General features: G+C 71.2%; 56 protein-coding genes and 1 tRNA gene (1 of these 57 only partly in view). 27 read left to right on the plus strand and 30 right to left on the minus strand.

The features are described from left to right. Positions 1 to 113 precede the first annotated feature (113 nt). From GWK15_RS23175 to GWK15_RS23205, 7 genes are all read right to left on the minus strand, one after another. Positions 114 to 617, minus strand: coding sequence for a CHAP domain-containing protein (locus tag GWK15_RS23175; RefSeq protein ID WP_245211855.1), 504 nt, complete (start codon positions 615 to 617; stop codon positions 114 to 116). A gap of 125 nt (positions 618 to 742) precedes the next feature. Next, positions 743 to 2,353 carry an ABC transporter substrate-binding protein gene (locus GWK15_RS23180; RefSeq protein WP_168043785.1) on the minus strand — a complete coding sequence of 537 codons (1,611 nt, stop codon included), beginning with the start codon at positions 2,351 to 2,353 and terminating at the stop codon, positions 743 to 745. A gap of 278 nt (positions 2,354 to 2,631) precedes the next feature. Next, the gene (gene zupT, locus GWK15_RS23185) at positions 2,632 to 3,423 is read right to left on the minus strand and encodes a zinc transporter ZupT (protein WP_168043786.1); all 792 of its coding nucleotides are present in this window, start codon (positions 3,421 to 3,423) and stop codon (positions 2,632 to 2,634) included. A 345-nt stretch (positions 3,424 to 3,768) separates the two neighbouring features. Then, entirely contained in the window at positions 3,769 to 4,167 is a 399-nt protein-coding gene (locus tag GWK15_RS23190) for a Zn-ribbon domain-containing OB-fold protein (protein WP_168043787.1), read from the minus strand. A gap of 5 nt (positions 4,168 to 4,172) precedes the next feature. After that, positions 4,173 to 5,345, minus strand: a complete 1,173-nt coding sequence (locus GWK15_RS23195; RefSeq protein ID WP_168043788.1) for a thiolase domain-containing protein — start codon at positions 5,343 to 5,345, stop codon at positions 4,173 to 4,175. An 86-nt stretch (positions 5,346 to 5,431) separates the two neighbouring features. Further along, a complete protein-coding gene (locus GWK15_RS23200) occupies positions 5,432 to 6,448 on the minus strand; it encodes an amino acid ABC transporter substrate-binding protein (protein ID WP_168043789.1) in 1,017 nt (338 codons plus the stop codon). 2 nt (positions 6,449 to 6,450) lie between these two features. Continuing rightward, the gene (locus tag GWK15_RS23205) at positions 6,451 to 7,803 is read right to left on the minus strand and encodes an aspartate aminotransferase family protein (RefSeq protein WP_168043790.1); all 1,353 of its coding nucleotides are present in this window, start codon (positions 7,801 to 7,803) and stop codon (positions 6,451 to 6,453) included. Positions 7,804 to 7,908: 105 nt separating this feature from the next. Here GWK15_RS23205 and GWK15_RS23210 point away from each other — a divergent pair, with 105 nt between their 5' ends. Beyond that, the gene (locus GWK15_RS23210; protein WP_168043791.1) at positions 7,909 to 8,823 is read left to right on the plus strand and encodes a MurR/RpiR family transcriptional regulator; all 915 of its coding nucleotides are present in this window, start codon (positions 7,909 to 7,911) and stop codon (positions 8,821 to 8,823) included. A gap of 72 nt (positions 8,824 to 8,895) precedes the next feature. Here the strand turns inward: GWK15_RS23210 and GWK15_RS23215 are convergent, their stop codons facing one another. The 3 genes from GWK15_RS23215 to tcuA form a co-directional block, all read right to left on the minus strand. Next, on the minus strand, positions 8,896 to 9,510 hold the full coding sequence (locus tag GWK15_RS23215) for a M35 family metallopeptidase (protein ID WP_168043792.1): 615 nt from the start codon (positions 9,508 to 9,510) through the stop codon (positions 8,896 to 8,898). Positions 9,511 to 9,583: 73 nt separating this feature from the next. Beyond that, complete coding sequence (gene tcuB / locus GWK15_RS23220) at positions 9,584 to 10,702, minus strand: tricarballylate utilization 4Fe-4S protein TcuB (RefSeq protein ID WP_168043793.1); 1,119 nt, start codon at positions 10,700 to 10,702, stop codon at positions 9,584 to 9,586. 136 nt (positions 10,703 to 10,838) lie between these two features. Then, positions 10,839 to 12,236, minus strand: a complete 1,398-nt coding sequence (gene tcuA, locus GWK15_RS23225) for an FAD-dependent tricarballylate dehydrogenase TcuA (protein ID WP_209442383.1) — start codon at positions 12,234 to 12,236, stop codon at positions 10,839 to 10,841. A gap of 79 nt (positions 12,237 to 12,315) precedes the next feature. On the opposite strand from tcuA, the gene GWK15_RS23230 reads away from it, so the two are divergent. Further along, the gene (locus GWK15_RS23230; protein WP_168043794.1) at positions 12,316 to 12,999 is read left to right on the plus strand and encodes a GntR family transcriptional regulator; all 684 of its coding nucleotides are present in this window, start codon (positions 12,316 to 12,318) and stop codon (positions 12,997 to 12,999) included. Here GWK15_RS23230 and GWK15_RS23235 read toward each other — a convergent pair. Further along, entirely contained in the window at positions 12,996 to 13,691 is a 696-nt protein-coding gene (locus tag GWK15_RS23235; protein WP_168043795.1) for a winged helix-turn-helix transcriptional regulator, read from the minus strand. The two genes, GWK15_RS23230 and GWK15_RS23235, sit on opposite strands and share 4 nt — an antisense overlap. Before the next feature lie 157 nt (positions 13,692 to 13,848). Here GWK15_RS23235 and GWK15_RS23240 point away from each other — a divergent pair, with 157 nt between their 5' ends. Then, positions 13,849 to 14,175 carry a DUF1330 domain-containing protein gene (locus tag GWK15_RS23240; RefSeq protein ID WP_168043796.1) on the plus strand — a complete coding sequence of 109 codons (327 nt, stop codon included), beginning with the start codon at positions 13,849 to 13,851 and terminating at the stop codon, positions 14,173 to 14,175. Between the two features lie 70 nt (positions 14,176 to 14,245). Beyond that, positions 14,246 to 15,820, plus strand: a complete 1,575-nt coding sequence (locus GWK15_RS23245; RefSeq protein WP_168043797.1) for an ABC transporter substrate-binding protein — start codon at positions 14,246 to 14,248, stop codon at positions 15,818 to 15,820. Between the two features lie 36 nt (positions 15,821 to 15,856). Here the strand turns inward: GWK15_RS23245 and GWK15_RS23250 are convergent, their stop codons facing one another. Both GWK15_RS23250 and GWK15_RS23255 read right to left on the minus strand, forming a co-directional pair. Then, complete coding sequence (locus GWK15_RS23250; RefSeq protein ID WP_245211856.1) at positions 15,857 to 17,047, minus strand: M20 aminoacylase family protein; 1,191 nt, start codon at positions 17,045 to 17,047, stop codon at positions 15,857 to 15,859. A gap of 22 nt (positions 17,048 to 17,069) precedes the next feature. Next, positions 17,070 to 17,396: an NIPSNAP family protein gene (locus GWK15_RS23255; protein ID WP_168043798.1), complete on the minus strand. Its 327-nt coding sequence runs from the start codon at positions 17,394 to 17,396 to the stop codon at positions 17,070 to 17,072. A 139-nt stretch (positions 17,397 to 17,535) separates the two neighbouring features. Here GWK15_RS23255 and GWK15_RS23260 point away from each other — a divergent pair, with 139 nt between their 5' ends. Next, positions 17,536 to 18,336, plus strand: coding sequence for an enoyl-CoA hydratase/isomerase family protein (locus tag GWK15_RS23260; protein ID WP_168043799.1), 801 nt, complete (start codon positions 17,536 to 17,538; stop codon positions 18,334 to 18,336). Between the two features lie 285 nt (positions 18,337 to 18,621). Here GWK15_RS23260 and GWK15_RS23265 read toward each other — a convergent pair whose 3' ends face one another. Together GWK15_RS23265 and gluQRS are read right to left on the minus strand one after the other, a co-directional pair. After that, the gene (locus GWK15_RS23265; protein WP_168043800.1) at positions 18,622 to 19,587 is read right to left on the minus strand and encodes a Bug family tripartite tricarboxylate transporter substrate binding protein; all 966 of its coding nucleotides are present in this window, start codon (positions 19,585 to 19,587) and stop codon (positions 18,622 to 18,624) included. Positions 19,588 to 19,629: 42 nt separating this feature from the next. Further along, entirely contained in the window at positions 19,630 to 20,487 is an 858-nt protein-coding gene (gene gluQRS, locus GWK15_RS23270) for a tRNA glutamyl-Q(34) synthetase GluQRS (protein ID WP_168043801.1), read from the minus strand. Positions 20,488 to 20,539: 52 nt separating this feature from the next. Here gluQRS and GWK15_RS23275 point away from each other — a divergent pair, with 52 nt between their 5' ends. Beyond that, complete coding sequence (locus GWK15_RS23275) at positions 20,540 to 21,190, plus strand: alpha/beta hydrolase (protein ID WP_168043802.1); 651 nt, start codon at positions 20,540 to 20,542, stop codon at positions 21,188 to 21,190. A 150-nt stretch (positions 21,191 to 21,340) separates the two neighbouring features. After that, positions 21,341 to 21,916 (plus strand): HNH endonuclease, encoded by a 576-nt coding sequence (locus GWK15_RS23280; protein WP_168043803.1) that lies wholly within the window; start codon positions 21,341 to 21,343, stop codon positions 21,914 to 21,916. Positions 21,917 to 22,092: 176 nt separating this feature from the next. Here GWK15_RS23280 and GWK15_RS23285 read toward each other — a convergent pair whose 3' ends face one another. Both GWK15_RS23285 and GWK15_RS23290 read right to left on the minus strand, forming a co-directional pair. After that, positions 22,093 to 22,647: a demethoxyubiquinone hydroxylase family protein gene (locus GWK15_RS23285; protein WP_168043804.1), complete on the minus strand. Its 555-nt coding sequence runs from the start codon at positions 22,645 to 22,647 to the stop codon at positions 22,093 to 22,095. Beyond that, positions 22,644 to 23,126, minus strand: coding sequence for a disulfide bond formation protein B (locus GWK15_RS23290; RefSeq protein ID WP_168043805.1), 483 nt, complete (start codon positions 23,124 to 23,126; stop codon positions 22,644 to 22,646). Before GWK15_RS23290 ends, GWK15_RS23285 begins: the two co-directional genes overlap by 4 nt. Before the next feature lie 91 nt (positions 23,127 to 23,217). On the opposite strand from GWK15_RS23290, the gene GWK15_RS23295 reads away from it, so the two are divergent. The 12 genes from GWK15_RS23295 (at position 23,218) to ctrA (ending at position 33,626) form a co-directional block, all read left to right on the plus strand. Beyond that, complete coding sequence (locus tag GWK15_RS23295) at positions 23,218 to 23,844, plus strand: glutathione S-transferase family protein (protein ID WP_168043806.1); 627 nt, start codon at positions 23,218 to 23,220, stop codon at positions 23,842 to 23,844. Between the two features lie 83 nt (positions 23,845 to 23,927). After that, entirely contained in the window at positions 23,928 to 24,320 is a 393-nt protein-coding gene (locus GWK15_RS23300) for a cupin domain-containing protein (protein WP_168043807.1), read from the plus strand. Positions 24,321 to 24,390: 70 nt separating this feature from the next. After that, positions 24,391 to 24,476 (plus strand) — tRNA-Leu (locus GWK15_RS23305). Between the two features lie 128 nt (positions 24,477 to 24,604). Continuing rightward, positions 24,605 to 26,407, plus strand: a complete 1,803-nt coding sequence (locus GWK15_RS23310) for a chloride channel protein (protein WP_245211857.1) — start codon at positions 24,605 to 24,607, stop codon at positions 26,405 to 26,407. A 114-nt stretch (positions 26,408 to 26,521) separates the two neighbouring features. Further along, a complete protein-coding gene (locus tag GWK15_RS23315) occupies positions 26,522 to 26,803 on the plus strand; it encodes an acyl carrier protein (protein WP_168043808.1) in 282 nt (93 codons plus the stop codon). Positions 26,804 to 26,881: 78 nt separating this feature from the next. Beyond that, positions 26,882 to 27,328, plus strand: coding sequence for a 3-hydroxyacyl-ACP dehydratase FabZ family protein (locus GWK15_RS23320; protein WP_168043809.1), 447 nt, complete (start codon positions 26,882 to 26,884; stop codon positions 27,326 to 27,328). Beyond that, complete coding sequence (locus tag GWK15_RS23325; RefSeq protein WP_168043810.1) at positions 27,325 to 28,506, plus strand: beta-ketoacyl-ACP synthase; 1,182 nt, start codon at positions 27,325 to 27,327, stop codon at positions 28,504 to 28,506. Before GWK15_RS23320 ends, GWK15_RS23325 begins: the two co-directional genes overlap by 4 nt. Then, positions 28,503 to 29,768, plus strand: coding sequence for a beta-ketoacyl synthase N-terminal-like domain-containing protein (locus GWK15_RS23330; RefSeq protein ID WP_168043811.1), 1,266 nt, complete (start codon positions 28,503 to 28,505; stop codon positions 29,766 to 29,768). Before GWK15_RS23325 ends, GWK15_RS23330 begins: the two co-directional genes overlap by 4 nt. Positions 29,769 to 29,894: 126 nt before the next feature. Continuing rightward, positions 29,895 to 30,917, plus strand: coding sequence for a zinc-binding dehydrogenase (locus GWK15_RS23335; protein ID WP_168043812.1), 1,023 nt, complete (start codon positions 29,895 to 29,897; stop codon positions 30,915 to 30,917). After that, positions 30,904 to 31,812 carry a lipid A biosynthesis lauroyl acyltransferase gene (locus GWK15_RS23340; RefSeq protein WP_209442384.1) on the plus strand — a complete coding sequence of 303 codons (909 nt, stop codon included), beginning with the start codon at positions 30,904 to 30,906 and terminating at the stop codon, positions 31,810 to 31,812. Before GWK15_RS23335 ends, GWK15_RS23340 begins: the two co-directional genes overlap by 14 nt. A gap of 33 nt (positions 31,813 to 31,845) precedes the next feature. Then, the gene (locus tag GWK15_RS23345) at positions 31,846 to 32,739 is read left to right on the plus strand and encodes an alpha/beta fold hydrolase (protein ID WP_168043814.1); all 894 of its coding nucleotides are present in this window, start codon (positions 31,846 to 31,848) and stop codon (positions 32,737 to 32,739) included. Positions 32,740 to 32,879: 140 nt separating this feature from the next. Further along, on the plus strand, positions 32,880 to 33,626 hold the full coding sequence (gene ctrA, locus GWK15_RS23350) for a response regulator transcription factor CtrA (protein WP_168043815.1): 747 nt from the start codon (positions 32,880 to 32,882) through the stop codon (positions 33,624 to 33,626). Positions 33,627 to 33,694: 68 nt separating this feature from the next. Here ctrA and GWK15_RS23355 read toward each other — a convergent pair whose 3' ends face one another. The 6 genes from GWK15_RS23355 to GWK15_RS23380 all read right to left on the minus strand — a co-directional run bounded on the left by GWK15_RS23355 (position 33,695) and on the right by GWK15_RS23380 (position 39,806). Further along, positions 33,695 to 34,522 (minus strand): CheR family methyltransferase, encoded by an 828-nt coding sequence (locus tag GWK15_RS23355; protein WP_168043816.1) that lies wholly within the window; start codon positions 34,520 to 34,522, stop codon positions 33,695 to 33,697. Then, positions 34,519 to 35,592, minus strand: coding sequence for a chemotaxis-specific protein-glutamate methyltransferase CheB (gene cheB, locus GWK15_RS23360; RefSeq protein WP_338147323.1), 1,074 nt, complete (start codon positions 35,590 to 35,592; stop codon positions 34,519 to 34,521). The genes GWK15_RS23355 and cheB overlap by 4 nt, the downstream gene beginning before the upstream one ends. Beyond that, a complete protein-coding gene (locus GWK15_RS23365) occupies positions 35,589 to 35,972 on the minus strand; it encodes a response regulator (protein ID WP_168043817.1) in 384 nt (127 codons plus the stop codon). The genes cheB and GWK15_RS23365 overlap by 4 nt, the downstream gene beginning before the upstream one ends. 11 nt (positions 35,973 to 35,983) lie before the next feature. After that, complete coding sequence (locus GWK15_RS23370; RefSeq protein ID WP_168043818.1) at positions 35,984 to 36,469, minus strand: chemotaxis protein CheW; 486 nt, start codon at positions 36,467 to 36,469, stop codon at positions 35,984 to 35,986. Between the two features lie 13 nt (positions 36,470 to 36,482). Next, positions 36,483 to 38,987, minus strand: coding sequence for a hybrid sensor histidine kinase/response regulator (locus GWK15_RS23375; RefSeq protein WP_168043819.1), 2,505 nt, complete (start codon positions 38,985 to 38,987; stop codon positions 36,483 to 36,485). A gap of 195 nt (positions 38,988 to 39,182) precedes the next feature. Continuing rightward, the gene (locus tag GWK15_RS23380) at positions 39,183 to 39,806 is read right to left on the minus strand and encodes a histidine phosphotransferase family protein (protein ID WP_168043820.1); all 624 of its coding nucleotides are present in this window, start codon (positions 39,804 to 39,806) and stop codon (positions 39,183 to 39,185) included. A 99-nt stretch (positions 39,807 to 39,905) separates the two neighbouring features. Between GWK15_RS23380 and GWK15_RS26145 the strand changes: the two genes are divergently transcribed. From GWK15_RS26145 to GWK15_RS23415, 7 genes are all read left to right on the plus strand, one after another. After that, positions 39,906 to 40,061, plus strand: a complete 156-nt coding sequence (locus GWK15_RS26145) for a DUF3553 domain-containing protein (protein WP_245211860.1) — start codon at positions 39,906 to 39,908, stop codon at positions 40,059 to 40,061. Next, positions 40,058 to 40,813: a sulfite exporter TauE/SafE family protein gene (locus GWK15_RS23390; RefSeq protein WP_245211858.1), complete on the plus strand. Its 756-nt coding sequence runs from the start codon at positions 40,058 to 40,060 to the stop codon at positions 40,811 to 40,813. The genes GWK15_RS26145 and GWK15_RS23390 overlap by 4 nt, the downstream gene beginning before the upstream one ends. A gap of 65 nt (positions 40,814 to 40,878) precedes the next feature. Then, positions 40,879 to 41,901: a GTP 3',8-cyclase MoaA gene (gene moaA / locus GWK15_RS23395; RefSeq protein WP_168043822.1), complete on the plus strand. Its 1,023-nt coding sequence runs from the start codon at positions 40,879 to 40,881 to the stop codon at positions 41,899 to 41,901. Continuing rightward, positions 41,894 to 42,292 (plus strand): hypothetical protein, encoded by a 399-nt coding sequence (locus tag GWK15_RS23400; RefSeq protein ID WP_168043823.1) that lies wholly within the window; start codon positions 41,894 to 41,896, stop codon positions 42,290 to 42,292. Before moaA ends, GWK15_RS23400 begins: the two co-directional genes overlap by 8 nt. 66 nt (positions 42,293 to 42,358) lie before the next feature. After that, positions 42,359 to 43,213 carry a carbon-nitrogen hydrolase family protein gene (locus GWK15_RS23405; protein WP_168043824.1) on the plus strand — a complete coding sequence of 285 codons (855 nt, stop codon included), beginning with the start codon at positions 42,359 to 42,361 and terminating at the stop codon, positions 43,211 to 43,213. Beyond that, a complete protein-coding gene (locus tag GWK15_RS23410; protein ID WP_168043825.1) occupies positions 43,210 to 43,980 on the plus strand; it encodes an NAD kinase in 771 nt (256 codons plus the stop codon). The genes GWK15_RS23405 and GWK15_RS23410 overlap by 4 nt, the downstream gene beginning before the upstream one ends. Next, positions 43,977 to 45,155, plus strand: a complete 1,179-nt coding sequence (locus tag GWK15_RS23415) for an MFS transporter (protein WP_168043826.1) — start codon at positions 43,977 to 43,979, stop codon at positions 45,153 to 45,155. The genes GWK15_RS23410 and GWK15_RS23415 overlap by 4 nt, the downstream gene beginning before the upstream one ends. A gap of 280 nt (positions 45,156 to 45,435) precedes the next feature. On the opposite strand, the gene GWK15_RS23420 is transcribed toward GWK15_RS23415, so the two are convergent. From GWK15_RS23420 to GWK15_RS23440, 5 genes are read right to left on the minus strand one after another with little or no spacing between them, the layout of a single operon-like run. Beyond that, on the minus strand, positions 45,436 to 46,464 hold the full coding sequence (locus tag GWK15_RS23420) for an ABC transporter ATP-binding protein (RefSeq protein ID WP_245211859.1): 1,029 nt from the start codon (positions 46,462 to 46,464) through the stop codon (positions 45,436 to 45,438). 8 nt (positions 46,465 to 46,472) lie between these two features. Then, positions 46,473 to 47,459: an ABC transporter ATP-binding protein gene (locus GWK15_RS23425; RefSeq protein ID WP_168043828.1), complete on the minus strand. Its 987-nt coding sequence runs from the start codon at positions 47,457 to 47,459 to the stop codon at positions 46,473 to 46,475. Between the two features lie 2 nt (positions 47,460 to 47,461). After that, on the minus strand, positions 47,462 to 48,388 hold the full coding sequence (locus GWK15_RS23430; RefSeq protein ID WP_168043829.1) for an ABC transporter permease: 927 nt from the start codon (positions 48,386 to 48,388) through the stop codon (positions 47,462 to 47,464). Next, entirely contained in the window at positions 48,385 to 49,392 is a 1,008-nt protein-coding gene (locus GWK15_RS23435; RefSeq protein WP_168043830.1) for an ABC transporter permease, read from the minus strand. The genes GWK15_RS23430 and GWK15_RS23435 overlap by 4 nt, the downstream gene beginning before the upstream one ends. Before the next feature lie 15 nt (positions 49,393 to 49,407). Next, positions 49,408 to 51,003 (minus strand): ABC transporter substrate-binding protein, encoded by a 1,596-nt coding sequence (locus GWK15_RS23440; RefSeq protein WP_168043831.1) that lies wholly within the window; start codon positions 51,001 to 51,003, stop codon positions 49,408 to 49,410. Positions 51,004 to 51,104: 101 nt separating this feature from the next. Between GWK15_RS23440 and GWK15_RS23445 the strand changes: the two genes are divergently transcribed. After that, positions 51,105 to 52,679 (plus strand): ABC transporter substrate-binding protein, encoded by a 1,575-nt coding sequence (locus GWK15_RS23445; RefSeq protein WP_168043832.1) that lies wholly within the window; start codon positions 51,105 to 51,107, stop codon positions 52,677 to 52,679. Positions 52,680 to 52,755: 76 nt separating this feature from the next. Here the strand turns inward: GWK15_RS23445 and sugE are convergent, their stop codons facing one another. Further along, a complete protein-coding gene (gene sugE, locus GWK15_RS23450; RefSeq protein WP_168043833.1) occupies positions 52,756 to 53,067 on the minus strand; it encodes a quaternary ammonium compound efflux SMR transporter SugE in 312 nt (103 codons plus the stop codon). A 170-nt stretch (positions 53,068 to 53,237) separates the two neighbouring features. After that, a protein-coding gene (gene accC, locus GWK15_RS23455; RefSeq protein WP_168043834.1) for an acetyl-CoA carboxylase biotin carboxylase subunit crosses the window boundary here: on the minus strand, positions 53,238 to 54,357 show its 3' portion. Its footprint extends 227 nt past the window's final position; 1,120 of the gene's 1,347 nt are visible here — the last part of the coding sequence; its start codon lies beyond the right edge, outside the window; it ends in the stop codon at positions 53,238 to 53,240.

A 54,357-nucleotide genomic window follows, 5' to 3' on the forward strand; every position in this document is an offset into this window, starting at 1 on the left:
CCGGCCCCCCCCCCCCCCGCACCCCCCCCCCACCCCCCCCCCGACTGTCGCCTGGGGGGGGGGCGGGGGGGGGGAGGGGCCCGGTGCGGGCATTCTCAAACGGTCCCTGGACCCTACCGCGCCTCGGCCATCAGCCGGCCGCCATGGATGAAGCCGTAGGTCGGGAAGTTGGTCTGGCCGAGCGCGTTCGAGGGCGGATACCAGACCCGCACCAGCGACCAGTCGTTGTTGGGCGAGACATCGACGACCGGCTGGTCGCGCGCCACCTGCCCACGGTTCCGGCCCGAGGCCCAGTTGGCATGGTCGACCCGGATCTCCCGCGAGGAGATCACCCGCGTCACCACGGACAGGTGCCCCGTGCGGTTGCGGTAGGTGCGCATGAAGACGAGCACCGAGCCGACTCGCGGCGAACGCGAGCGATCATAGCGGCCCGAATTCGCCGCCGCGTCCCACCACTGCCAGGCATCCCCCTGCAGGTCGATGCCCGAGCGGGCGCGGGCATAGGGCACGCAGGAGGTATCGCCCCCGGCATAGCCGGGCACGCCGGTGCGCGGCGCCGTCGTGCGCGAACTCCCGCAGGCCGCGAGCGACAGCACCACGGCCAGCATCGCGATCATGCGAAGCATGATCCCGAACCCCCTGATTCCCCTGGATTCAGTCTAGCGCGACTCGGGGCGGAAGTGGAGCCTTTCCATGGCCAGGGGATGGCCGGGCCCCGAAGCGTGGGGCCCGGGCCACAGGGTCAGGACAGCGTCGTCAGGTCCTGGAACCAGTGCTGCGCCTGGGTGTAGCCGCGCACGTTGCGGCCCAGGGCGCGGGCATTGGTGTCGTGGACGACGAAGACGAGCAGCGCCTCGTTCACCGCCTTTTCATGCACCTTGCGCATCAGCGCGTCCTGCTCGGCGGTGTCGAAGGACTGCGTCGCGGCGTCGATCAGCCGGTCCATCTCCGCATCCCGGTAGTGGGACCAGTTCACGCCGGTCGGCGCGATCTGGTTGGAATGGAAGAAGCGGATGAAGGCGTAGAGCGGATCCGACGTCACATAGGCGACGTTGTTCGCGGTGATGTTGCCGGCGCGCGCGATCTCGCCCGCCGCGCCCTGGCGCCAGCAGGTGTAGGAGACCTCCAGCTCCACTACCTGGAACTCGACCTGGATGCCGACCTCCCGCCAGGCGGACTGGATGTACTCGTTCATCGGCATGGAGAGCATCTGCCCCGAGCCGCCCGACGGGACGAGGAAACGCGTGCGCAGCGGGTTCTGCGGGCTGAAGCCGGCCTCGCGCACCAGCCTTCGCGCCTCGTCCATGTCGGTGCGGATGCGGAATTCGGGCTGGCCGAACCAGGGCGAGGAGGGATCGACCACGCCGACCGCGGGCTTGGCGAGGCCGTTGAGCAGGGCCACCACCTCGTCGCGGTTGATGGCGAGGTTCGCCGCCTTGCGCAGCCGGATGTCGCGCCAGGGCGAGCCCTCGAGCAGGCTCAGGTGGTAGTTCCACACATGCGGCGTCACGTTCTCGACGATCCGCGCGCCGGATTGGCGCAGGCGCGGCACGATGTCGGGCGCCGGCGTCTCGATGATGTCGACCTGGCCCGAGATCAGGGCGTTCGATCGCGTCGTGGCCTCCGGCGCGACCACCAGGATCAGCCGGTCGACCTTCGGCACGCGCCTCGGGTCCCAGTAGCCCGTGTTCTTCACCAGCTCCGCGCTCTGCCGCGGCGTGAGCCGGGCGAGGCGGAAGGGGCCGGTGCCCGAGGGTTCCGAGGCGAAGCGGTCCCAGGAATTGCCGAGCCGCGCGTACTGCGCCGGCGAGGAGATCAGGAACCACAGCATCTGGTAGGGGAAGAAGCTGTCCACCGCGCGGGTGGTCACCTCGACGGTCATCGCGTCGATCTTCCGGTAGGACGCGACGGAAGGCAGGCGCGGACGGACCTGGGCGGCCTGGCGCTGGTCGAAATGCGGTGCCTGGGCGTTGAGCACCTTCTCGAAGTTCCAGATCACCGCATCGGCGTCGAAATCGCTGCCGTCGTGGAACTTCACGCCCTGGCGCAGGCGGAAGACCCATTTGCGGCGATCGGCCGGGTCGGCCTCCCAGGAGGTCGCGAGGCCCGGAACGAGCTTCCCGGGGCGGTCGGCGACGTCCATCTCCCAGGCGACGAGCGGGTCGTAAAGCGTGTAGCCGGTGAACTGGTAGGCGCCCGCCCCGCGATCCGGCTGGCCGGTGGTCTGCGGGATGTCGGCCATGGAGATGCCGTAGCGCAGGACTCGTTCCTGCTGGGCGAAGGCCTGCGGCGAGGGCAGGCCGGCCACGCCGGTGGCAGCCGCACCCATCAAGGCGCGTCGGGTGAAGGTCATTGGTGAAGCCCCCTGTCTGGACCGGGGGGCGGGTTAGCAATCGGCGTGCCGATGCAACCGACCTGGCGACGGAACCCTGCCGCTTTCAGCCGCATGGCGACGCAGGAGGCGAGCGCCATCCCCGCGAAAGGCCGACATCCATGCCGAATGCTCCCCGCACACGTCTGCCGGGGATTCAGGGCCTGGCTGGTCCCGTCCGGGTCGCGGAACCGGCGGGGCGGGCCTGACCGCGCGCAACATGCGCGATGCCGCCCACAGGCCCTGCCGTTCGTCCCGCGTCATCGGAAGAGGACGAGGCTTGTGGCCAGCATCGCCATGCCTGCGACCATCGCGTAGGCGGTGTCGTGGCCCTTTGCGTGGCGCTGCGCGGACGGCAGCAATTCGTCGAGGGCGAGGAACACCATCGCGCCGGCGATGACGGCAAAGGTGATGCCAAGCGTGAGCGGTGACAGGAACGGACCAAGGATGAGGAAGCCGACAGCGGCACCGAGCGGTTCCGCTAGTCCGGACAGCAGCGCCGCCAGCACCGCCTTCGCCCGGCTTCCGGTCGCGTAGAAGACGGGCACCGCGATGGACACGCCCTCGGGAATGTTGTGGAGGGCAATAGCGATGGCGAGCGGTGCGCCCAGCGTCGGGCTCTCCAGCGTCGCGAAGAAGGTCGCCAGGCCCTCGGGGAGGTTATGCGCCGTGATCGCGGCAGCGGTCAGCAGCGACAGCCGGGCCAGATGCTGCCGCTCGGCGTCGCTGTGCGGGTGGGTATCGGGATGCGGGTTCGGAACGAGCCGGTCGAGCAGCAGGAGCAGGCCGACGCCGCCGAAGAAGGCGAGCGTCCCGACGGCATAGCCGAGGCTGTCCCCCATCGCCTCGCTTGTCGCGCCAACCCCCTTGGGCAGGATCTCGACGAGCGACACGTAGACCATCGCGCCGCCGGCAAAGGCGAGGGCGAGCGGTAGCAGCCGCGGGTTCGCGCGTTCGGCCCGGGCGACGAAGACCGCCCCGATCACGGTCGCGAGCCCGGCGGCGAGGGTGACGCCGAAAGCGAGCAGCACAGGGGAGGACAGCATCGACATGCGCGCGATCTAGGGACCGCAGCACAAGATGACAATCCGGTAATGTATCGGCCGGCCGCCTGACGGTGGCAGTCGCTGCTCTGCCCGGGATTGGACTGCCTGGCTGGCCCGTGTCGAATGCCACGCCCGATGCGAGCCGGGATCGTCCCCGGCGTGTCCCGGACCGGAACCTCGATCCAGGTGCGGACGGCTCAGACGCGCAGGAAACGCGTCTGACCCACTGCGCCCCCCATGCACCCGTGCCGTCCCTTGTCACCCGGCGTCGCCCGCGTCGTTCGGCCGCAATGACAAGGAAGGTTGAGGGGGTCGCGGGGGGAAGAAGTTCCCTTCCCCCCCCGCCGTCACTCAGACGGGCGTGAACATCGGCACGGGCGCGCCGCCGTCCTCGGTCGCCTTCAGCACGACCTTCACCTTCATCCCGATCTTCAGCGTATCGAGGTCGCAGTCGACGATGTTGGTGAACATGCGCGGGCCTTCGTCGAGTTCGACATAGGCCGGTGCATGCGGCTCCTTCGAGCGCATCACCGTGAAGGAATAGATGGTCCCGGTCCCCTTCGCTTCGACCAGCTCCACGTTGTTGGACAGCGTGAAGGGCGAGCAGCCGCGCGGATACCAGAAGTGCTTGCCGGTATCCTTGCACTTGCCGATCAGGAACTTGCCTGCGCGGGCGGCGTCCCAGAAGGGCTTGGTGGTCGGGTCTTCCTTGGGGGCGGGGATGGCGCGGTTGGCGGCTTGGGTCGCCATGGTGATCACTCCCGTTCCATGATGAGCGTGGCGGAGCCGTGCCGATGGCCGAGCAGCCCGCCGATGCCGTTGGCCAGCGCCAGCTTGCAGCCCGGCACCTGGACCTTCGCATGCGCTTCGCCGCGCAGCTGGCGCACCGCCTCGATGACCTTGGTCATGCCGCCGCGATTCGCCGGGTGGTTGTTGCACAGCCCGCCGCCATCGGTGTTGAAGGGCAGCTTGCCGACGCCGCTGATGAGGTTGCCGTCGGCGACGAAGGCGCCGCCCTTGCCCTTCTCGGCAAAGCCCAGATCCTCGATCTGCATCAGCACCGTGATGGTGAAGCTGTCGTAGATCGAAGCGTACTGGATGTCGGTCGGCTTCACCTTGGCTTCGGCGAAGGCCGCCGCACCCGACTGGCGCGCCGCCGAATAGGTCAGGTCGAGCTGGCCGCCGGCCTGGTTCTTGGTGGCCTCGGCGCAGCCGAGCACCTTGACCAGCGGACGCTTGAGCGACTTCGCGATCTCCGGCCGTGCGACGATCAGCGCGCCGCCGCCATCCGAGATCACGCAGCAGTCGAGCCGGTGCAGCGGGTCCGCCACCATGGGCGAATTCACCACGTCCTCGACCGTCACGACCTTGGGCAGCATGGCGTGCGGGTTGTGCTGCGCATGCTGGGAGGCCGCGACCTTGATCCAGGCGAGCTGCTCCGAGGTCGTGCCGTATTCGTACATGTGGCGCGACGCGACATTGGCGTAGGAGGTCACGACGGTGCGCGCCATCGGGATCTCGAAGGGATCGTCCGGGATGTTCGGCGCCCAGGAGCGCGGCACGGTGCCGGTCGCCATGCCCTCGGCGCGCGGACGGCCGGCGAGGGTGATCAGGGCGATGTTGCAGCGGCCTTCCTTGATCGCCTGCGCGGCGTGGCCGACATGCATGACGTAGGAGCAGCCGCCCATGTCGGTGCTGTCCACGTGGCGGAGCTTCGTGAGGCCCATATAGTCGGCCTGGTTGAGCGGCCCGAGCCCCGGCGCGGCGCCGGTGCAGAAGAAGCCGTCCACGTCGTCCTTCGACAGGCCCGCATCCTGGAGCGCGCCGAAGGCGACCTCCGCATGCAGCTGTGCGACCGACTGGCCCTCGGCCTTGCGCGTCGGGTGCTCGAAGGCCCCGACGATGTAGGCTGCGCCGTTGATGCTCATGGCGGGGGCGGTTCCTCCTGGTGGTTCGTACGGCGCGCAGGGAAGCAGCGCAGGCCCCCGCTGTCGAGGGGGCCCGCGCCCGCCCGTCAGCGGAAGGGCATGCCGTAATGCAGCCCGCCGCGGGAGACGACATTGTTCTGCCCGCGGGGCAGGTTGATCGGCGTGTCCGGACCGAAATTGCGGTCGTAGACCTCGCCGTAGTTGCCCACCGCCTCGACCACCTTCACGACCCAGTCGCGCGGCAGGCCGAGCATGCCGCCGAGATTGTCCTCGGTGCCGAGCAGGCGCTTCAGCGCGGGGTCGGTGGCGGTGCGTGCCATCTCGCGCGCATTGGCGCGGGTCACGCCGCGTTCCTCGGCCTCAATCAGCGCGAACAGCGTCCAGCGGGCGATGGAGAACCACTCCGCATCGCCGCGCGCGACGGCCGGGCCGTAGGGATCGCGGCTCAGCACCTCGGGCAGCACCATGTAGTCCCGCGGGTTCGTCACCTGCACCGAAACGGCGCCGGCGAGGTCGGCGGCGCCCGCGGTGACCGCGTCGCAACGCCCGGCCAGGAAGGCCTCCAGCACGATGGCGAAGCGGTCGAAGGTCAGCGGCGTGAAGGGGCGGTTGCGGGCGCGGAGGAAGTCGGCGACCTCGGGCAGGTTCGATCCGCCCTGGCTCGCGCAGATCGTCGCACCGTCGAGCTGGTCCATGCGCGTGACGCCGGAGGCGCGGCGCACCATCACCCCCGTGCCGGTGTAGAAGTTCACGCCGACGAAGGTGATGCCGAGGTTCACGTCGCGCGAATAGGTGATGACCGTGTCGCGCGAAAGGATGTCGATCTCGCCGGAGGATAGCGCCGTGAAGCGGGTCTGCAGCGTCACCGGCACGAAGGTGACGCGCGTGGGATCGCCGAGCACGGCCGTCGCCACGGCACGACAATAGTCGACGTCGAGGCCATGCCATTGCCCGCGGGAATCCGGCAGGGAGAAGCCGGCCAGCGAGCCGCCGACCCCGCAGCGCACCGTGTTGTTCTGCCGCACGCGGTCGAGCACCGGCCCGGCCTGCGCAGCCGAGGCCACGAAGAGCAGCGCCGCGGCGCCAATCAGGGAACGCAGCATCGTCAGGCTTCCGTCGCCAGGGTGGATTGCACGAACCGGTCGGCGATCAGCGCGATCTCCGCCTCGGTCATCGGGGTGGACAGCGCGCCCGAGCAGTTCGGCGTCAGCAGCACGCCCGCCGCGAGCATCGCGGCATGGATGCGCGGCAGCGCGGCGGCCTCCGCCGGCAGGGGCCGCGCGCTGCGGTAGTCCACCACCTGGCGGGCGCCGAGATGCAGGCGGAACAGCGATCCCATCCCGCCGAGCCGCGCCGCCACGCCCGCCGCGGCGAAGCCCGCATTGACCTTGGCGCGCAGCGCGTCGCCGAGCGCGTTGAGCCGCGCCACGGCAGCGGCATCGTAATGCGTGAGCGAGGCGAGGCCCGCCGCCATGGTCAGCGGATTGGCGCTGAAGGTGCCGCCGAGCGCGACCTTCGGCTTGCCCTTCGCGTGGTCGAAGACCGCCATAGCCGAGGCCGGGCCCGAGACCGCGCCGACCGGCAGCCCGCCGCCGATGATCTTGCCCAGGGTCACGAAGTCTGGCCGCAGCCCGAAGGCCGGCGAGATGCCCCCGAAGCCGAGGCGGAAATTCACCACCTCGTCGACGATCAGCAGGATGCCGTCGCGCGCGCAGGCGTCCTGCACGACGGCGACGACCTCGGCCGGCATCGCCACCATGCCCGCCTTGGAGGCATGCGGGTCGAGCACGATCGCCGCGAGCGTCGGCCCGTGCTTGCGCAGGATCGCCGCGCAGCGATCCGCGTCGGCATAGGGCAGCACCACCGTGTCGGCGAGCACCGCGGGCGGCGTGCCCTTGGCATAGGGCACCGAGGCGGGATTGCCCTCGGCGTCGTCCCAGTTCTCCGGCGTGCTCTCGAGGCTGACTTCCATGTGGTCGTAGGAGCCGTGGTAGCAGCCCTCGAACTTCGCGATGCGGTGGCGGCCGGTGGCGCCGCGCGCGCCCTTCACGGCGCCGAGCAGCGCCTCGGTGCCCGAATTGCAGAAGCGCGTCTGCGCCAGGTTCGGGTTGCGCGCGGCGAGCGCCTCGGCGAGCGCGATCTCGCCTTCCGTCGGCAGGCCGAAGGCGGTGCCGCGGCCGATCGCCGCGGTCAGCGCCTCGACGATCGGGGGGAAGGCGTGGCCGTGCACCAGGGAGAAGAAGTTGTTGGCGCAGTCGAGGATGCGACGGCCGTCGATGTCGACGATCCAGCAGCCCTCGCCCCGCGCGGCATAGGGCGGATGCGGCGGGAACCAGGAGGCATGGCGCATCGATCCGCCGGGGACCACCGCCTGTTCCCGCAGGAAGGCGGCGGTGGAGCGCGAGACGGGCGGTTCGAGCCCGGCTTCGTTCGCGCGGAGGGGCGAGGATTCGTTCATCGGGCGGCCTCGGGGGGCTGTTGCGGCGCCGATGGAACCATATGATCCATTCCCGGCGCAATCGGATCATTTGTTTCAATCGCCCGCCCCTGCGATGATCCGCCCATGGACACCGACGACACGGCCGCCGCGCTGACCGCCCTCCTGCCCGAGCTCGGGACGCAGATGGCGGGCGCGGCCAGGCACATCCTCGCGCAGCCTCAGGACGTGGCGGTGTTCTCGATGCGCGAGCTGGCACGGCGGGCCGGGGTGCCGCCGGTGACGCTGGTGCGGCTCGCCCAGCGGCTCGGCCTGCCCGGCTATGCCGCGCTGCGGCGGCGCTACGTGGACGGCGTGCGCCAGGGACGCGTGTTCGGCGCCGCGGCGACTCGCAACACCGAAGCCGCCCGCGGCATCGCCGAGGCCATGGCGCGGGGCAGCGACGCGTCCGCCTTCGCCGGCGAGTTCTTCGCCGCCGAGCACGGCATCCTGGAGAGCGCCGCCGCGGGGCTCGACGCCGGGGCGCTCGAGGAGGCGGCCGGAGTGCTCGCCGGTGCGCGGCGCGTCTTCGTGCTGGCGCGGCGGACCGCCTGGCCGGCGGCCTTCGTGCTGGCCTATGCGCTGCGGAAGGCGCGGGCGGACGTGCAACTGCTGGACGACGTCGCCGGCGCGCCCGAGGCCGCGCTGGAGGACGCCGTGCGCGACGACGTGCTGGTGGCCGTAACCTTCGCGCCCTACAGCCGCCTGACCTTCGGGCTCGCGCAGCGGGCCGCCGCGGAAGGGCTTCGCGTCATCGCGGTGACGGATTCGCGCACCGCCCCGATCGGACAGTTCGCGGGCCGGCTGCTGTTCGCCGCGCCCACCGCGTCCCGCGCCTTTCCGGAATCGGCGCTCGGGGCGGTTGCCCTCGCCAACCTGCTGGTCGCGCTGACGGTCGCGCGGCTGGGTCCTTCGGCACAGCGCCGCATCCGGGCCAATGAGCGCCGGATCGTCGCGTCGGGGGAGTATGTCGAGGCCGGGCCGTCCCGGCGTCGCGGATAAAAAGACCCGCCGGGGCCGGGGCAGGATTGCCCGGCATCCCGGCGGGGATTCACTGCCTGCTGGGGGGCACTGTCAGCGCGGCAGGAATTCGGCGAAGTATTCGTAGCTGTCGGCGTTCATCTGCGCGGCGCGCGGGTCGTCCTTGGCGAGCGCCTGGACGCCGCGCGGCTGGTAGGCGTGGTCGCGGGTGCCGAGGGCGAGGTGGCTCATCTCATGCACCACGATGCCGCCCTGGCTGTCCTGGCCGGTGCGGTCGGCGCGGAAGAAGGCCTGGCAGAAGCCCATCGTCTCGCGCGCCCCACCGCCCCAGCGGACATAGGCGAAGGTGTTGCCGCGGCAGGATTCCGCCCGGTTGCATTCGTAGGCGAGGCGCGGTTCGCGCTCATCGAGGCCGGCCGAGATGGCGCGGAAGTTCTTGGCGACGGCGCCGGCCGGGTTCGCACCGAAGAAGCGCGCGAGGTGCGGCCGGGTCGCCTCGGCATCCAGGGCCAGGGCGGCGATCGAGGCGTTGGTCATCTGCCGGGCGTCGACGAAGGCCCGGCGGATGGTGACGCGCTGCTGGTCGGTGCAGGTGCCGTCGCGGGTCGCGACCTGGCGGTCCCCGCCCTTCACGCCCTGCGCCGAGAGCGGCAGCGGCGCGAGGGTCAGCGCGGCCAGGGCGGCGACGGCGGCGAGGGTCTTGCGCATCTCGGTCTGCCTTCCTCTCGGGGGGTGGCAGGCAGACCATGACGCACCGGGGCCGACCCGGCGCTGAAACGGTTCAGGCGGCCGCGGCGGGGGCCGGGGCGGTGCGCTTCTCCCGCGCATGCCGCAGCAGGGCGATGCCGCGATAGAGGCCGTGGACCATCTTCGAATAGGGCATCACCAGGAAGAAGGCGAAGACCAGGCCGAGATGGATGGCGAGCATCGCCCCCATCGCCCCGGTGTGCCGCACCGCGAGCAGCAGCAGCCCGGTCGCCGCGATCAGGAAGAGCAGCGCGAGGATGGCGAACTCGCCCCCCGCGAGCTTCTTCGCCACCGGCCCGGGATCGGTGATCACCTTCACATGCGCGAGGCCCGCCGCGCCGATCATCATCAGCACCCCGCCCCAGAAGCCGAGTTGCACCGGCAGGGAGAGGAAGGCGTGCGGTGACTTCCACCCCAGGATGTAGTGGTACAGCGTGCCCGTGCAGGTCGCGGCGAAGCAGAGCATGAAGCCGCCGAACAGCGCCTGGTGCAGCCAGCGCCGGCGCGTCGAGAAGCCCTCGTCGAGGTCGTTGCAGCCATGCCCGCCGCCGCCGAGGTTGCGCATGGTGACGATGTCGACCGCCGCCTCGGTCGCCGGGCCGGGGTCGAAGCCGCCCTGCGGACTGCCGGTGGAGCGGCAGTAGTTCCGCGCGCCCATCGCCATGGCGAGGATCGCGTAGCCGAAGGTGACGACGCCGAGCGTGATCATCAGCCAGTGCGGGATGACGCGGAAGAAGGCGCCGACGCCGCGCTGCGCCGACCACAGCACCGCCGGGTCCTGCAGCGCGACCACCAGGATCAGCGCCAGCGCGACGCCGAGGGCGGCGAGCAGCGAGACGACGGTGCCGCTGCGCTCGAACAGCCGTCCCATCGGCGCCGGCCAGGCGTTCTTCGCGTAGGATTCCTGGCGCAGCTCCGCGAAGGTCGCGGGGATGTTGATGCCGAAGGCGTGCGGCGGCGCGTATTGGCAGGCGTGGTAGCAGCCCTTGCAGCCATGGCAGAGATTGGCGAGGTGCGTGAGGTCCCCCTCGGTGAAGGACCGGCGCATCGTCATGGCGGGGAAGACGGCGCAATAGCCTTCGCAATAGCGGCAGGCGTTGCAGATCTCCATCTGCCGCCGGGCCTCGGCGACGGTCTCCGACTCAGCGGCCATGACGGCTCTCCAATGCAACATGCGGCATGGGCCGCAGGCCCGTGCCGAGGCCGCGAACGCGGCCCGCGGCCGATGCCGCGAAGCCAAGGGCCGCGGAGGCGGCCCGCCCGGCGTCTGAGGGCATGGCCATGACTCCTCAGTTCCTCACCAGTTTGGCGGCCTGCTCGCCCGCGATGCGGCCGAAGACGGTGCCGATCGCCATGCCGAAGCCGGCGAGGTAGCCCTGACCGAGGATATTGCCGGACATGATCTCGCCCGAGGCGAACATGTTCGCCGACGGCTTGCCGTCGGCCATCATCACGCGGGCCTGCTCGTTCACCTTCACGCTGAGGAAGGTGAAGGTGATGCCGGGGCGCAGCGGGTGGCAGTAGTAGGGCGGGGTGTCGATGCGCCGGGCCCAGTGGGACTTCGGCGGCGCCAGGCCCTCGGTGCGGCAGTCGTCGAGCGACTGCGCCTTGAAGGTGCCGGGCTGCACGGCGGCGTTGTAGTCGGCGACCACCTTCTCGAGCTTCGCCGCGTCCAGGCCGATCATGCCGGCGAGCTCGGCGATGCTGTCCGCCTTGTAGGGCGCGAAGACCGGCGGCAGGTAGTTCATCTGCGCCTTGGAATCGTTGATCGCGAAGGCGACCTGGCCGGGCTGCTGGGCGATCAGCCGGCCCCAGATGGCGTAGCGCTTCGGCCAGACATCCTCGCCCTCGTCGTAGAAGCGCTCGACGTCGCGGTTCACCACGATGGAGAAGGGCACGCAGTCGAGGCGCATGGCGAGGCCGCCATCCTCCATCGGCGCGCGCGCGTCGTTGGCGACGGCGTGGAACTGCGTGGGGTCGCCGACCTCCTGCACGCCCTGCGCGAGCAGGTCCTTCAGGATCCGCCCCTGCGCATAGGGCGTGCCGCGGATCTGGAAGTTGTCCGCCGCATCGCCCCAGTATTTCCGCAGCCATTCGCGGTTGGCCTGGAAGCCGCCCGCCGAGGCGACGAAGGCCTTGAACTTGATGGTCGCGGGGAAGCCGCGGTGGGAGACGATCGCCTCCGTGGCGAAGCCGTCCTTCACCTCGATGTGCTGCACCTCGGTGTCGTAGAGGATCACGATGCCGAGCGCTTCCGCCGTGCGGTAGAGCGCATTCACCAGCGCCTTGCCGCCGCCCAGGAAGAAGGCGTTGGTCCGCGACAGGGACAGCGTGCCGGACAGCGAGGGCTGGAAGACCACGCCGCAGGATTCGAGGAATTTCGGCGCCTGCTCGCTGGCGCGGATGCACATGCGCGCGAGCGGTTCGTCGGTCTTGCCCGCCGTGACGCGGCGCAAATCGTCCCAGTATTCCTCCTCGAGGTAGGAGTCCGTCAGCACGCCCGTGGGGCCGTGGTGCAGAGCCCGCACGTTGCGGGTGTGGCGGGAATTGCCGCCGCGCATCGACTTCGGCGCGTGCTCGGCCAGCACCACGGTCGCGCCGGCGCGGCGCGCGGTGATGGCGGCGCAGAGCGCGGCATTGCCGCCGCCCGCGATCAGCACGTCGAAGGTCTGCGTCAGGTCCGCCATGGCGCGTCCTGCTCCTCGTGTTCGCTGCTATGTATACAGTTGTATCCAAAGCTGTCCAGAGGGTGCTAGGCTGCCCCCCATGGACGGCACCAACCCTTCCCGCGACCTTGGCGAAAGCGCCTATGCGCGCATCCGCGCGGCGATCCGCGAGGGCAGCCTCGCACCCGGGGAACGGCTGACGGAAACCGACCTCGCCGCGCGCTTCGGCGTCTCCCGCACGCCGGTGCGCCAGGCGATCGCGCGGCTCGAGGCCGAGGGGCTGCTGACGCATGAATCGCGCCGCGGCCTCACGGTGACGCGCCCGGACCACCAGCAGGTCGTGGAACTGTACGTGATGCGGGAGGTGCTGGAGGGTGCCGCCGCGCGCCTCGCCGCCCAGCATGCGAGCGAGACCGAGATCGCCGCCATGGCCGAGATCGTCGCTCAGGAACCCGCGGCCTATGGCGACGCCCGCGCGCTGGCCGAGGTGAACCAGCGGCTGCACGGGCTGCTCTACCTCGCCGCGCACAACCGCTACCTGCTGCGCAGCCTCGAGCAACTCGCGGCCACCATGGCGTTGCTGCCGACGCTGCTGACGCGCGGCGGCCGGGCCGAGCAGGCCCATGCCGAGCACCGCGCGATCATCGAGGCGATCGTCGCGCGCGACGGCGACGCCGCGGAGGCCGCCGCGCGCGCCCATGCCCGCGCCGCGCAGAAGCATCGCCTGGCCTGGATGGTGCGGACGCTCGGCGTGCCTTTGGCGGTGCCGGGCGGCGATGCCTAGGCCAGCGCCCGCTTCGGTTCCGCCGCGAAGGGGCTGAGCCCGAGCCAAGCCTGCATGCTGCGGGCCATGTCGCGGTCGCCGTCGAGCTCGATCCGGTCGCGCTCCTTCTCGATGGTGGTCACGCCCATCCAGATCGCGGTCATGGTCCGGAGGTCGGTCCGCACGTGCAGGTCGATCTCGAATCCCGGATGGGACCAGCAGAGATCCACCTCGCCATCGGGCTCGACCACCAGCCACCACAGGCGCTTCGAGGCCGGAAGGCCGCCGTAGAGGAACTCGATGACCACCCGCCGCTTCGGCAGGGGCGCCGGATTGAGGTTCCGGCGCATGTCCCACATCAGCAGGGAGGGATCGAGGTTCTCGAGCGACAGCCGCGCCTCCACCCATTTCTGGCCCCAGAAGCCCAGGGCCTCGACGACCTGGCGGCAATCCTGGCCCGCGGCGGTCAGGCGGTATTCGTGAATGCCGCGCTCGGTACGGGATTCGCGACGCTCGATGATGCCCGCGCGTTCGAGTTCCTTGAGCCGCTGGGACAGCAGGGTGGGCGACATCTTGGGCACGCCGCGGCGCAGGTCGTTGAAGCGCGTGGATCCGGCAACGAGTTCGCGCATCAGCACCAGCGTCCACCGGGTGCACAGGATCTCGGCCGCCATGGCGACCGGGCAGAACTGCTTGTAGCCGGGCGTGCCCATCCACTGCTCCTCCCGTCCTCGTGAGGGCCAGCCTGCGCCCGGCGGGGCGGCCGGGGCCAGTCCAGAATATGGATCGGCCGGTACAGTCCCTGCACTGGAGGGTCCCGCCCCTGCCGGTGTCCGATAGATCCGCCGGGATCAACCAGGAGCACCGACCATGACCGTCTTCGTGATCGCCGACATCCAGGTAACCGACGGCGCCTGGGTGCCGGCCTATGCGGCAAACGTCCACGACATCGTCCACCGGCATGGGGGCCGCTACCTCGCGCGCAGCGGCAATGTGCAGGTGCTCGAAGGTAGCCCGCCCGAGACGACCCTCATCGCGCTGCTGCAGTTTCCCTCGGCCGAGGCCGTCGCGGCCTTCGCCGCCGACCCCGACTACGCGCCCCACGGCGCCGCGCGCCAGGCGGGCAGCATCAGCCGCTTCACCATGATCGACGACACCGACCTCGCCGGCACGATCGACTACCTCCGCAAGGGATGACGCGGCGCCCGCGTTGACAGGGCCGCCGGCGTGCCGAAGGCTTCCGGCATCCACCGGAGCGCCATGCCTGATGCCGCGTCTTCGCCTCGCCCTCGTGGCGGCCTGCCTTCTGTTCGACGCGGCCCTGGCGCGGGCGCAGACCCTGACCATGGCGGTCGAGGCGCCCTTCGGCCTCGACCCGCACTACCTCTTCGCCGGGCCGAACATGGCCGCGGCGCGCAACGTCTATGACAGCCTGATCAACCGCGACGCCGAGAGCCGCTTCGTGCCCGGCATCGTCGAATCCTGGGAAGCGACCGGCCCCCAGACCTGGGAACTGCGCCTGCGCCGCGGCGTCACCTTCCACGACGGCAGCCCCTTCACGGCGGACGACGTCGCCTTCTCGATCGCGCGCGTGCCGAACGTGCCGAACAATCCGGGGCCCTATACCTCGAACCTGCGGACGATCTCCCGTGTCGAGGTGGTCGACCCGCACACCGTCCGGCTGCACACGGACCAGCCGAACCCGGTGCTGCCGGGGCAGTTGACCAACATCTTCGTCGTGTCGAAGCGCGTGGCGGAAGGTGCCTCGACCTCGGACTTCAACAGCGGGCGCGCGGCGATCGGCACCGGCCCCTTCCGCGTGGAGCAGGTGCGCGGCCAGGAAGGGATGAGCATCGCGCGCAACCCGACCTATTGGGGCGAGGCGCCGGCCTATGCGCGCGTCGAGATCCGCGTGATCGGCAACGACGCCTCGCGCCTTGCCGCGCTGCTGAGCGGCGATGTCGACCTCATCGAGAGCGTGCCGCCCGCCGATGTCGAGCGGCTGCAGCGCGATGCGCGCGTGTCGGTGTTCCGGCGCAATTCCGACCGCATCATGTACCTGCTGCCGAACCTGCGGCTCGAGCAGTTCCCGCTGCTGACCGATACCGCGGGACAGCCGCTGGCGCGCAACCCGTTGCGCGACGTGCGGGTGCGCCGCGCGCTGTCGCTCGCGATCGACCGCCAGGCGCTCGCCGCCCGCGCCCTGGACGGCCAGGCGGTGCCGACGGTGCAGATGGTGCCCGAGCAGTTCGGCGGCTTCGACCCCGGCATCGCCATCCCCGCCGCCGATCCTGCCCGCGCCCGGGCGCTGCTGGCGGAAGCGGGGTATCCCAACGGCTTCGGCCTGACTCTGGGCTGCCCGAACAACCGCTTCGTCAACGATGCCCGCGTCTGCCAGGCGGCGGGGCAGATGCTGACCCGCGCCGGCTTCCAGGTGCGGGTCGAGACGCAGCCCTGGAACGTCTTCTCCCCGCGCACGCTGGCGCATCGCAACGACCTGCCGCTGATGCTGTACGGGCTGTCGCTCTCCTCCTCCCGCGATGCCTCCTACATCCTGTCGACCGCGGTCCATACGCGGGTGCCGGAACAGGCCTTCGGGCAGGGCAACCGCGGCGGGTTCAGCGATGCGCGGCTGGATGCGATGATCGACGCGGTGATCGGCCGCGCCGATGAGGGGCGGGAAGCGGAACTGCGCCGCGTCGCCGCGGCGGCCGCCGAGGAGGTGCCCTTCATCCCGCTCTACAACCAGGTGGTGATCGTCGCGGCGAAGCGCGGCGTGACCTACACGCCGCGGATGGATGAACAGATGGTCGCGATCCAGGCGCGCCCGGCGGGACGCTGAGGGAGCGGGCCGGCGCCGTCCGATCCGAAGATTCCCTCAGCCCAGTTCCTGCCCGACGATCCCGACCCAGAAGGCGATGCCATGCGGCATCGCCGCGTCGTTGAAGTCGTAGCGCGGCGTGTGCAGCGCATGGACGCTGCCATCCGGCGCCGTGCCGTTGCCGAGGAAGACCATCGCGCCCGGCTTGGCGTCGAGCATGAACGAGAAATCCTCCCCGCCCGTGACCGGCACGGCGTCGAGGTCGAGGCTTGCCTCGTCGCCGGTGAAGCGCGCCGCCTCGGCCATGACATCGGTCTCGCGGCCGTGGTTGACCAGCGGGACCGTGCCCCAGGACAGCGACGTTTCCGCCGTCGCGCCCTGCGTCGCGGCGGCGATGTCCGCGAGCTCGCGGATGCGGCGTTCCAGCAGCTCCTGCATCGGCTTGTTGAAGGCGCGCATGGTGCCGCCGATCAGCAGTTCCGAGGGCAGGACGTTGAGCGCGGCGCGCTGGCCCGCGTTGATGTGCCCGACGCTGACGACGATGCTTTCGAGCGGCGGCGCGTTGCGGCTGACGATGGTCTGCAGCGACTGGATGAAGAAGGCCTGCACCACCGCGAGGTCGTTCGACATGTGCGGCGAATTGCCGCCATGCCCGCCGGCGCCGCGGAAGGTCACCTCCCACCGGCCGGAGGCCGCCATGAAGGCGCCCTTGCGCATCGCGAAATGGCCGAGCGGCATGCCCGGCATGTTGTGCAGCCCGTAGACCGCGTCGCAGGGAAAGCGCTCGAACAGCCCGTCGGCGAGCATCGCCTTCGCACCGCCGCGGCCTTCCTCGGCGGGCTGGAAGATGAAGTGGACGGTGCCGGCGAAGTCCGGGTTCTCCGCCAGCACGCGCGCGGCGCCGAGCAGCATCGTGGTGTGCCCGTCATGCCCGCAGGCATGCATCCGCCCCACATTGGCCGAGGCATAGGGCAGGCCCGTCGTCTCGGTCAGGGCCAGCGCGTCCATGTCCGCACGAAGGCCGATCGCCCCCTGCCCCGGCCGCTTGCCGCGCAGCGTGCCGACCACGCCGAACCGGCCCACGCCTTCCGTCGTCTCGATGCCGAGGGCGCGGAGTTCGCGCGCCACCAGCGCGGCGGTGCGTTCCTCCTCCATGCCCAGTTCGGGATGGGCATGGATGTCGCGGCGGATCGCCACGAGGTCGGGCAGGTGGCGTTCGATGCGGGCGCGGGTGTCGGTCGGGTCCAAGGTGGCCTCCGGGGCGGTGCGGCTATCGGACCGCCGAGAAGGCGGTCGGCTGCAGGATGGCGTTGACGATGTTCGCGACGATCGGGCCGTCCTTCTCGGATTCGGCACGCTTCGCGATCCATTCGGGATCGGACTGGAAGGCGGCCCACTTGGCCTCGCGCTCGGCGAGCGATTCCCAGGCCAGCAGGTAGTGCAGGTCCTGGTTCGACTCGCCGATGACAGTCGTCCAGAAGCCCGCCTGGCGGATGCCGTGCTTCTCCCACAGCTTCAGCGTGGTCGTCTCGAACCGCTTGAGCAGCGCGGGCAGGCGCCCGGGCAGGCAGCGATAGACGCGCAGTTCGTGGATCATGCCGAAGGTCCTTCCGCGGTTCTTCCTGGACGTGGCCCGAGCATGGAACCAGCCGCCCCCGCGGTCCAGACACCCCCGGCTGACACGCCGGCGCATCCGTCGCAGTCTGCGCGCCCCTGAACGACCCGAGGAACGCCGCATGGAACTGAAGCAGTACGAGACCCTCGCCCTCGAGACCCCCGAGCCGCACATCCTGGTGGTGCGGCTGAACCGGCCGCAGGTGTCGAACGCGCTGAACACGCAGATGGGCCGTGACCTCCATGCCGTCTGGTCCAGCCTGATCGCCGAACCCGGCGAGGTCCGCTGCGTGATCTTCGCCGCGGCGGGCGAGAAGGCCTTCTGCGGCGGTGGCGACCTCAAGGAGCGCAACGGCATGACCGATGCCGCCTGGCGCCACCAGCACGAGATCTTCGAGCGCGCCTACTGGACGCAGATCGACTGCCCTATCCCGATCATCGCCGCGGTGTCGGGGCATGCCTATGCGGGCGGGCTGGAGATGGTGCTGGCGTCCGACTTCGCCTACGGCGTCAGCGCGGCGCGCTTCGCGCTGACCGAGGTGACGATCGGCATCATGCCCGGCGCCGGCGGCACCCAGACCCTGCCGCGCATCGTGGGCGAGCGCCGCGCGAAGGAGATCATCCTGACCGGCCGCCCCTTCACCGCGGAACAGGCCTGCGATTGGGGCATCCTCAACCGCGTGGTCGAGACGCGCGAGGAATTGTGGGAGGCGGCGATGGAGACCGCGCGCACCATCGCGCGCAACGCGCCGCTGTCGGTCCGCCAGGCCAAGCGGTCGATGCATTACGGCCTGCAGATGGACATCCGCACGGCGTTGCGCTTCGAGGTGGAGTGCTACAACCAGCTCGTCGGCACGGAAGATCGGCGCGAGGGCATCGCGTCGTTCAACGAGAAGCGGAAGCCGGTGTTCAAGGGGCGTTGAGCACCGCGACAGGCGCCATGCGGATCGCGCCCCGGCGCGATCCGGGAGCGCACGGCGCGACCGCGCCCGGACCATCAGCCGCCATCGGCGTGACCGTGCACGTCGCGCAAGCCAAGCCCGCGGAGGCGGACGCCGGCGCCTGAGGCAGGAAACAAGCGGATCGCGTCCCGGCGCGATCCGGGAGCGCACAGCGCGACCGCGCCCCGACCACCAGCCGCCGCCAACGCGACAGTCCACGGCGCGCAAGCCAAGCCCGCGGATGCGGGCGCCGGCGCCTGAGGCAAACTAATTCGCGTTCGCCCCCGCCCGCTCGATGATCGGGCGCCACTTCGCGGTCTCCGCGCGGATGAAGCCGGTCAGTTCCTCGGGCGTGCTGGGGGCGGGCTCGAGCCCATGCTTGGCGAGGTTCGATGCCACGTCCGGGTCGCGCATCGCCTCGTTCATCGCGGCGTTGACGCGGTCCACGATCGGCCGCGGCAGGGCCCGCGGGCCCATCATCGCGTACCAGTTCGCGACTTCGTAGCCGGGCAGGTTCGCCGCCTCGGCGACCGTGGGCACATCGGGCAGCAGCGCGCTGCGCCGGGCGAAGGGCACGGCGAGTGCGCGCAGCCGGCCGGCCTCGATATGCGGCAGCACCGTCGCCGCCGTGGCGATCGAGAAATCGACCTTGCCCGAGAGGATATCGGTGATGAGCTGCCCGCCGCCGCGATAGGGCACGTGGATCGTCTCGATCCCCGCCATGGAATCGAGCAGCGCACCGCCGAGATGCCCTGCCCCGCCGACGCCCGAGGATCCGTAGGACAGCGTACCCGGCCGCGCCTTCGCCGCCGCGACGAGCTCGGCGAGCGTGCGCCAGGGCTTCTCCGGCGCGACGACCAGGAAGTTCGTCACCTCGACCGACCGGCCGATGGCGGTGAGGTCGGTCAGCACGTCGAAGGGCAGCCGCGTCATGATCGGGTTCATCACCAGCGAGGCGATGGTGCCCATCATCAGCGTCGTGCCGTCCGACGGCGCGTTCACCGTCGCCTCGGAGGCCAGGTTGCCGCCGGCGCCGGGCCGGTTCTCCACCACGATGGGCTGGCCGAGCAGCCCCTGCATCCGTGCCGAGATGGTGCGCGTCGTGATGTCGGTGCCGCCGCCCGGCGCGAAGCCCACGAAGATGCGGATCGGCCGCGTGGGCTGCCATTGCGCCAGGGCAGGTGCCGCGATGGCGGTCAGCGCCGCCGTCCCGAGCGTGCGTCGCGTGATCATGTCCGTTTCCCTCCGCCCCCGTCCGGGGGTCTTGCGGGAAGGCTACGCCGGGTCGGGCCAGCCGGCCAGGGCACGGACCTCGGCCGGGCTGCGGCCCGCCGCGCGCAGGTCGCGCAGCGTCGCGGCGCGGTCGCGCTTGGCGAGCCGCCGGCCGGACGCGTCGGTCAGCAGCGGATGATGGGCGTAGGCCGGCTCGGGCCAGCCCATCAGATGTTGCAGCAGCCGGTGCAGATGGGTCGCGGGCAGCAGATCCTCCCCGCGCGTCACCAGCGTCACGCCCTGCAGCGCGTCGTCATGCGTGACGCAGAGGTGGTAGGAGGCGGGGACGTCCTTGCGCGCCAGCACCGCGTCGCCGAACTGCGCGGGATCGCAGGTCAGGCGCCTTCCGTGCTCGATGAAGGTCAGCGGCGCATCGAGCGTCGCGAGCGCCGCCGCCATGTCGAGCCGCAGCGCATGCGCCTCCCCGCGCGCGATCCGCGCCGCGCGGTCGTCGGGCGTCAGCCGCCGGCAGGTGCCGGGATAGAGCGGCCCGTCCGGCCCGTGCGGTGCCGAAGCACTCGCCGCGATTTCCCGCGCGATGTCCCCGCGCGTGCAGAAGCAGGGATAGAGCAGACTGCGCGCCGACAGCGCATCGAGCGTGCCGCGATACGCCGGCAGGTGCCGCGACTGCACCCGCACCTCGCCATCCCAGTCAAGGCCGAGCCAGGCCAGGTTCTCCAGGATCGCGTCGGTGAATTCGGGGCGGCAGCGGCCCGGGTCGATGTCCTCGATGCGCAGCAGGAAGCGCCCGCCGGCCTCGCGCGCCATACGCCAGGCGTAGATCGCCGAATGCGCGTGGCCGAGATGGAGATACCCGGTCGGGCTCGGCGCGAAGCGGGTGACGATGGTGGTTGCGCCCATGATCCGCAGCCGGTAGCGGGCGGGGGCCGCGCATCGCAAGGGGGATCGGCGCATGGAGGCTTTGGACGGGCCGACCTACGGGCCGGCGGAAGGCGGTGCGCCGGATGCGATCGTCGTGCTGGTGCATGGCTTTGGCGCCGACGGGAACGACCTGATCGACCTCGCCGCGCTGTGGGCGGCGACGCTGCCGCGCGCGCTGTTCCTGGCCCCCCATGGCCCCGAGGCCTGCGACGGCATCCCCTTCGGCCGGCAATGGTTCTCGCTGTGGGATCGTTCCTCCGCGCAGCTCGAAGCGGGCGTCGCGTCGGCCGCGGCGGCCCTCGGGCGCTTCGTCGCACGCGCCCGCGCGGCGCATGATGTCGAACCTTCGCGCGTCGCGCTGATGGGCTTCAGCCAGGGCGCGATGACGGTGCTCGAGGCCGGGCTGCGCGGGGCGGTGCCGGAGGCGGCCTGCATCCTCGCCTATTCCGGCGGCATGATCGGCGCCGAGCGGCCCGTCACCGTCCATCCGCCGGTGCTGCTGGTCCATGGCGAGGATGACGAGGTGGTGCCGGCCGCTGCGTCGCACGCTGCCGAATCGGCGCTGACCACGGCCGGCGTGCCGGTGCGGGCGCTCTACAGGCCGGGGCTCGGGCATGGGCTGGACGAGGTCGGGCTCGCCGCCGGCGCCGAAGTGTTGCGCGGCGTGCTCGGCGGCGAATGACATCTCCCTGACACGCCGCGCCGAGGGTTGCGGCGGCCCGGGACGCGTGGCAATCATGCACCGCACACGCGGCGGCGCCACTGTATCTGGGGCCTTTCCGCCGGGTCAGGCCCCAAGATCTTGGTGGCGCACCGCTGGAAGGAGCGGCGCTTGCCAGACGGCGGTCAGTTCACCGGTGCTCAGTCGTACCCGGCCCTCGTGCTGAACGCGGATTTTCGGCCGCTGTCCTACTTCCCGCTGTCGGTCTGGGCTTGGCAGGACGCGGTGAAGGCGGTCTTCCTCGACCGCGTCTCGGTGCTCAGCGAATACGAGGTGGAGGTGCATTCGCCCTCCCTTGCGCTGCGCCTGCCCTCGGTCATCGCGCTGAAGGAATACATCCCCGCGGCCCGGCGCCCGGCCTTCACACGCTTCAACGTCTTCCTGCGCGACCGCTTCGAATGCCAGTACTGCGGGGATGGCCGGCCGACGCCGGAACTGACCTTCGACCATGTGATCCCGCGCTCGCGTGGCGGGCGGACCACCTGGGACAACGTCGTCACCGCCTGCGGGCCGTGCAACCTGCGCAAGGGCAGCCGGCTGCCGCGGGAATGCCACATGCTGCCGCGGCAGGAGCCGCGCCAGCCGACCTCTTGGGAATTGCAGGAGAACGGGCGCGGATTCCCGCCCAACTACCTGCACCAGTCCTGGCGCGACTACCTGTACTGGGACAGCGAGTTGGAGGGCTGAAGTACCCTTTTTCGTTCCCTCAGACGCCGGGCGGGCCGCATCCCGGGTGCCCATGCACGTTGCTGAGCAACGCGCATGGGGCCCGTCCGCGGCCCTGGGCTTCGCGGCGCCAGCCGCGGCGCCGGTGCGGGGACTCGGCCCTGCCGGCGACCAGGCGGAGGCGCGCCGGCTCGCCCTCAGATCCGCTCGCTGATCTTGATCGCGACCTTGCACCCCGCCTTGATCGCCGCCGAGAGCAGCCGGTAGGCCGGTGCAAGTTCCGCCTCGTTCTCGAGTCCGATGTCGCGGTGTTCCAGCTCCTCGGCGCGGAACTGCGCGATATGCGCCTTGAGTTCCGCCTCGTCGTCGCCGAGCGCTTCCTCCTGCTCGCGGTAGTGCTCGTCGATCGCTTCCTCGACGGCGACCGTGCAGGCCATCGCCCCCCGGTGGCCGAGCAGCGCGGTGGCCGCCCCCAGCGCGAAGCCCGCCACGTGCCAGACCGGCAGCAGGGCGGTCGGGCGGACCTTCCGTTCCCCGATCAGGCGGGAAAAGGTGTCGAGGTGGACCTGCTCCTGCGCCTTCATGTGCTCGAGCGTCGGGCGCCACTTGGTACGGCCGAGCACGGCCAGCTGGCCTTCGTAGATGCGCTTCGCGCCGTATTCGCCCGCGTGGTCGACGCGGATCACCCGTTCCACCAGTTGCCGGGGCGTCGGATCGCCAGGCAGGCGACGCTCGCCGGTCGTCTCGGTCATGTCTTCGCTCCCCTGCGTGCCAGCCCCAGCGCCAGCGCGCCGAGGCCGAGCCCGTAGATGAGGTTCATTGCCGCCATGGAAAGCGGCAGGCCCTCGATCAGATAGGTCGCCGCGTCGCAGGGCTTGTTCGGCGCCGCCGCCAGGCTGCGCATCATGTCGTCGATCGAATTCGTCCCGCCCGCGGCCGTCGCCGCCGCGCAGCCTGGCAGGGGGGAGGGCCACCAATGCTGCTCGACCCCGACATGGAAGCCGCCGATCGCCGCTGAGACCAGGGCCGCGATGCCCGCGAGGCCCAGCAGCACGGTCCGCGCCCGTCCCGGCGCGAGCGCGCCGAGGGCCGCCAGCCCCGCCGCCACCCAATAGGGCCAGCGCTGCCACAGGCAGAGCTCGCAGGGGGCGAGCCCCCACCAGGTCTCGCTCCCGAGGGCAAACAGCGGCGCGGCGGCCGCGAGGACGGCGATCAGGAGGGCGGGTGCCATGCCGCCCACATCGCGCTTCGCGCGCCCCGGCGCAACTGGACCGCCGCCCGACCCGCGCCTAGCCTGCCCGCGCCAAGGCGGGAGGAAGGCCATGATGAAGCTCTGGGGCCGGACGAGTTCGAGCAACGTGATGAAGGTGCTCTGGACCCTCGACGAACTCGGCCTGCCCTATGACCGGATCGACGCCGGCGGCGCCTTCGGCCGGACCAAGGAGCCCGAATACCGGGCCATGAACCCGATGGGCCTGGTCCCGACCCTGCAGGAAGACGACGGCTGGTCGCTCTGGGAGAGCAACAGCATCGCCCGCTACCTCTGCAACGCCCATGCGCCGGGCGGTTCGCTCTACCCGGCCGAGCCCCGCGCCCGGGCCAAGGTCGAGACCTGGATGGACTGGACGCTCGGCCACGTCACCACGCCGATGGTCGTGATCTTCTTCACCCATATCCGCCTGCCCGAACCGCAGCGCGACTGGAAGGCCGAGGCCAAGGCGCGGGAGGATTCCGGGCGGCTGTGGAAGATCGTCGATGCGACGGTCGCCAACTCCCGCTTCCTGTGCGGGGACGACCTGACCCTCGCGGACATCGCGCTGGGGTGCTGGGTGCATCGCTGGCACGTCCTGCCGATCGAGCGGCCGGACCTGCCGAACCTCGCGCGCTACTACGAGACGCTGAAGACGCGGCCGGGCTTCGTGAAGCACGTCGCGCTGCCGCTCGAATGACGGTCGGGGGAGGCGAACCTCCCCCGATCCCCCTCCCTTCTTTGGGAGTCCGCCCTCGCAACGGGACATGGAGGAAACAAGAGATGGGCAAGACCGCGACCAGCCACGCCGACGGCGCCGAGTTCAAGCGCGGGCTGCGGGCCTTCTTCGAATACCGCGACCTCGGCATCAAGGACGCGACGGACGGCGCCTTCGGGGCGCACGTCATCCGCGCCATTCCGGGCGAGCACGCCACCGGCCAGTGGCACACCCACGACCTGCCCTTCCAGATGTTCTTCGTGCTCAAGGGCTGGGTGAAGTTCGAATACGAGGACATCGGCGAGAAGACCTTCAAGGCCGGCGATTGCTGCTACCAGCCCCGCCTGGTCCGCCACCGGGAGATCGCGCATTCGGACGATGTCGAGATCCTGGAGATCACCGGGCCGGCGGAATTCGAGACGAAGAACGTCGAGGCGCCGGCCCAGGCGGCCGAATAGCCTTTTCCGGGGCTGCCAGGCGCCGAAGCCTGCGCTAAGAGGGGCCTGTGGGGCGGCACGCCGCCCTGCTGCGGGTGTGGCGGAACGGTAGACGCGACGGACTCAAAATCCGTTTCCGGCAACGGAGTGTCGGTTCGAAACCGACCACCCGCACCATCCCTGCCCCTTGCCGTCGGCAGGTTCCGAAAGGCCGAGTCCCGTGTGCGTCGAACATTCGCCCCCGCGCTTCCCGTCCTCCGGCGCCGGCGGGCGGAGTGGGCGACCGGCCAAGATCGCGCACGCCCATGGATGACAGCGCCCCCGCCCCCGGCCTCGGTGCCGGGGAGCAGCACGGCGGCGCGCTTGCGCGCGCCATGGTCCTGCTGCGCAGCCGGATGCGCCATGGCGAGGTCGGGCTCATCGTCCTCGCATCCGTGGTCGGCGCCGCGACCGGCCTCCTGGTGGCCGGCATCGGCCGGGCCTCCTGGTCGATCCAGGCCGCGCTCTTCGCGCTGTCGCCCACAGAACGGCTGTCGGGCAGCACGGGGCTGCACCGCCCGCTCGCGCTCCTCGCCCCGGCGGCGGGCGGCCTGGCGCTCGCCCTGCTCGGCCTGCTGATCGCGCGGATCGCCCCGCGCACCCGCCAGCCGGTCGACCCGATCGAGGCCAATGCCCTGCATGGCGGGCGCATCCCGGCCCGCGACGGGATCGAGGTGGTGGCACAGAATGTCCTGTCGAACGGTGCGGGCGCCTCGGTCGGGCTCGAGGCCGGCTACACCCAGGCCGGGGCGACGGCGGCGGCACTGTTCGGGGAGTGGCTTGGCCTGCGCCGGTCGGACCTGCGGCTGCTGGTCGGCTGCGGCGCAGCGGCGGCGATCTCGGCGGCGTTCGGCGCGCCGCTGACCGGCGCCTTCTACGCCTTCGAACTTGTCATCGGCACCTATTCCCTGGCCGGCTTCCTGCCGGTGGTGACCGCCGCGCTCGCCGCCGACGGGGTGATCAGCGCGCTCAACGGCCCGCCCGTCGCCCTGCTGATCGGGGAGGTCGCGCCGATCGGGCCGGGCTTCTACCCGATGTCCCTCCTGCTCGGCGTCGTGGCGGGGCTGGTGGCGATCGGCATCATGCGCGCGGTCGGCATCGTCGAGACGCTGCTGCGCCCGGTCCCCGGCTTCTTCCGGCCGATGGTGGGCGGCCTCGTGGTCGGGCTGCTGGCGCTGACCGCGACGCGGGCGGTGCTCGGTGCGGGGCATGGCGCGCTGCACCTGGTGCTCGACCTCGACCTGAGCCTCAAGGCGCTGCTGGTGCTGCTGGTGGCCAAGGCGGCGGCCTCGGCGATCTCGGTCGGCGCGGGGTTCCGCGGCGGGCTGTTCTTCGCCTCCCTGCTGCTCGGCGCCGTGCTGGGGCGGGTCGGGGGGGAGCTGGCCGCGGCGCTCGGCGCCCGGCCGGAAGTGCTGGACGCCGGGCTCTGGGCCACCGCCGGCATGGCCGCCTTCGGCGCGGCGATCGTCGGCGCCCCGCTCGCCATGACCTTCCTCGTCATCGAGACGACCGGCGCCTTCGCCCCGGCGCTGGCGGTGCTGCCCGCGGTCGCGGCGGCGGCGCTGACGGTGCGGCGCCTGTTTGGCTTCTCCTTCGCCACCTGGCGCTTCCACCTGCGCGGGGAGGCCATCCGGTCCGCCCACGACATCGGCTGGGTCCGCGACCTGACGGTGGGGCGGCTGATGCGCCACGACCCGCGCACCGCGCCGCTGGGCATGTCGGTCGCCGATTTCCGGGCGGCCTTCCCGCTGGGGTCGACGACCCGGGTGGTGATGCTGGACCAGGCCGGCCACTACGCCGGCATCGTGCTGGTCTCCGAGGCCCATGCGCTGCCCGAGGACGGCCCCGGCCTCGACACCCTGCTGCACCACCAGAACGCCGTCCTGACCGAGTCGATGGACGCCAAGGCGGCCATGGCGCTGTTCGACGCCTCGGGCGCCGAGGCGCTGGCGGTCGTCGCCCCCGTCACCAGCCGGGTCACCGGGCTGCTGACCGAGGCCCATCTGCTGCGCCGTTACGGGGAGGAACTGGAACGCCGCCGGCAGGACGAGACCGGGCTGAACGGCTAGCCCTCCGCGGCCGCAGGGGTGCCCCCCAGGGGTCGGATGCTTGCCTTCCGCCCCCATTCGCGCCAAAGACGCCCCCCGATCCCTAAACCCACCCCGGATTCCGGAGGGCCACCCATGGCCTCGTCCTTCGACCGCATCGCCGACATCATCGCCGAGAACAGCGAAGTCCCGCGGGACAAGATCCTGCCGGACAGCCACGTCATCAACGACCTCGGCATCGACAGCCTCGACTTCCTCGACATCGTCTTCGCCATCGACAAGGCCTTCGGAATCAAGGTCCCGGTCGAGGCCTGGACGCAGGAAGTCAACGCGGGCAACGCCCCGGCGGAGCAGTACTTCGTGATGAAGAACCTCGCCGCCCGCATCGACGAGCTGGTGGCGGCGAAGGGGGGCTGACCCATGGCCGCGCGTCGCCGGCCGTCCGATGAACGGAGCGCCGAAGGCGCGCAGGTCTGAATCGGCCGGCCCAAACATATGCGCCTCGAATACTTCCAGATGATCGACCGGGTGGCCTCGCTGGACGGCGAGGCCATCGTCGTCGAGAGCACCATCCCCGACGCCTCCCCGGTCTTCGAGGGGCATTTCCCCGGCTATCCGCTGATGCCCGGCGTGCTGCTGGTCGAGACGATGGCCCAGGCCTCGGGCTGGCTGCTGCTGAAGCTGATGAGCTTCGAGCGCATGCCCTTCCTGATGGGGGTGAAGGAAGCCAAGTTCCGCTCCTTCGTCGGCCCGTCCACGCCGGTGACCGTCCACGCGATGCGCATCCATGACGGGTCCGGCTATGCCGTGACCCAGGCGCGCATCGAGGCGAACGGCAAGCGCATCTGCGACGCGGAACTGACGCTGCGCATCATGGATTTTCCCGCCCCCGAGCTCGCGGCCGCGATGCGCGGGCGCGGGCAGGAGCTCGGCCTCGCATGACCCGCAAGGATGTCGTCATCACCGGGATCGGCCTCGTCTCGTCGCTCGGCGAGGGCCCGGACGCGCATTGGGAGGTGCTGTCGAAGCCCGGCGCGGCGCCGGTCCTCGATGAGGCCGCCTTCGCCCCCTATGCGGTCCATCCCCTGCCGGCGCTGAACCTCGACGCGCAGATCCCGAAGAAGGGCGACCAGCGGCAGATGGAGCCCTGGCAGCGGCTTGGCACCTATGCCGCCGGGCTTGCCATCGATCAGGCGGGGGCGCGCGGGCTGGTGTCCGACATGCACCTGATCGTCGCGGCCGGCGGCGGCGAGCGCGACATCGCGGTGGACGAGGCGGTGGCGACGGCGCTCTGCACCACGCCGCCCGCCGAAGCCGGCCCGATCCTGAACGAGAGGCTCGGCACCGACCTGCGCCCGACGCTGTTCCTCGCGCAGCTGTCGAACCTGCTCGCGGGCAACATCTCGATCGTCCATGGCGTGACCGGATCCTCCCGCACCTTCATGGGCGAGGAGCAGGCGGCGGCGGACGCGGTGCGCATCGCGGCCGCGCGGCTCGCCGAAGGACGCGGCGGTATCGCGCTGGTGGGCGGGGCCTATGTCTCCCAGCGCTGGGACCTGGTGCTGCTCTACGGCGCCGGCGGCGCGGTCTGGCGCGGGCCCTTCGCCCCCGTTTCCGCCCGCACGGGCGCCGGCGGCTTCGTCGGCGGGGCGCTCGGCGCCTTCCTGGTGCTCGAGACGGCGGAGCACGCCGCGGCGCGCGGGGCCAAGCCGCTCGCGCGCCTCGCGGGCGTGGCCTGCGATGCGACCCACAAGCGCGCGGGCGGGGCCTCGGCGGCGGCGGCCAAGGCGCTGCATGCGAAGCTCGGCGCGCCCGCGGGCGCGGGCCTCGGCGTGCTGTCCGGCATGACCGGCGTCGCGGAGGCGCGGGCGGAGGAGGACGCCTTCCTGGCCGGCCTCGGCGGCGCGGCGGTGCGGCGCACCGGCTCGCTGATCGGGCACGGCGTGGAAGCGGCCTTCCCGGCCAATGTCGCGCTCGGCGCGCTGGCGCTCTCGCGCGGCGGCTTCTACCCGGCGATGGACCCGGCGGATGCCGGGGACGGCCCGGTCGAGCGCATCCTCGTCACCGGCTTCGGGCAGTGGCGCGGCGAGGCCCTCGCTTTGCTGGAGCGCGCGGCATGAAGGACCATCTCGGGCGGCCGCTCGTCGCCGTCACCGGCATCGGCATCGTCACCCCGCTGGCCTGGGGCCGCGAGGCGAACTGGGCGGCGGTGAAGGCCGGCACCTCCGGCATCTCCCGCATCCGCCGCTTCCCGGTGGACAAGCTGCGCACCACCATCGCCGGCACCGTCGAACTGCCCGAGGAAGCCGCCGGCGGTGAGGTCGTCTCCTCCCCCGTGCGGGTGGAGCGCATGGCCGCCGCGGCGGTCGAGGAAGCCCTCGCCCAGGCCGCGCTCGGCGCCGGGGGCGCCTTTCCCGGCCCGCTCATGGTCGGCATGCCGCCGGTCGAATACGAATGGCCGCAGCGCTTCGACCTGGCGCGACGGGCCAATGGCAACGGGTCCTATCGTGCGGCGACCGAGGTCGCGGCCGGCCGGCAGGATCTCTACGAGACCTTCCTCTATGGCGGGGTCGGCGAGCGGCTCGCCGCGCGCTTCGGCACCACCGGCGCGCCGATCGCGCTGACCACGGCCTGCGCCACCGGCGCGTCGGCCATCCAGATGGCGGTCGAGGCGATCCAGCGCGGGGAATCGGATGCCGCCATCGCCCTCGGCGCCGATGGGTCGGTGCAGCCCGAGGCGGTGATCCGCTTCTCCCTGCTCTCCGCCCTGACGGCGCGGAACGAGGAGCCGACCAAGGCCTCCCGCCCCTTCGAGAAGACGCGCGACGGCTTCGTGATGAGCGAGGGCGCGGCCGCGCTGGTGCTCGAGAGCCTCGAGCACGCGACGAAGCGCGGGGCGACGGTGCTCGGCATCCTCTCGGGCTGCGGGGAACGGGCGGACAATTTCCATCGCACCCGGTCGAACCCGGATGGCTCGGCGATCATCCGGGCGATGCGCAACGCGATCGACGATGCCGGGCTGCAGCCCGGCGACATCGGCTACGTCAACGCGCACGGCACCGGCACGCCGGAGAACGACAAGATGGAGACGCTCGGCATGCGCGCCGTGTTCGGCGATGCGCCGCCGCCGATCTCCTCCAACAAGTCGATGATCGGGCACACGCTGTCGGCCGCCGGCGCGATCGAGGCGGCCTTCAGCCTGCTGACGATCCGCGACCAGGTGCTGCCGCCGACGATCAACCACAACGAGCCCGATCCGGCGATCACGCTCGACGTGGTGCCGAACGTGGCGCGCCAGGTGTCCGGGCTGCGCCACGTGCTGTCGAACTCCTTCGGGTTCGGCGGGCAGAATGTGTGCCTCGTGGTAAGCGCGGCGCCTTAGGAAGTTGCGGGGGAGGAGAACCTCCCCCGAGCCCCCTCCCTTCCTTGCCTTTTGGTTCCAAAGAAGGTTGAGGGGGGTTCGGGGGGAGAAGTTCCCTTCTCCCCCTGAGTTCGGGAGAGTTTCCAAATGCGTGCCCTTCGCCTGCATGCCGACCGCGACCTGCGCCTCGAGGAGGTGCCGCCCCCGCCGCCGCCCGGCCCGGGCGAGGTGACGCTGCGCATCCACGCCGTCGCGCTGAACCACATCGACGTCTGGGGCTTCCGCGGCATGGCCTTCGCCAAGCGCGAACTGCCGCTGATCGTGGGCGCCGAGGCGGTGGGCGAGGTCGTCGCCGTCGGCCCCGGCGTGACGGAATGGAAGGTCGGCGACCGCGCCGCGCCCTATGGCGCGTTGACCTGCGGCAAGTGCCGCCGCTGCCTCAAGGGCGAGGACAACCTCTGCGAGAATGTGCGCGGCGTGAAGGGTTTCCACGTCGACGGCTTCGCCTGCGAGCTGGTGAACCAGGAGGCACGGCTGCTGGTGCGGGTGCCGGAGGGGATCTCGTGGGAGGATGCCTCCTGCGGGACAATCACCTTCTCGACCGTCGAGCACATGCTGTTCGACAACGCGAAGCTGGAACCGGGCGAGACGATCCTGGTGCACGCGGCCGGGTCGGGCATCGGCACGGTGGCGGTGAAGATCGCCAAGGACATGGGCTGCACCGTCATCGCCACGGCGGGCGACGACGAGAAATGCGCCAAGGCGAAGGCGCTCGGCGCCGACCATGTGGTGAACTACTCGACGCAGAACTTCCCGACGGTCGCGCGCCGCGCCACGGGCAAGGTCGGCGTGGACGTGGTGTTCGAGCATGTCGGCGCTGCGACCTGGGCGGGTTCGCTGCTGTCGCTGCGCATGGGCGGGCGGCTGGTGACGTGCGGCAGCACCTCGGGCGTGTCGGCCGAGACGAATCTGATGATGCTGTTCCAGCGCCAGTTGCGGATCTTCGGGTCCTTCGGCGCCTCGATGCGCAACATCGCCGACGGCTACGCGAAGATGGCGCGCGGCATCCTGCCGGTGCTCGACACGGTGCTGCCGATCGAACGCTTCACGGAAGGGCTCGACCGGCTGGAAAGCCGCCGTGTCTTCGGGAAGATCGTTGTTACGCTTTAAGTATCGCCTCTGGCTCTTCGCGGACCGGCTGTTCGGGCTTCTGATCCGGGCGGTCTTCGCGCTGCTGCGCCTGCTGGGGCCCGATCGCGGGCCGCGCATCGGGGCATGGCTCGCGCGCCATCTCGGCCCGCTGACCGGGGCGAACCGCATCGCGCGGGAGAACATCGCCGCCGCCTTCCCCGAGAAGACCGAGGCCGAGCGCGCGGCGATCCTTACGGAAGCCTGGGACAATCTCGGTCGCGTCGCCTGCGAATACGTCCATATGGACCGGATCTGGGATTTCGACCTGGACCATCCGATGGACGGGCGCATCACCGCGACGCCCGGGACCATCGCGCTCTACAACCGGCTGCGCGACGACGGGAAGCCGGCGATCGTCTTCTCGGCGCATCTCGCGAACTGGGAATTGCCGGCGATCGCCGCGGCCAAGCACGGCATCGACAGCGCGGTGCTGTACCGCACGCCCAACAGCCCGGCGGTGGCGAAGGAAATCCTGCGCCTGCGTCGCGACAGCATGGGCACGCTGGTCGCGGCCGGCATGTCGGCCCCGTTCAAGCTGGCCAAGGCGCTCGAGCGCGGGCAGCACATCGGGATGCTGGTCGACCAGCGCTTCGGACGCGGCCCCAAGGTGACCTTCTTCGGACGCACGGCGGCGGCCAATCCGCTGCTGGCGCAGCTGGCGCGCCGCTTCGACTGCCCGGTGCACGGTGCGCGCGCCATCCGCCTGCCTGGCGGGCGCTTCCGGCTCGACCTGACCGAGGAGATCCCGATGCCGCGGGATGCCGAAGGCCAGATCGATGTCGACGCCGCGACCCAGGCGATGAACTCGGTGATCGAGGGCTGGGTGCGCGAGTATCCCGGCCAGTGGCTCTGGATGCATCGCCGCTGGCGATAGAGGATCGACCCTTCGCTGACAGGAGGGCCGTTCATGGCGCACATCATGGTCACCGCCGGGGTGCTGGACGTTGCGGTGGAACTGCACGGACCGGCCGATGGTCCGGCCGCGATCCTGCTGCATGGCTTCCCCGACGACGTCCGGTCGTGGGACGGCGTGGCGCCGGCGCTGGCGGCTCAGGGCATGCGCGTGGTGGTGCCGTATCTGCGCGGCTGTGGCCCGACGCGCTACCGCGACCCGTCCACGCCGCGATCGGGGCAGCAGGCGGCGCTCGGGGCGGATCTGCTCGCGCTGATGGATGCGATGGGGATCGGGCAGGCGACGCTGGCTGGCTATGACTGGGGCGGGCGCGCGGCCTGCATCGTCGCGGCGCTGTGGCCGGGGCGCGTGCGCGGCCTGGTTTCGGCCAATGGCTACAACATCCAGGACATCGCGGGATCGGCGCGGCCGGCGCCGCCGGAGCAGGAGGCGCGCTACTGGTACCAATGGTACCTGCACACCGGACGCGGCGTCGCGGCGCTGGAGAAGGACCGGGCGGCCTTCTGCCGGCTGCTGTGGCGCATGTGGTCGCCGACCTATCCGCTGACCGACGCCGAATACGCCCGCACCGCCGCGAGCTTTGACAACCCCGACTTCGTCGCGACGGTGGTGCAGTCCTACCGCCACCGCCACCGCGCCGCCCCCGGCGATCCGGCGCTGCAGGGCATCGAGGACCGGCTGGCCGCGCTGCCGCCCATCACGGTGCCGAGCGTGGTGCTGCACGGGGCGGAGGACGGGGTGGATCCGCCGGCCAACAGCACGGCAAGCGGCCGGCGCTTCACCGGCCCGTTCCGGCGCGAGGTGATCCCCGGCGCGGGCCATTTCCTGCCGCGCGAGGCGCCACAACCCTGGATTGCATCGATCGCTGGGTTGGCTTTAATGCCTTGATGGCAGAAATGTCTCATTAATCGGGAATTTTCTCGAAAGTCGGTCAAACTGCCATTCTTGATGCGAACATTTAGTGAAAATCTGCTTGAATCCACACGCGCAGGTGGTATGTTTCGCCCATAGAGTGAGAGGGCACCAAAATGCGCGTCTTATTAGTTGAGGATGATCTCACAACTGCGCGTGGCATCTCGCTGATGCTCAAGCAGTCCTCGATGATCGTGGACACGGCGGACACCGGCGAAGAGGCCGTGGAGCTCGCCCGCCTCTACGACTACGACATCGTCATCCTCGACCTGATGCTGCCCGACATCGACGGGTCCGAGGTGGTGCGCCGCCTGCGCGCCGCGCGCATCGAGACGCCGGTGCTGATCCTGTCGGGCGTGTCCCGCCCGCAGACCAAGGTGAAGGTCTTCGGCATGGGCGCCGACGACTTCATCACCAAGCCCTTCGACCAGCAGGAACTGGTCGCGCGCATCCAGGCCATCGTCCGCCGCGCCAAGGGCTTCAGCCAGCCGACGCTGTCGGTCGGGCCGCTGAACCTCAACCTCGGATCGCGGGAAGTGACGGTCGCCGGGCGCACCGTCCACCTGACAGGCAAGGAATACGCGATCCTCGAGCTGCTCGCGCTGCGCAAGGGCGTGGTGATGACGAAGGAGGCGTTCCTCAATCACCTCTACGGCGGCATCGACGAGCCCGAGGTGAAGATCATAGACGTCTTCATCTGCAAGCTGCGCAAGAAGCTCGCCCAGGCGGGCGCGACGGACCTGATCGGCACCGTCTGGGGGCGCGGCTATGTGCTGCGGGACCCGGCCTCCGGCCGCGGGTCCGCCTGGCAGCCGGCCAGTGCAGGCGCCCCGGCGCCCGCCGCGGACATGCGCGCCGCCTGACCCTGTCCGGCCAGGGGCGGCGGCCGCGCCGCCCCGGCCCGAGCGATTCACGGGAAACATCCGGGGCGTCAGCCGGCCTTGGCCGCGGGTCGCGCCGGTTCGTAGACGCCGCGTTCGCCCGGCGCTGGCACCAGGCGATCGGTCAGGCCGAGGACCGTCTCCGCCCCGCCGAGGTAGACCACCCCATCCGCCGCCACCATGCCGGCGAGCATGCCCAGCACGCGCGACTTGGTCGGCGCGTCGAAATAGATCAGCACGTTGCGGCAGAAGACTACGTCGAAGCGGCCGAGGCTGCGCGCGTCGTCCAGCAGGTTGAAGGCCTGCCAGCGCGCCATGGCGCGGAGATCGGCGCTGGCACGCCAGCGCGTTCCCTCCTGCCGGAAATGCTTCACCAGCATCTGCACCGGCAGGCCGCGCTGCACCTCGAACTGCGTGAAGAGGCCTTCCTGCGCGCGGTCCAGCATCTCGCGCGACAGGTCGGTGCCGAGGATCTCGACCCGCCGCCCGCCCAGCGCCGCGCCGAGTTCGGCCGCGACCATGGCGACGGAATAGGCCTCCTGCCCTGAGGAACAGGCCGCCGACCAGATGCGCAGCGGCTGCCCCGGTGGCCGGGCGGCGGCGAGGCGCGGCAGCAGGCGCTTCAGATGCTCGAACGGCTTGCCGTCGCGGAAGAAGGAGCTCTCGTTGGTGGTCAGCGCCTCGACCAGTTCCGCGGTCAGGGCTTCCGCGCGCGGGGCGCGCAGGCGCAGCGCCAGGGCGTCGAGGCCGGGAAGCCCCTCCCGGCGCAGCAGCGGACCGAGCCGCGTCTCGAGCATGTAGCCCTTGTCCGCCGTCAGCACGATGCCCGACCGCGCCTTCACCAGGCCGGCAAGGAAGGCGAAGCTGTCCGGCGTCATGCAACGGCCCTTTCGGCGGTGAGCGCGGCAATGCGCTCGGCCAGCGCCTCGGGCGGGGCGAGCAGCGCCGCGAGGCCGGCCCGCGCGACCGCGCCAGGCATGCCCCAGACGACCGAACTGGCCTCGTCCTGCGCCAGCACGGTGCCGCCGGCGGCGGCGACCGCGCGGCAGCCCTCCAGCCCGTCATGGCCCATGCCGGTCAGGATGACGGCGAGCACCTTGCCCCCCGCCGCCCGCGCCGCGCTGCGCAGCATCGGGTCGACGGCGGGGCGGCAGAAATTCTCCGGCGCGTCGCTGGTCAGGCGCGCCACGAAGCCGCCGGTCGTCGCATCGACCAACAGGTGGCGGTCGCCGGGGGCGAGGTGGATGCGGCCGGCCGCCAACGCCTCCCCGTCGCGCGCCTCCGCGCAGCGCAGCGCGCCGAGCCGGTCGAGATGCTCCGCCAGCATGGTCGTGAAGCCCACGGGCATGTGCTGCACGACCACCACCGGCACCGGCAGGCGCGGCAGTCGCTGCACCAGCGCCGCCAGGGCCTGCGGCCCGCCGGTCGAACAGCCGATCGCGACCAGCACAGGCCGGCCCTTCGAGGCAATGGGCGCGGCGCGCGGCAGGGCCGGGCGCGGCGTTGTGCCGGCCTGGCGCTTCATCCGCGCCCAGCCGCGCACCTTGGCGATCAGTTCCGCGCGGAAGGCCGGATCCGCCGCCCCGCCTGCCGTCCCCTGCGGCTTCGGCACGTAGTCCGCGGCACCCGCGGCCAGCGCGGCGATCGCCGCCTTCGCACCGCGCTGGGTCAGCGCGCTGGCGACGATCACCGCGGCCTGCGGCGCCGCCTTCAGGATCAGCGGCAGCGCCGTCATGCCGTCCATCACCGGCATCTCGAGGTCGAGCAGCACCACGTCCGGCTTCACCGCCGCCACCGCCGCGACCGCCGCGCGCCCATCCGCCGCGCGATGCACCACGCGGATGCCGGCTTCGGATTCCAGCAGCCGCGCGAGGATGCTGCGCGCCGTCGCGCTGTCGTCGCACAGCATCACCCGCACTTCCTCCGCCGCCGGTGGCGAAGGGATCACGCCGCGTCCTCCAGCAGGCCGGCCTGGGTGAACTTGTCGCGGATGATCTCGGCGTCGAAGGGCTTCATCACGTATTCCTGCGCGCCGGCCTCCAGCGCCTCGACGATGCGGGCGAATTCGGATTCCGTGGTGCAGAGCACGATGCGCGGATGCTCCGCGCCGAATTCCGCGCGCGCGGCGCGCAGGAAGCTGATGCCGTCCATCACCGGCATGTTCCAGTCGAGCAGCACGCCGTCCGGCAGGCGCGCGCGGCAAGAGGCCAGGGCCTCCTGCCCGTCCTTCGCCTCGGTCACGGCGAAGCCGAGCCCTTCGATGATGCGGCGCGCGGCCTTGCGCACCACCAGGCTGTCATCCACCACCAGGCAGGTTCGCTGCGTCATCGCCGTCCCCTTCAGCCGATCGCCAGGACGCGCTCGACCTCGAGCGCGATGAGCAGGCGGTCCTCCTGCCGGTGCACCCCGCGCGAGACCTCCCGCCACAGCGGGTCGAGCGTCGGCGGGTTGGGCTCGAAGCCGGCGGCGGGCAGCGGGATCACCTCGCCCACCTCATCCACCAGCAGGGAGTAGAGCTCGCCGCCCTGCTCGACGACGACGCTCATCGCCACGGCCCCGGGCGGGCGCGCCGCGAGGCCGAGGCGCAGCCGCAGGTCGACCGCGGTGACGATCCGTCCGCGCAGGTTCAGCGATCCCGCCACTTCCGGCGGTGCGAGCGGGATGCGCGTGATCGCCTGCGGCCCCAGCACGTCGCGCACCAGCAGCACCGGCACGGCGCAGCCCTGGCCGGCGACGGTCAGGGTGAGGAAGACCTGCTCGCCCGCCTCGGCGCGCCCGCCCATCGCCGGGCTCGCCCCGGCCGGCGGCATGCCCATTCCATCCATCGCCGTCCTCCCCTCAGGCCGCGACCGGCGCGGCGAGGCAGTCGCGCAGCGATTGCAGCAGCGCGTCGCGATCGTACTTGCCGACATAGTCGGTGAAGCCGGCATCCCGCCCGCGCGCGATGTCGGCGGGATCGGTGCGGGAGGAGAGCGCGATCAGCGGCACCGCCGACCAGGGCCCGCCGGCGCGCAGCGCCTCGGCGAAGGCGATGCCGTCCATCTCCGGCATCTCGATGTCCGAGATCACGGCGTCGAAGGGCACGCCTTCCTCGCGCAGGCGCAGCGCGATGGCGGGGTTCTCCACCGCGGCGACGTCGTACCCCGCGGCGGCGAGGCCCGGCACGACCAGGTGGCGGAAGAAGGCGCTGTCCTCGACCAGCAGCACGCGCGGGCGCGCGGCACCGGTCGCGGCAGGGCGCGCGGCGCGGAACCAGTCCTCCCCTGCCTGGGCGAGCCAGTGCGCGGTGTCGATCACCTCCGTCACGCGCCCTGCGACGACCGCGCTGCCGATGAAGCCGGACCGCCCGGAGCCCGGCTGGATCACGAGCCGTTCCTCGATGACGTCGAGGATCTCCTCGACCATCAGGCCCATGGCGCGGTCGTTCTCGGTGAAGACCAGCACCGCCTGGCGCGCAGCGTCGTCCGGCCGCGTCCAGCCCGGCGCGACGGAGACCAGCGGCATCAGCCCTCCGCGGTACTGCACCACCGGCGTCGTGCCCGACATCTCGATGCGCTCGGCGGGAATGTCCTCGAGCCGCGCGACGAGGCCGAGCGGCACCGCCTTGGGCGCCCCCTCCCCCGCGCGGAACAGCAGCAGGGAGGTGCTGCGGTCCGAGCGCAGCCCAGCCGCCGCCGGCGCCGCGCGCCGGTCCTCCGCACCCCCGGCATCGAGCCCGACCCCCGCCGCGCGCCCGATGCCGTTGGGGTCGAGGATCATGATGACGCTGCCGTCGCCGAGGATGGTGTTGCCGCTGAACATCGTCACGTGCCGCAGGATCGGCGCGACCGGCTTCACCACGATCTCCTCGGTGTCGAAGACGCGGTCGAGGATGATGCCGAAGGCCTGCCCGCCGACCTGCATCACCGCGACGAAGCCCTCGGTCGCCGCGTCCCCCGGCGGGGCGAGCCGCAGCAGCCCGGCGAGCGACACGAGCGGCAGCAGCCGGTCGCGCAGGCGCAGTACGGGTGCGTCCTTGATGCGTTCGATGCGCGGCGCGCCGTCCTGCGCGCCGCCGACGCGAACCAGTTCGACAACGCCGATCTGCGGCAGGGCGAAGCGCTCGCCCCCGGCCTCGACGATCAGGGCGGAGACGATGGCGAGCGTCAGCGGGATCTTGATGGTGAAGGTCGCCCCGCGCCCTTCCTTCGAGACGAGCTCGACCGTGCCGCCGATCTTCTCGATGTTGGTCTTGACCACGTCCATGCCGACGCCGCGGCCGGAGACCGAGGTCACCTGCTGCGCCGTCGAGAAGCCCGGGGCGAAGATGAAGCGCAGGATCTCGCGCTCGCTCATCTGCGCGAGCTCAGCCTCGGTCGCGAGGCCGTTGGCCAGCGCCTTGGCGCGGATCCGATCGACCGGCAGGCCGCGCCCGTCGTCGCCGATCTCGATGATGATGTGCCCGCCCTCGTGATAGGCATTGAGCATGATCCGCCCTGTCTCGGGCTTGCCGGCGGCGCGGCGCTCGGCCGGGGTCTCGAGGCCGTGGTCGCCGGAATTGCGCACCATGTGCGTCAGCGGGTCGCGGATCAGTTCCAGCACCTGCCGGTCCAGTTCCGTCTGCGCGCCGCGCATGTCGAGGTCGATCTTCTTGCCGAGTTCATGTGCGAGGTCGCGCACCAGCCGCGGCAGCTTCGCCCAGGCCGTGCCGATCGGCTGCATGCGCGTCTTCATCACCCCTTCCTGCAGGTCGGAGGTGATGTGCGAGAGCCGCTGCAGCGGCACCGCGAAGGCATCGGACTGATGCACACGCGCGAGCTGCAGCAGCTGGTTGCGCGTCAGCACGAGCTCGCTGACGAGCGTCATCAGGTCCTCGAGCACCTCGACCGAGACGCGGATGGTCTGCGCGGCAAGGGCGCCGCCCTGCTCGGGGGCGGGATCGGCCGCGGCCTCGGCGGGCAGGGCTGCTGCGGCGGCGGTTTCGACCTGCCCCTCGGCCGCGGCGTTCAGCGCGGCGATGAGCGGCGTGTCCTCCCCGGCCGGCTCGGAGCCGCTGGCCTCGAGGCCGGCCACGATCTCCTTCACCCGGTCGAGCGCGGAGAGGATCAGCGTGATCCCCCCGGCCGTGACCGGCAGCGTCCCGTCCCGGTAGCGGCCGAGCACGTTCTCCGCCGCATGGGCCACTGCCTCGAGCCGCGAGAGGCCGAGGAAGCCGCAGGTTCCCTTGATGGTGTGGACCAGGCGGAAGACCTCGGAGAGCGTGGGCTGGTCGTCCGGCGTGCGTTCCAGCCGGACCAGCGCGGAATCGAGCGCGGTCAGCCCCTCATGCGTCTCGGTCAGGAAGTCGGCCAGCAGGTCGTCCATCGCATCCCATGCCCCGTGCGGGCAGGCAGGATCGCGGGACGGGGCCGAAGATTCCGTAAAGCCGGGCGGTCAAGGTCGTTCCGGGACTGCGCCGTTCGGTGGCTTCGGACGTCCGGCTCCGGCCCGGCCGCCCGATTCAGTATCCTGGAACGGGTGGCCGGGTGCGGGCCGGTGCCGGTGCCATCTAGGAGCCTTTCAGCCCGGCAGGGTCAGCATCAGCGGCCCCGCGGCCATGCCCGCCGGCATGGCGAGGCCAAGCTGCACCCCCGCCGCTGCGGCGACCGAGCCGAGCCAGAGCGGCAGCACGTCCCGCCCGGTCGGCTCCGCGGCCAGCGGCCGCCCGGCGATCACCTGCAGCAGCGGCGCCGGCCAGGCGGCGCGCGGCCCGTCGGGCAGCACGAACATCTCCCGCCCCGGATCGCCGGCGAGGCGCACCGCGCCGCCGCGCGGCAGCGCCTCCCCGCCCAGCACGAGCGCGGTCAGCAGCACGGGCACCATCGGCTCGGGCACCTGGTGCGCGAGGTCGAGGCCCGCGGCATCGGCCGTGGCCCGCCCGCCCGCCAGCTGGCCCTCGACCAGGCCGAGCAGCGTGCCGAGCGTCGCCTCGCCCTGCCCGCCCAGCAGCGCGCGCCACAGCAGCAGGCGCTTGCGCAGCACCGTCGCGGCCTCGAGCGCGAGCGCGGCCGCCTCGTCCCCGGGGGCGGTCATCATCTCGAGCGCGTTGCCGACCGTGCCGGCCACGCCGCCCAGGTCGTGGCACAGGCGCAGCCCGACCAGCCGCGCGAGATGCGGCTCCAGGGTCGGCTCATCGGCGGGCATCGGCACTGGCATCCCTTGCGTCATGGGCGGAGACGGTATCCTCTGGGGTGCTTCCGCGACATTAGCATCAGGCCCGTGACCGCGATCATCGAACCAGGCATGCGCGTCCGCCACCCGGACCGCCCCGATTGGGGAACCGGCCAGGTGCAGTCGGTGGTGGGGGATCGCATCACCGTCAATTTCGAGCACGCCGGCAAGGTGCTGATCAACGCCGCCGTGGTGCATCTCGACATCGAGGACGAGGCGCGGCGTTGACCGAACTGCTCGACCGGGCCTGGCCGGTCCTCGCGGACTGGCGGCTGCCCGCCGCGGTGATCGCGACGATCGTGGCCGGGCTGATGCGCGGCTATTCCGGCTTCGGCACGGCGGTGATCCTCGCGCCGGTCTATTCGCTGCTCTGGGGTCCGCGCGCCGGCGTGCCGGTGATGCTGCTGATGGAACTGCTCGTCTCGCTGCAGCTGGTGCCCTCGGCGCTGAAGGATGCCGACCGGCGGGTGGTGCTGCCGCTTGGCGGCGCGGCGGCCCTGGCGACGCCGCTCGGCGCCTGGATCCTGCTGACGGCGGATGGCGACACGCTGCGCCGCTTCATCGGCGGCTTCGTGCTGGTGTTCGGGCTGCTGCTGATGTCGGGCTGGCGCTACCACGGCTCCCGCCCGCTGCCGCTCAACCTCGCGGTCGGGACGCTGGCGGGGCTGCTCAAGGGCTCGACGGGGATGAGCGGGCCGCCGGTGATCCTCTATCTCCTTGCGGGCCTCGAGGAAGCGAAGCGCCACCGGGCGAACCTGATCCTGTTCTTCGCGACCATCGCCGTCGTCTCGGTCATTCCGCCCCTGATCGGCGGGCTGATCGACCTGCCGGTGCTGGTGCGGCTGGCCATCATGCTGCCGGTCATGGCCGTTTCGGTGCCGATCGGGGCGCGGCTGTTCCACGTCATCCCCGAACGGCTCTACCGGCCCTTCGCCATGGGGGTGCTGCTGGTCGCCGGCGCGCTCGCGCTGTTCGGCTGACCGGCCGGCGCCGGAACGCCGAATGGGGCTTGCGGGCGGTGCCCCTCAGGCCCCAAATCCCGGCCATGCAGGCCTCCTCCCCCGCCGCGGCCCCGCTCACCGACCCCTTCGGCCGCACCGTCTCCTACCTCCGCGTGTCCGTGACGGATCGCTGCGACCTCCGCTGCGTCTATTGCATGGCGGAGGACATGACCTTCCTGCCCAAGAAGGACATCCTCACGCTCGAGGAGATCGACCGGCTCTGCGGCGCCTTCATCGCGCTCGGCACCGACAAGATCCGCCTCACCGGCGGGGAGCCGCTGGTGCGCAAGGGGGTGATGACGCTGGTGCAGGCGCTGGGCGCGCGCCTCGGCGCGGGCGGGCTGCGCGAGCTGACGATCACCACCAACGGCACGCAGCTGACCAAGATGGCCGGCGACCTGCATGCGGCGGGCGTTCGGCGCATCAACGTCTCGATGGACACGCTCGACCCCGCGACCTTCGCCGCGGTGACGCGCTGGGGGAAGCTCGAGCAGACCATGGACGGCATCTTCGCCGCCAAGGCCGCGGGCCTTGCGGTGAAGATCAACGCGGTCGCGCTGAAGGGCGTCAACGAGGACGAGTTCGACCGCATGGTCGCCTGGTGCGGCGAGCACGGCTTCGACCTGTGTCTGATCGAGACCATGCCGATGGGCGAGATCGGCGAAGACCGCACCGACCAGTACCTGCCGCTGTCGCTGGTGCGGTCGCGCCTGCGCCAGTCCTGGACGCTCGAGGAGAGCGACTACCGCACCGGCGGGCCGGCCCGCTACGTGACGGTGAAGGAGACGGGGCGGCGCATCGGCTTCATCACGCCGATGACCCACAATTTCTGCGAATCCTGCAATCGCGTGCGGCTGACCTGCACGGGTACGCTCTACATGTGCCTCGGCCAGGACGACGCGGCCGAGTTCCGCAGCCTGCTGCGCGACCCGTCGGTGGACGAGGCCGGTCTCGCGCAGGCGATCCGCGACGCCATCGCGCGCAAGCCGAAGGGGCATGACTTCGTGATCGACCGTCGCCGCAACCGCCCCGCCGTGGCGCGCCACATGAGCCTGACCGGTGGCTGACCGCCTGCACGACCTGGCCACGATGCTGGCCATCCCGGGTCTGCCATCCTGGGTCGGCTTCATCCTGTTGCTGGCGATCGTGGTCTCGGCGCTATCGCTCCTGGCGATGCCCTATTCGGTGTTCGGCGTGAAGTCGCGGCTCGAGGCCATCGAGGCCGAGATCGCCGACCTGCGCAGCGAGATCCGCACGCTGATCCGCCAGCCCCCCGCCGCCATGCCCGCCCGCGCGACGGAGGAGGACTGGGTGGCGCCACCGACGCGCGCCGCCGCGCGCCAGGTGGAGGAACCGCGCATCGCGCCCCCGGTGCCGCCGCCGCCCGCGCGCGCCGAGCGCCGCGGCCGCGCCGAGCCGCGGCTCGACTGGCCGCGCCAGGACGCCTCGGGCAACTGACCATGGCCCCTTGCCGCCGCCCGCGCGCGGCGGCTTGATGGCGCGGTTCGGCGAAGGAAGCGGCGGATGCGCGTCAGCGTGATCCAGATGAACCAGGGCAGCGACAAACCGGCCAACCTCGACCAGGCGCGCCGCCTGATCGAATCCGCCATCGCCGCCGACCGGCCGGGCCTCGTGACCCTGCCGGAGACCTGGACCAACCTCGGCGGCGGACGCGAAAGCCGCCGCGCCGCGGCCGAGATCCTGCCCGAACCCGGCGGCACCGGCGGACCCGCCTACGAGATGCTGCGCGGCCTCGCGCGCACGCACGGCATCACCGTCCATGGCGGGTCGATCATCGAGGATGGCGGGGAGAAGCTGTTCAACACCACCGTGGTGTTCGGGCCGGACGGGGCCGAGATCGCGCGCTACCGCAAGATCCACCTGTTCGACATCACCGCGCCCGACGGCACCGGCTACAAGGAAAGCGCGCTGTATGGCGGGGGCAGCGACCTCGCCTTCTTCGAGGCCGGCGGGATCCGCTTCGCCTGCACCATCTGCTACGACGTGCGCTTCCCGGAGCTGTACCAGGAGCTGCGCCGCCGCGGGGCGGAGGCGATCCTGGTGCCGTCCAACTTCACGTTGCAGACCGGCAAGGACCATTGGGAGGCGCTGCTGCGCGCGCGCGCCATCGACACCCAGTGCTGGATCCTCGCCGCCGCCTCCTACGGCACCTACGAGGAACGCGGCGCGGTGCGCAGCGTCTACGGCCATTCGCTGGTCGCCGACCCCTGGGGCCATGTCGTCGCGAAGTGCAGCGACGGCATCGGCTGGGCCACGGCGCGCATCGACACCGCGACGACGCAGCGCGTGCGCGCCGGCATGCCGCTCGAGGAACACCGCGAGGCCGCCCGCGCCTGGCGCGCGAAGGCCGCGTCGTGAGCGAGGCCCCGCGGCTCGCCATCCTCGCCGCGCAGAACGAGACCGCCCGCGCCGCGCAGGATGCGCTGGCCGCCCGCTACGGCGCCGCGTCGCCCGAGAAGGCGGACGTCATCGTCGCCCTCGGCGGCGACGGCTTCATGCTCGAGACGCTGCACCGCTTCCTCGGCCGCGGCATCCCGGTCTACGGCATGAACCGCGGGTCGGTCGGCTTCCTGATGAACGACTACCGGGAGGAGGACCTGCCGGAGCGCATCGCCGCCGCACAGGCCGCGACGCTGCACCCCTTGCGCATGCGCGCCCTGTCCAACGGCGACGCGCCGGTCGAGGCGCTGGCGATCAACGAGGTCTCGCTCCTGCGCGAAAGCCGCCAGGCGGCGAAGATCCGCATCATCATCGACGGCAAGGAACGGCTGCCGGAGCTCATCTGCGACGGCATCCTGGTGAGCACGCCGGCGGGCAGCACGGCCTACAACCTGTCGGCGCACGGGCCGATCGTGCCGCTGGATGCGAGCCTGCTGCCGCTGACGCCGATCTCCGCCTTCCGCCCGCGGCGCTGGCGCGGCGCCTTGCTGCCGGCGAGTGCCGAGGTGGTGTTCGAGATCCTCGAGCGCGACAAGCGCCCCGTCGCGGCGGTCGCCGACTACACCGAGGTGCGCGACGTCGCCCGCGTCGAGGTGCGCGAGGCGCGCGACGTCTCCCTGACCCTGTTGTTCGACCCCGACCACGGCCTGTCGGAGCGCATCATCGCGGAGCAGTTCACGGTGTGAGCGGCCGCGGCATCCCGGACCGGACCCTGCTGTGGGGGACGGCGGCGACGCAGCTGATCGGCTGGGGCACGCTCTACACCCCCTTCCCGCTGACCGTGGCGCCGATCGAGGCGGAGCTCGGCTGGTCGCGGGTGCTGCTCAACGCCGCCTATACCTGCGGGCTGCTCGCTGCCGGGCTCGGGGCGATCCCGGCGGGGCGCTGGCTCGACCGGAACGGGCCGCGGGCGATGATGACGCTCGGCGCCTTCGGGGCGTCCGCGCTGCTGGTGGCGATGAGCCTGGTGCAGAATCCGCTGGCCTATTTCGCGCTGTGGATCCTGATCGGCGTGGTGCAGGCGATGTGCCTGTGGGGCACGGCGATGGCCGTGGTGGTGGCGGAGGCGCGGGAGCCGACGCGCGCCATCACGGCGATCACCTTCATCACCGGCATGACCGGGACGATCTTCCTGCCGCTGACGGACTGGCTGATCGGGCACCTCGGCTGGCGCGGCGCGCTGCAGGTGCTGGCGGCGATGCAGTTCGTCGCGGCGACGATGACCTGGGCGATGCTGCGGGAGGCGCGCGCGCCCGCGCGCGGGGCGGCGATCACCGCCGGGCCAAGCCTCTGGGCGCGGCTGCGGCAGCCGGCCTTCGCGGGGCTGGCGCTCTGCTTCGCCGCGCATGCCTTCATCGGCACGGGGCTCGGGGCGCACCTGATCCCGCTGCTGCGCGAACGCGGCTGGCCGGAGGGGATGGTGCTGCTGCTGGCCGCCGCGCATGGACCGGCGCAGGTCGCCGCGCGGGGCGTGCTGTTCGTGCTCGGCCGGCGCGTGACGATGCGCGGCGTCGGGCGGCTCGCGACGGGGCTGCTGCCGGTCGCGATGCTCGCCCTTGCCGCGGGGCCGTCGAGCCTGCCGCTGACGCTGGTCTTCGTCGCATCCTTCGCAGTGGCGGACGGGCTGCTGACCATCGTGCGGTCGGCGGGTGCGGCCGAGATCCTGGGACGGGAGGGCTTCGGCGCGATCAACGGCGCGCTGTCGGCGGTGGCGATGCTGCCGCGGACGGTCGCGCCCTTCGCGCTGGCGCTGGTGTGGGAAGGGGCCGGCGGCTACGGGCCGGTGCCGTGGATGCTGGTTGGCGTCGGGCTGATGGCGGCGGGGAGCTTCCTGGTCGCCGCCACGGCGCGGGGTGAGTGACGGCCGAGAGGGGCGCCGCCCCTCTCGGGCTCTCCCCGCCAAAGGCCGAAAGGCCTTTGGGAACCGATACTTGGCGCCGTACCTGCCAAGCGTGGAATCGGTATTGATTTGCAAAGGCCCTTCGGCCTTTGCCGGGGTGGCTTGGAGGGGCAGCGCCCCTCCAATCAGTTCGACAGCCGCGACACCCCGGCCCCGCCGCCGACATAGGCGCCACGCACCCCGTCCGTGCGGTCGCAGGCCGCAAGGACCAGCAGCGGCAGCAGCAGGAGCAGCGCGCGGATCACGCCGCGTCGTTCAGGTGGCAGGCGCTGCGCTGCCCCGGGGCGACTTCCTTCAGCACCGGGCGTTCGACGCGGCAGCGTTCCATCGCGTGCGGGCAGCGCGGGTGGAAATGGCAGCCCTGCGGCGGGTTCAGCGGCGAGGGGATCTCCCCCTTCACCACGGAGAAGGCGCGCTTGCGGCTTTCGATCCGCGGCACGGCGTCGAGCAGCGACTTCGTGTAGGGATGGTTGGGCCGCGCGAAGACCGTCTCGCTCGGCGCTTCCTCGACCACGCGGCCGAGATACATGATCACGACGCGGTCGCTGATGTGCTCCACCACGCCAAGGTCGTGGCTGATGAAGAGGTAGGTGAGGTCGAGCTCGGTGCGGAGCTTGATGAACAGGTTCAGGATCTGCGCCTGGATCGAGACGTCGAGCGCGGCGACCGCCTCGTCGCAGACGATGAAGTCGGGCTTCACCGCGAGCGCGCGCGCGATGCCGATGCGCTGGCGCTGCCCGCCCGAGAACTGGTGCGGGTAGCGGCGCTTGAAGGCGGGGTCGAGGCCCGCGCGGCGCATCTGCTCATCGACATAGGCGTCGTAGCCGGCACGGCTGACGATGCCGTGGACCAGCGGCGCCTCACCCACGATGTCCGCGACCCGCATGCGCGGGTTCAGCGAGGCATAGGGGTCCTGGAAGATCATCTGCGTGCGCAGCTTCATCTCCCGCGCCGCCGCGGCGTCGAGCGAGCGGATGTCCATGCCGTTGCGCAGGATGGTGCCGTCCGAGGGCGGCAGGATGCCCGCGACCATGCGGCCGAGCGTCGACTTGCCGCAGCCGGATTCGCCGACGAGGCCGACCACCTCGCCCTTGCGGACGGTGAGGTCGACGCCGTCGACGGCGTGCACCACTTCCTCTTTCACGGGCGCGCCGAGGCGCTTCGCGATGCGTCCGGCGAGGTCGAGTTTCTTCTCGAAGCGCCGGGAGATGCCGCGCAGTTCCATCATCGGCGCGCCGGCGTCGATGGCGCGGATCGGGGGGGCGGTCATGGCGGCGCTCATGCGGCCTGCTCCGCGGTTTCGGTCAGGGGGCGGAAGCAGCGCACCTCGCGGCCGGGCAGGATCTCGTTGATCTCGGGTTCGGCGAGGCAGGCCTCGGCCGCGCGCGGGCAGCGCGAGCGGAACGCGCAGCCCGGCGGAAGGCTGAGCAGCGAGGGCGTCATGCCGGGGATCTGCCGCAGCGGTTCGCCGCGCTTGTTGCGCGACGGCACGCTGCCGATCAGCCCCGCGGTGTAGGGATGCAGCGGGCGGTCCAGCACGTCGGAGACCGCGCCGTGTTCCACCACGCGCCCGGCGTACATCACCGCGATGTCGTCGGCGAGGCCGGCGACGACCGAGAGGTCGTGCGTGATCCAGATCAGCGAGGTGCCGGTGGTCTGCGCGAGCTTCTGCACCTCGGCCAGGATCTGGCCCTGGATGGTCACGTCGAGCGCCGTGGTCGGTTCGTCCGCGACGATGAGGTCCGGTTCGTGGAGCAGCGCGATGGCGATGGCCACGCGCTGGCGCATGCCGCCCGAGAACTGGTGCGGGTAGGATTTCAGCCGCTCGTCCGGGGAGGGGATGCCCACCATGCCGAGCGTGTCGCGGGCGCGCTGGCGGGCCTGCTCGTGGCTGACCTTCTTGTGGGCGAGCACCGTCTCGATCATCTGCGTGTCGATGCGCAGGACCGGGTTCAGCGTCATCATCGGGTCCTGGAAGATCATCGCGATGCGGTTGCCGCGCAGGTCGCGCATCTCCGCCTCGGTCGCCTTCGCGAGGTCGCGGCCCTGGAACAGGATCTGTCCGCCGACGATCCGCCCCGGCGGATCCACCAGGCCGATGACCGAGAAGCCGGTGACGGTCTTGCCCGAGCCGGATTCACCCACCAGGCCGAGCACCTTGCCGCGCTCCACCGTGAAGGACACGTCGTCGACGGCCCTCACCACGCCCGCGCGGGTGAAGAAGTGGGTCCGCAGGTTGCGGACCTCGAGGGTCGGTGCGGCCATCGTCACTTCTTCAGGCGCGGGTTCAACACGTCGCGCAGCTGATCGCCCACCAGGTTGATGGAAACGATCGTCACCAGCAGCGCGATGCCGGGATAGAAGGAGATCCAGTACTTGCCCGAAAGCATGTACTCGTAGCCATTGGCGATGAGCAGGCCGAGCGAGGGCTCGGTGATCGGCACGCCGAGGCCGAGGAAGGACAGCGTCGCCTCGAGCGCAATGGCGCGCGCGACCTGCATCGTGGCGACCACGATCAGCGGCGGCAGGCAGTTCGGCAGCAGGTGGCGGAACAGGATTCGGTGCGTCGGCAGGGCGAGGCACTGCGCCGCCTCGATGTACTCGCGCCGGCGTTCCACCAGGGCGGTGCCGCGCACGGTGCGCGCGTAGTAGGCCCATTCCACGATCACCAGCGCGATGACCACGTTCATCACGCCCTTGCCGAGGAAGGCGAGGATCATCAGCGCGACGAGGATGGACGGGAAGGACAGCTGCAGGTCCACCAGGCGCATGATGACCGTGTCGGTCCGCCCGCCCGCATAGGCCGCGAGGAGGCCGAGCGACGCACCGACCATGCAGGCGATCAGCGCCGATCCCGCGCCGACCGTGAGCGAGATGCGCAGCCCGTACATGATGCCCGACATCATGTCGCGGCCCTGGTCGTCGGTGCCGAGCCAATAGGTGAAGCCCGCGCCGCCCACCGTGCCGGGCTCCATCCGCCCGTCCATGATGTCGAGCTGCGCGAGGTCGTAGGGGTTCTGCGGCGCGATCACCGAGGCGAAGATCGCCACGAGCGCGATGATCGTGAAGACGATCAGCCCGCCCAGCGCGATCTTCGATTCCGCGAATTCGGAGACGAAGCGGCGGAACGGCGTCTCGACCTTGTCCTTGCGCGGGGCGGCGGGCGCCGCCCCCTTCATCACGGCCTGGCTCATGTGCCCTTGTTCTCCAGCCTGACGCGCGGATCCAGCAGCGAGTAGGTGAGGTCGACCACCAGGTTGATGGTGATGAACATCATCACGATGATCATGAGGTAGGCGACGATCACCGGGCGATCGAGCACGTTGATGCTGTCGATGATCAGCTTGCCCATGCCCGGCCAGGCGAAGACGCTTTCCGTCACCACCGAGAAGGCGATGGTGGAACCAAGCTCAAGGCCCACCACGGTCACGACCGGGATCAGGATGTTCTTGAAGACGTGCACGAAGGTGACGCGCGAGGCCGAGAGCCCCTTGGCGCGGGCGAACTTCACGTAGTCCATCAGCATCGTCTCGCGCACGCCCGCACGGGTCAGGCGGATCACCAGGCTGATCTTGAACAGTGCGAGGTTGATCGCCGGCATGACCATGTGCGCGAGGCCGTCGCCGGTCAGCCACGACCATTGCAGCCCGGCGCTGCAGGGCTGCAGCCCGATGAAGCCGAGCACCGAGCAGGTCTCCCCGCGCCCGGTCGAGGGCAGCCAGCCGAGCTGCACGGCGAAGACCATGATCAGCATCAGCCCGACCCAGAAGGTCGGCAGCGAGAAGCCGAGGATGGAGCCCGCCATGATGGTCTTGGACGCCGCCGAGTTCGGCCGCAGCCCGGCATAGAGGCCGAGCGGCAGGCCGATCAGGATCGAGAGGAACATCGCCCCGAAGGCGAGTTCCAGCGTCGCCGGCATGCGCTGCAGGATCAGCTTCAGCGCCGGTTCGTTGAACACGAAGGACCGGCCGAGGTCGCCCTGCAGCGCATTGGTCAGGAAGACCAGGTATTGCTGCCAGAGCGGCAGGTCGAGGCCGAGGGCGCGGATGGCGCGCTCACGCTCGAGCTGGTCGGCGTCCGGGCTGATCAGGATCTCGACGGGGTCGCCGATGGCGTAGACGCCGACGAAGACGATGATCGACATCGCCAGCACGACGAGCAGCGCCTGCATCAGGCGCCGCACGAGGTAGACGGCCATCGGCTGTCCCTGCCGTCAGCGAGCCGCCGGGCGCAGATCCTGCGCCCGGGTCAGCTCGTCGTTGCGCGCGGTGTGCTCGAAGTTGCGCCGCGAGGCCCAGATGTTGGTCTGGATGTGCAGCGGCACCACGCCCACGTCCTGCATGGCGATGCGCATGGCGTCGACCACCAGCCGCTCGCGCTTCGCCTCGTCGAGTTCGGTCAGCGACTGCGCCAGCAGGTCGTCCACCTGCGGGTTGGAGTAGCGGCCGCGATTGGACGCACCCCAGCCGCGCTCGGCGTTGAAGGTCGCCATGATGTTGCGCAGCGGGTGCGAGCCGTCCGGGTTGGAACCCCAGCCGATCAGGAAGGCCGAGTATTCCTGGCGGCCGGCACGGCCGATGAAGGTGGTCCAGGGCTGCGCCTCGACCGCCGTGCGGACGCCGATGCGCGTCCACATCTGGCCGATCGCCTGGATGATGCGGGAATCGTTGATGTAGCGGTCGTTCGGGCCGTTCAGCTGGATGCGGAAGCCGTTCGGGTAGCCGGCCTCGGCCAGCAGGCGGCGAGCGCCGTCCGGATCGTAGGCCGGCGCGGGGAGGTCGGCGACGAAGCCGAAGACGCCCTGCGGCAGGAACTGGTTGGCCGGCACGGCCGCACCTTCCATGACGCGGTCGACGATGGCGCGCCGATCGATCGCCATGGACAGCGCGCGCCGCACGCGCACGTCGCGCAGCGGGTTGCGGCCCAGCGGGCGGCCGTCATTGTCGGTCACGAAGGGCGAATTCTCGGTCGCCGCGCGCTGGAAATCGAGGCCGAGGAAGATCAGCCGCAGGCCGACCGTCTCGGACAGGCGCACGCGGTTGTCCTGGCGCAGCTTCGCGAGGTCGGAGGTCGGCACCTGGTCGATCAGGTCCACGTCGCCCGCCAGCAGCGCCGCGGTGCGCGCCGCGTCGTTGGTGATCATGCGGTAGTTGACGCGCTGGAAGGGCGCGCGTTCGCCCCAGTAGCCGTCCCAGCGCTCGAACTCGATGCGGTCGCCGTTGCGGTGCGTCACCGCGCGATAGGGGCCGGTGCCGGCCGCGGCGCGCAGCGCGTTGAAGTCCTCGGTCGTCGCGTTCTCGGCGGTTTCCTTGTCGATGATGCGGACATTCGTCATGTCGAGCGGCATCAGCGGGTAGGGCTGCGCGGTGTGCAGGCGGATGGTCAGCGGGTCGACGATCTCGATCCGCGTCAGCGGGCGGGAATAGACCGCGAAGGAGGACGGGCTGTTCGGCACGTTCGGCAGGCGCTGGAGCGTGAAGGCCACGTCCTCGGCCGTGAAGGCGTTGCCGTTGTGGAAGCGCACGTTCGGGCGCAGGCGGAATTCCCACACCGTGGGTTCCACCGCGCGCCATTCGGTCGCGAGGCCCGGGATGTTGCGCGACTGGGCGTCGGTGTTCACCAGTTTGTCGAAGATGGTGTCCGCGACGGCGTTGTTCGGCGACAGCTGGTGGTAGTGCGGATCGATGGAAGTGACCGGCGCGCCGACGGCGATGGTGGCCGTCTGCGCCGAGGCCTGCGCCGCCGACAGCGCGAGCGCGGCCATGGCGGCGGACGCGGCCAAACGGCCCCGACGGTTCTTCGTCTTCATGAAGCGCTCCCCAGCGTATCGAACGAATTCCCCTTGTAGCAGCCCGCCCGGAGCGCCGCTAGGCTGCCACCTTTCGTCCCATTCCTGCCGGAGAGGAATTCATGAAGCGAACGACCATGGGGCACGCCGTGCTCGCCACGGCGCTGCTGGTCGGCGGCCATGCCGCGGCGCAGAACCTGACCATCGGGATCGGCGGGTCGCCGACCTCCCTCGACCCGCACTTCTACAACGCCTCCCCCAACAGCAGCCTGACCCAGCACCTGTTCGACACGCTGGTGGAACGCGATGCGCAGGCGCGTCTGCGGCCGATGCTCGCCGAGAGCTGGCGCGCGGTCGAACCGACCGTCTGGGAATTCAAGCTGCGGCCCGGCGTGAAGTGGCATGACGGGCGGGACTTCACCGCCGACGACGTCGCCTTCACCATCGAGCGCGTGCCGACCGTGCGCAACAGCCCCGGTTCCTTCGCCGGGCTGATCCGCGCCATCACTCGCATCGAGGTGGTGGACCCGCTGACCATCCGCTTCCACACCGCCGCGCCGCACCCGCTGCTGCCGACCGAGCTCGCCTCGATCCAGGTCATCTCCCGCCACGCCGGCACGGGGGCGGAGACGGACCAGTACAATTCCGGCCAGGCCGCGATCGGCACCGGGCCCTATCGCCTGGTCTCCTACCGGTCCGGCGACCGCACCGAATTCGCGCGCAACGACGGCTACTGGGCCGGCGCGCAGCCCTGGGCGCGCGTGTCCTACCGCTTCATCGCCAATGACCCCTCGCGCACCGCGGCGCTGCTGGCGGGCGATGTCGACGTGATCGACCAGGTGCCCTCCTCGGATCTCGCGCGGCTGCGCCGGGAGCAGCGCATCAGCCTGTTCGAGATCCAGGGCCTGCGCCTGATCTACCTGATCCCGGACTATTCGAAGGCCGAGAACCCGCTCTGGGTCACCGACAACAACGGCCAGGCGCTGGCGCGCAACCCCTTCCATGACCTGCGCGTGCGTCGTGCCATGTCGATGGCGGTGGACCGCGCCGCGCTGTCCGAGCGCGTGATGGAAGGCACAGCGCGCCCGACCGGGCAGTGGCTGCCGCAGGGCGCCTTCGGCTACAATCCGGACGTCCCGGCGCCGGCCTACGATCCGGACGGCGCGCGGCGGCTGCTCGCCGATGCCGGCTTCCCGCAGGGCTTCCGCATCACCCTGTCCTGCCCCAACGACCGCTACCCCAACGATGCGCGCACCTGCCAGGCGGTGGCGCAGATGTGGACGCGCATCGGCGTGCGGACCGAGGTGCAGGCGCTGCCCTGGGCGACCTATTCCGCCCGCACCTCGCGCCAGGAATTCAACATGCGCATGGGCGGCTGGGGCAGCGTGACCGGTGAGGCGTCCTACATGCTGGTCAACATCTTCGGCACCTATGACCGCGAGCGCCGGCGCGGGGCGTCGAATTCCTCGCGCTATTCCAACGCGGCGCTCGACGCGCTGACGGAACGCGCCGCGGCGACGCTCGACGACGCGCAGCGCGAGGCGATGCTGCGCGAGACGGTGCGCATGGTCGCGGACGACCAGGCGATGATCCCGCTGTTCCAGCTGGTGAACTTCTGGGCGGCGCGGCGCGGCTTCGCCTACGAGGCGCGGATGGACGAGCGCACCACGGCCATGTCGACGCGGCCGGCGAACTGAGCGGAGGGGCGCCGCCGCTCCAGGCCACCCAGCCGAGGGCCGAAAGGCCCTCGGTAGCCGGGATCCGGCACCGGCGTCAGGCGAGCTTCAGGCCGACGATCCCAGCGAGGATCAGGCCGACGCAGGCAAGGCGCATCGCCGTCGCCGCCTCCCCGAACAGAACGATGCCGAGCAGGACGGTCCCGACCGTGCCGATGCCGGTCCAGACGGCATAGGCGGTGCCGAGCGGCAGCGTCTTCAGCGCCAGCCCCAGCAGCGCGAGACTGACGATCATGCTGACGACCGTCAGCACGGTGGGCACGGGCCGCGTGAAGCCCTCGGTGTACTTCAGGCCGATGGCCCAGCCGATTTCGGACAGTCCGGCGGCCAGCAGATAGATCCACCCCATCACAGGTCCCCTTCGGTGCCTGTGGCGGGGCCGTCCCCACCGTTGCGATCGACGCGCCGGGGTCGTCCCCGGCGCCGGTCCCTTTGCGTTGCGCGCAGCCGCCACACCAACCCTGCGCGCGATACCCTTCGCCCCCCCGATGACCGGGTCATCGGCGCGGCTCGGCGGTATCAGCCCTGCCGCCCCGCCACGAAGCGCTCGAGCCAGTGGATGGTGTACTCGCCGGACTGGAATTCCGGATCGTCCATCACCGCCTGGTGCAGCGGCAGCGTGGTGCGGATGCCGGCGACGACCATCTCGCTCAGCGCGCGGCGCATGCGGCCGATCGCCTCGGGGCGGGACGGCGCGTGGACCACCAGCTTCGCCACCAGGCTGTCGTAGTGCGGCGGCACGGTATAGCCGGAATACAGCGCGCTATCGACGCGCACGCCGAGGCCTCCCGGCGCGTGGTAGGTGTTCACGCGGCCGGGGCTCGGCGCGAAGGTCTCGGGGTCCTCGGCGGTGATGCGGCATTCGATCGCATGGCCGGCGAAGCGGATGTCGCCCTGCCCGTAGCCGAGCGGTTCCCCCGCCGCGATGCGGATCTGTTCCTTCACCAGGTCGATGCCGCAGACCATCTCGGTCACCGGGTGTTCGACCTGCAGGCGGGTGTTCATCTCGATGAAGGCGAACTGCCCGTCCTGCCAGAGGAACTCGAGCGTGCCGGCATTGCGGTAGCCGAGCTTCGCCAGCGCCGAGGTCACGCGCGCACCGAGCGCCTCGCGGTCCGCGGCCGACAGCACCGGGCTGCCGGCTTCCTCGACCAGCTTCTGGTGGCGGCGCTGCAGCGAGCAGTCGCGTTCGCCGAAATGCACGACGTTGCCGTGGGTGTCGGCCAGCACCTGCAGCTCGATGTGCCGCGGGCGGTCGAGGTACTTCTCCATGTAGACGCTGTCGTCGCCGAAGGCCGACTTCGCCTCGGTGCGCGCGACGCGCCAGGCTTCCTCGAGCTCATCGGCCGAACGCGCCACCTTCATGCCGCGCCCGCCGCCGCCGGCCGCGGCCTTGATCAGCACCGGGTACTTGATCTGGTCCGCGACGGCGCGCGCTTCCTCGAGCGATTCGAGCGCGCCCGGCGAACCCGGCACCAGCGGCACGTCGAGCCGCCGCATCGCGTCCTTCGCGGCGATCTTGTCGCCCATCATGCGGATGTGGTCGGGCGAGGGACCGATGAACTTCAGCCCGTGCGCCTCCACCATCTCGGCGAAGCGGGCGTTCTCGGACAGGAAGCCGTAGCCGGGATGCACCGCA

The organism is Neoroseomonas oryzicola (genome assembly GCF_012163135.1).
Classification (GTDB): Bacteria; Pseudomonadota; Alphaproteobacteria; order Acetobacterales; family Acetobacteraceae; genus Neoroseomonas; species Neoroseomonas oryzicola.

Bases quoted from the DNA above. Each gene is read 5' to 3' on its own strand.
- GWK15_RS23175 (WP_245211855.1), bottom strand. From the start codon at position 617: ATGATCGCGATGCTGGCCGTGGTGCTGTCGCTCGCGGCCTGCGGGAGT.
- GWK15_RS23180 (WP_168043785.1), bottom strand. From the start codon at position 2,353: ATGACCTTCACCCGACGCGCCTTGATGGGTGCGGCTGCCACCGGCGTG.
- zupT (WP_168043786.1), bottom strand. From the start codon at position 3,423: ATGTCGATGCTGTCCTCCCCTGTGCTGCTCGCTTTCGGCGTCACCCTC.
- GWK15_RS23190 (WP_168043787.1), bottom strand. From the start codon at position 4,167: ATGGCGACCCAAGCCGCCAACCGCGCCATCCCCGCCCCCAAGGAAGAC.
- GWK15_RS23195 (WP_168043788.1), bottom strand. From the start codon at position 5,345: ATGAGCATCAACGGCGCAGCCTACATCGTCGGGGCCTTCGAGCACCCG.
- GWK15_RS23200 (WP_168043789.1), bottom strand. From the start codon at position 6,448: ATGCTGCGTTCCCTGATTGGCGCCGCGGCGCTGCTCTTCGTGGCCTCG.
- GWK15_RS23205 (WP_168043790.1), bottom strand. From the start codon at position 7,803: ATGAACGAATCCTCGCCCCTCCGCGCGAACGAAGCCGGGCTCGAACCG.
- GWK15_RS23210 (WP_168043791.1), top strand. From the start codon at position 7,909: ATGGACACCGACGACACGGCCGCCGCGCTGACCGCCCTCCTGCCCGAG.
- GWK15_RS23215 (WP_168043792.1), bottom strand. From the start codon at position 9,510: ATGCGCAAGACCCTCGCCGCCGTCGCCGCCCTGGCCGCGCTGACCCTC.
- tcuB (WP_168043793.1), bottom strand. From the start codon at position 10,702: ATGGCCGCTGAGTCGGAGACCGTCGCCGAGGCCCGGCGGCAGATGGAG.
- tcuA (WP_209442383.1), bottom strand. From the start codon at position 12,236: ATGGCGGACCTGACGCAGACCTTCGACGTGCTGATCGCGGGCGGCGGC.
- GWK15_RS23230 (WP_168043794.1), top strand. From the start codon at position 12,316: ATGGACGGCACCAACCCTTCCCGCGACCTTGGCGAAAGCGCCTATGCG.
- GWK15_RS23235 (WP_168043795.1), bottom strand. From the start codon at position 13,691: ATGGGCACGCCCGGCTACAAGCAGTTCTGCCCGGTCGCCATGGCGGCC.
- GWK15_RS23240 (WP_168043796.1), top strand. From the start codon at position 13,849: ATGACCGTCTTCGTGATCGCCGACATCCAGGTAACCGACGGCGCCTGG.
- GWK15_RS23245 (WP_168043797.1), top strand. From the start codon at position 14,246: ATGCCGCGTCTTCGCCTCGCCCTCGTGGCGGCCTGCCTTCTGTTCGAC.
- GWK15_RS23255 (WP_168043798.1), bottom strand. From the start codon at position 17,396: ATGATCCACGAACTGCGCGTCTATCGCTGCCTGCCCGGGCGCCTGCCC.
- GWK15_RS23260 (WP_168043799.1), top strand. From the start codon at position 17,536: ATGGAACTGAAGCAGTACGAGACCCTCGCCCTCGAGACCCCCGAGCCG.
- GWK15_RS23265 (WP_168043800.1), bottom strand. From the start codon at position 19,587: ATGATCACGCGACGCACGCTCGGGACGGCGGCGCTGACCGCCATCGCG.
- gluQRS (WP_168043801.1), bottom strand. From the start codon at position 20,487: ATGGGCGCAACCACCATCGTCACCCGCTTCGCGCCGAGCCCGACCGGG.
- GWK15_RS23275 (WP_168043802.1), top strand. From the start codon at position 20,540: ATGGAGGCTTTGGACGGGCCGACCTACGGGCCGGCGGAAGGCGGTGCG.
- GWK15_RS23285 (WP_168043804.1), bottom strand. From the start codon at position 22,647: ATGACCGAGACGACCGGCGAGCGTCGCCTGCCTGGCGATCCGACGCCC.
- GWK15_RS23290 (WP_168043805.1), bottom strand. From the start codon at position 23,126: ATGGCACCCGCCCTCCTGATCGCCGTCCTCGCGGCCGCCGCGCCGCTG.
- GWK15_RS23295 (WP_168043806.1), top strand. From the start codon at position 23,218: ATGATGAAGCTCTGGGGCCGGACGAGTTCGAGCAACGTGATGAAGGTG.
- GWK15_RS23300 (WP_168043807.1), top strand. From the start codon at position 23,928: ATGGGCAAGACCGCGACCAGCCACGCCGACGGCGCCGAGTTCAAGCGC.
- GWK15_RS23310 (WP_245211857.1), top strand. From the start codon at position 24,605: ATGGATGACAGCGCCCCCGCCCCCGGCCTCGGTGCCGGGGAGCAGCAC.
- GWK15_RS23315 (WP_168043808.1), top strand. From the start codon at position 26,522: ATGGCCTCGTCCTTCGACCGCATCGCCGACATCATCGCCGAGAACAGC.
- GWK15_RS23320 (WP_168043809.1), top strand. From the start codon at position 26,882: ATGCGCCTCGAATACTTCCAGATGATCGACCGGGTGGCCTCGCTGGAC.
- GWK15_RS23325 (WP_168043810.1), top strand. From the start codon at position 27,325: ATGACCCGCAAGGATGTCGTCATCACCGGGATCGGCCTCGTCTCGTCG.
- GWK15_RS23330 (WP_168043811.1), top strand. From the start codon at position 28,503: ATGAAGGACCATCTCGGGCGGCCGCTCGTCGCCGTCACCGGCATCGGC.
- GWK15_RS23335 (WP_168043812.1), top strand. From the start codon at position 29,895: ATGCGTGCCCTTCGCCTGCATGCCGACCGCGACCTGCGCCTCGAGGAG.
- GWK15_RS23345 (WP_168043814.1), top strand. From the start codon at position 31,846: ATGGCGCACATCATGGTCACCGCCGGGGTGCTGGACGTTGCGGTGGAA.
- ctrA (WP_168043815.1), top strand. From the start codon at position 32,880: ATGCGCGTCTTATTAGTTGAGGATGATCTCACAACTGCGCGTGGCATC.
- GWK15_RS23355 (WP_168043816.1), bottom strand. From the start codon at position 34,522: ATGACGCCGGACAGCTTCGCCTTCCTTGCCGGCCTGGTGAAGGCGCGG.
- GWK15_RS23365 (WP_168043817.1), bottom strand. From the start codon at position 35,972: ATGACGCAGCGAACCTGCCTGGTGGTGGATGACAGCCTGGTGGTGCGC.
- GWK15_RS23370 (WP_168043818.1), bottom strand. From the start codon at position 36,469: ATGGATGGAATGGGCATGCCGCCGGCCGGGGCGAGCCCGGCGATGGGC.
- GWK15_RS23375 (WP_168043819.1), bottom strand. From the start codon at position 38,987: ATGGACGACCTGCTGGCCGACTTCCTGACCGAGACGCATGAGGGGCTG.
- GWK15_RS23380 (WP_168043820.1), bottom strand. From the start codon at position 39,806: ATGCCCGCCGATGAGCCGACCCTGGAGCCGCATCTCGCGCGGCTGGTC.
- GWK15_RS26145 (WP_245211860.1), top strand. From the start codon at position 39,906: ATGCGCGTCCGCCACCCGGACCGCCCCGATTGGGGAACCGGCCAGGTG.
- moaA (WP_168043822.1), top strand. From the start codon at position 40,879: ATGCAGGCCTCCTCCCCCGCCGCGGCCCCGCTCACCGACCCCTTCGGC.
- GWK15_RS23405 (WP_168043824.1), top strand. From the start codon at position 42,359: ATGCGCGTCAGCGTGATCCAGATGAACCAGGGCAGCGACAAACCGGCC.
- GWK15_RS23420 (WP_245211859.1), bottom strand. From the start codon at position 46,464: ATGACCGCCCCCCCGATCCGCGCCATCGACGCCGGCGCGCCGATGATG.
- GWK15_RS23425 (WP_168043828.1), bottom strand. From the start codon at position 47,459: ATGGCCGCACCGACCCTCGAGGTCCGCAACCTGCGGACCCACTTCTTC.
- GWK15_RS23430 (WP_168043829.1), bottom strand. From the start codon at position 48,388: ATGAGCCAGGCCGTGATGAAGGGGGCGGCGCCCGCCGCCCCGCGCAAG.
- GWK15_RS23435 (WP_168043830.1), bottom strand. From the start codon at position 49,392: ATGGCCGTCTACCTCGTGCGGCGCCTGATGCAGGCGCTGCTCGTCGTG.
- GWK15_RS23440 (WP_168043831.1), bottom strand. From the start codon at position 51,003: ATGAAGACGAAGAACCGTCGGGGCCGTTTGGCCGCGTCCGCCGCCATG.
- GWK15_RS23445 (WP_168043832.1), top strand. From the start codon at position 51,105: ATGAAGCGAACGACCATGGGGCACGCCGTGCTCGCCACGGCGCTGCTG.
- sugE (WP_168043833.1), bottom strand. From the start codon at position 53,067: ATGGGGTGGATCTATCTGCTGGCCGCCGGACTGTCCGAAATCGGCTGG.